General features: G+C 67.7%; 54 protein-coding genes and 1 pseudogene (1 of these 55 only partly in view). 32 read left to right on the top strand and 23 right to left on the bottom strand.

The genetic code is table 11. The annotated features are described in order from the left end of the window. The 3 genes from pxpA to RZR99_RS09930 all read left to right on the top strand — a co-directional run. On the top strand, positions 1-197 hold the 3' portion of the coding sequence (gene pxpA / locus RZR99_RS09940) for a 5-oxoprolinase subunit PxpA (protein ID WP_323119581.1). Its footprint begins 568 nt before the window's first position; only the last 197 of its 765 coding nucleotides appear in the window; the start codon falls outside the window, past its left edge; the stop codon is at positions 195-197. A gap of 183 nt (positions 198-380) precedes the next feature. Then, entirely contained in the window at positions 381-1,127 is a 747-nt protein-coding gene (locus tag RZR99_RS09935) for a DUF969 domain-containing protein (protein WP_323119580.1), read from the top strand. Beyond that, on the top strand, positions 1,124-2,080 hold the full coding sequence (locus tag RZR99_RS09930) for a DUF979 domain-containing protein (RefSeq protein ID WP_323119579.1): 957 nt from the start codon (positions 1,124-1,126) through the stop codon (positions 2,078-2,080). Before RZR99_RS09935 ends, RZR99_RS09930 begins: the two co-directional genes overlap by 4 nt. 451 nt (positions 2,081-2,531) lie before the next feature. Here RZR99_RS09930 and RZR99_RS09925 read toward each other — a convergent pair whose 3' ends face one another. The 11 genes and pseudogenes from RZR99_RS09925 to RZR99_RS09875 form a co-directional block, all read right to left on the bottom strand. After that, on the bottom strand, positions 2,532-3,662 hold the full coding sequence (locus RZR99_RS09925) for a TraB/GumN family protein (RefSeq protein WP_323119578.1): 1,131 nt from the start codon (positions 3,660-3,662) through the stop codon (positions 2,532-2,534). Continuing rightward, complete coding sequence (locus RZR99_RS09920) at positions 3,655-4,671, bottom strand: peptide ABC transporter ATP-binding protein (RefSeq protein ID WP_323119577.1); 1,017 nt, start codon at positions 4,669-4,671, stop codon at positions 3,655-3,657. The genes RZR99_RS09925 and RZR99_RS09920 overlap by 8 nt, the downstream gene beginning before the upstream one ends. Beyond that, entirely contained in the window at positions 4,668-5,663 is a 996-nt protein-coding gene (locus RZR99_RS09915) for an ABC transporter ATP-binding protein (RefSeq protein ID WP_323119576.1), read from the bottom strand. The genes RZR99_RS09920 and RZR99_RS09915 overlap by 4 nt, the downstream gene beginning before the upstream one ends. A gap of 75 nt (positions 5,664-5,738) precedes the next feature. Continuing rightward, positions 5,739-6,656, bottom strand: coding sequence for an ABC transporter permease subunit (locus RZR99_RS09910; RefSeq protein WP_323119575.1), 918 nt, complete (start codon positions 6,654-6,656; stop codon positions 5,739-5,741). A gap of 85 nt (positions 6,657-6,741) precedes the next feature. Next, positions 6,742-7,752, bottom strand: coding sequence for an ABC transporter permease subunit (locus tag RZR99_RS09905; RefSeq protein ID WP_323119574.1), 1,011 nt, complete (start codon positions 7,750-7,752; stop codon positions 6,742-6,744). Between the two features lie 113 nt (positions 7,753-7,865). Then, positions 7,866-9,494, bottom strand: coding sequence for an ABC transporter substrate-binding protein (locus tag RZR99_RS09900; protein WP_323119573.1), 1,629 nt, complete (start codon positions 9,492-9,494; stop codon positions 7,866-7,868). A gap of 1,145 nt (positions 9,495-10,639) precedes the next feature. After that, positions 10,640-10,729 (bottom strand): annotated as a pseudogene (locus tag RZR99_RS09895) (ion transporter); the annotation flags it as partial. A gap of 36 nt (positions 10,730-10,765) precedes the next feature. Next, positions 10,766-12,067, bottom strand: a complete 1,302-nt coding sequence (locus RZR99_RS09890) for an MFS transporter (RefSeq protein ID WP_323119572.1) — start codon at positions 12,065-12,067, stop codon at positions 10,766-10,768. A 194-nt stretch (positions 12,068-12,261) separates the two neighbouring features. Then, complete coding sequence (locus RZR99_RS09885) at positions 12,262-12,573, bottom strand: high-potential iron-sulfur protein (RefSeq protein WP_323119571.1); 312 nt, start codon at positions 12,571-12,573, stop codon at positions 12,262-12,264. A gap of 135 nt (positions 12,574-12,708) precedes the next feature. Then, complete coding sequence (locus tag RZR99_RS09880) at positions 12,709-13,824, bottom strand: NAD(P)/FAD-dependent oxidoreductase (RefSeq protein ID WP_323119570.1); 1,116 nt, start codon at positions 13,822-13,824, stop codon at positions 12,709-12,711. 73 nt (positions 13,825-13,897) lie between these two features. Further along, positions 13,898-14,878, bottom strand: a complete 981-nt coding sequence (locus RZR99_RS09875; RefSeq protein WP_323119569.1) for an AAA family ATPase — start codon at positions 14,876-14,878, stop codon at positions 13,898-13,900. A 235-nt stretch (positions 14,879-15,113) separates the two neighbouring features. Between RZR99_RS09875 and RZR99_RS09870 the strand changes: the two genes are divergently transcribed. From RZR99_RS09870 to RZR99_RS09830, 9 genes are all read left to right on the top strand, one after another. Then, entirely contained in the window at positions 15,114-15,818 is a 705-nt protein-coding gene (locus tag RZR99_RS09870) for a nitroreductase (RefSeq protein WP_323119568.1), read from the top strand. Between the two features lie 159 nt (positions 15,819-15,977). Continuing rightward, positions 15,978-16,463, top strand: a complete 486-nt coding sequence (locus tag RZR99_RS09865) for a hypothetical protein (protein ID WP_323119567.1) — start codon at positions 15,978-15,980, stop codon at positions 16,461-16,463. Between the two features lie 6 nt (positions 16,464-16,469). Beyond that, entirely contained in the window at positions 16,470-17,276 is an 807-nt protein-coding gene (locus RZR99_RS09860; protein ID WP_323119566.1) for an endonuclease/exonuclease/phosphatase family protein, read from the top strand. Between the two features lie 76 nt (positions 17,277-17,352). Further along, entirely contained in the window at positions 17,353-18,000 is a 648-nt protein-coding gene (locus tag RZR99_RS09855; RefSeq protein ID WP_323119565.1) for a LysE family translocator, read from the top strand. Between the two features lie 193 nt (positions 18,001-18,193). Beyond that, entirely contained in the window at positions 18,194-18,964 is a 771-nt protein-coding gene (locus RZR99_RS09850; protein ID WP_323119564.1) for a ferredoxin--NADP reductase, read from the top strand. 413 nt (positions 18,965-19,377) lie between these two features. Further along, entirely contained in the window at positions 19,378-20,193 is an 816-nt protein-coding gene (locus RZR99_RS09845; protein ID WP_323119563.1) for a sensor histidine kinase, read from the top strand. A 9-nt stretch (positions 20,194-20,202) separates the two neighbouring features. Next, positions 20,203-20,859 carry a response regulator transcription factor RqpR gene (gene rqpR / locus RZR99_RS09840; RefSeq protein ID WP_323119562.1) on the top strand — a complete coding sequence of 219 codons (657 nt, stop codon included), beginning with the start codon at positions 20,203-20,205 and terminating at the stop codon, positions 20,857-20,859. Between the two features lie 209 nt (positions 20,860-21,068). After that, positions 21,069-22,472 (top strand): amino acid permease, encoded by a 1,404-nt coding sequence (locus RZR99_RS09835; RefSeq protein WP_323119561.1) that lies wholly within the window; start codon positions 21,069-21,071, stop codon positions 22,470-22,472. 177 nt (positions 22,473-22,649) lie between these two features. Beyond that, entirely contained in the window at positions 22,650-23,672 is a 1,023-nt protein-coding gene (locus RZR99_RS09830; protein ID WP_323119732.1) for an XdhC family protein, read from the top strand. 31 nt (positions 23,673-23,703) lie between these two features. On the opposite strand, the gene RZR99_RS09825 is transcribed toward RZR99_RS09830, so the two are convergent. From RZR99_RS09825 to fliE, 6 genes are all read right to left on the bottom strand, one after another. Further along, complete coding sequence (locus RZR99_RS09825; RefSeq protein WP_323119560.1) at positions 23,704-24,429, bottom strand: PepSY-associated TM helix domain-containing protein; 726 nt, start codon at positions 24,427-24,429, stop codon at positions 23,704-23,706. A gap of 375 nt (positions 24,430-24,804) precedes the next feature. Next, positions 24,805-25,134, bottom strand: coding sequence for an EscU/YscU/HrcU family type III secretion system export apparatus switch protein (locus RZR99_RS09820; protein ID WP_323119559.1), 330 nt, complete (start codon positions 25,132-25,134; stop codon positions 24,805-24,807). After that, positions 25,131-26,528 carry a flagellar hook-length control protein FliK gene (fliK, locus tag RZR99_RS09815; protein WP_323119731.1) on the bottom strand — a complete coding sequence of 466 codons (1,398 nt, stop codon included), beginning with the start codon at positions 26,526-26,528 and terminating at the stop codon, positions 25,131-25,133. The genes RZR99_RS09820 and fliK overlap by 4 nt, the downstream gene beginning before the upstream one ends. A gap of 90 nt (positions 26,529-26,618) precedes the next feature. Continuing rightward, the gene (locus RZR99_RS09810; RefSeq protein WP_323119558.1) at positions 26,619-26,951 is read right to left on the bottom strand and encodes a flagellar protein FliT; all 333 of its coding nucleotides are present in this window, start codon (positions 26,949-26,951) and stop codon (positions 26,619-26,621) included. Next, positions 26,948-27,382 (bottom strand): flagellar export chaperone FliS, encoded by a 435-nt coding sequence (gene fliS, locus RZR99_RS09805; RefSeq protein ID WP_323119557.1) that lies wholly within the window; start codon positions 27,380-27,382, stop codon positions 26,948-26,950. Before fliS ends, RZR99_RS09810 begins: the two co-directional genes overlap by 4 nt. Positions 27,383-27,515: 133 nt before the next feature. Continuing rightward, a complete protein-coding gene (gene fliE / locus RZR99_RS09800; RefSeq protein WP_323119556.1) occupies positions 27,516-27,857 on the bottom strand; it encodes a flagellar hook-basal body complex protein FliE in 342 nt (113 codons plus the stop codon). 245 nt (positions 27,858-28,102) lie between these two features. On the opposite strand from fliE, the gene fliF reads away from it, so the two are divergent. The 6 genes from fliF to RZR99_RS09770 are packed head-to-tail and all read left to right on the top strand — an operon-like array spanning position 28,103 to position 34,903. Next, positions 28,103-29,878 (top strand): flagellar basal-body MS-ring/collar protein FliF, encoded by a 1,776-nt coding sequence (gene fliF / locus RZR99_RS09795; protein WP_323119555.1) that lies wholly within the window; start codon positions 28,103-28,105, stop codon positions 29,876-29,878. Then, the gene (fliG, locus tag RZR99_RS09790; RefSeq protein ID WP_323119554.1) at positions 29,868-30,863 is read left to right on the top strand and encodes a flagellar motor switch protein FliG; all 996 of its coding nucleotides are present in this window, start codon (positions 29,868-29,870) and stop codon (positions 30,861-30,863) included. The genes fliF and fliG overlap by 11 nt, the downstream gene beginning before the upstream one ends. Next, complete coding sequence (fliH, locus tag RZR99_RS09785; protein ID WP_323119553.1) at positions 30,856-31,536, top strand: flagellar assembly protein FliH; 681 nt, start codon at positions 30,856-30,858, stop codon at positions 31,534-31,536. Before fliG ends, fliH begins: the two co-directional genes overlap by 8 nt. Then, the gene (gene fliI / locus RZR99_RS09780; RefSeq protein WP_323119552.1) at positions 31,530-33,041 is read left to right on the top strand and encodes a flagellar protein export ATPase FliI; all 1,512 of its coding nucleotides are present in this window, start codon (positions 31,530-31,532) and stop codon (positions 33,039-33,041) included. The genes fliH and fliI overlap by 7 nt, the downstream gene beginning before the upstream one ends. Before the next feature lie 5 nt (positions 33,042-33,046). Beyond that, positions 33,047-33,499 (top strand): flagellar export protein FliJ, encoded by a 453-nt coding sequence (gene fliJ / locus RZR99_RS09775; RefSeq protein ID WP_323119551.1) that lies wholly within the window; start codon positions 33,047-33,049, stop codon positions 33,497-33,499. 36 nt (positions 33,500-33,535) lie between these two features. Then, positions 33,536-34,903, top strand: coding sequence for a flagellar hook-length control protein FliK (locus RZR99_RS09770; protein ID WP_323119550.1), 1,368 nt, complete (start codon positions 33,536-33,538; stop codon positions 34,901-34,903). Between the two features lie 33 nt (positions 34,904-34,936). Here RZR99_RS09770 and RZR99_RS09765 read toward each other — a convergent pair whose 3' ends face one another. Continuing rightward, positions 34,937-36,580 (bottom strand): GMC family oxidoreductase, encoded by a 1,644-nt coding sequence (locus tag RZR99_RS09765; protein WP_323119549.1) that lies wholly within the window; start codon positions 36,578-36,580, stop codon positions 34,937-34,939. Between the two features lie 228 nt (positions 36,581-36,808). Between RZR99_RS09765 and RZR99_RS09760 the strand changes: the two genes are divergently transcribed. Next, the gene (locus RZR99_RS09760; protein WP_323119548.1) at positions 36,809-38,491 is read left to right on the top strand and encodes an isovaleryl-CoA dehydrogenase; all 1,683 of its coding nucleotides are present in this window, start codon (positions 36,809-36,811) and stop codon (positions 38,489-38,491) included. Between the two features lie 34 nt (positions 38,492-38,525). Beyond that, complete coding sequence (locus tag RZR99_RS09755; RefSeq protein ID WP_323119547.1) at positions 38,526-39,944, top strand: coniferyl aldehyde dehydrogenase; 1,419 nt, start codon at positions 38,526-38,528, stop codon at positions 39,942-39,944. Positions 39,945-40,004: 60 nt separating this feature from the next. Here the strand turns inward: RZR99_RS09755 and RZR99_RS09750 are convergent, their stop codons facing one another. Together RZR99_RS09750 and RZR99_RS09745 are read right to left on the bottom strand one after the other, a co-directional pair. Continuing rightward, complete coding sequence (locus RZR99_RS09750) at positions 40,005-41,036, bottom strand: serine/threonine protein kinase (RefSeq protein WP_323119546.1); 1,032 nt, start codon at positions 41,034-41,036, stop codon at positions 40,005-40,007. A gap of 40 nt (positions 41,037-41,076) precedes the next feature. Further along, a complete protein-coding gene (locus tag RZR99_RS09745; protein ID WP_273999565.1) occupies positions 41,077-41,289 on the bottom strand; it encodes a hypothetical protein in 213 nt (70 codons plus the stop codon). 320 nt (positions 41,290-41,609) lie between these two features. On the opposite strand from RZR99_RS09745, the gene RZR99_RS09740 reads away from it, so the two are divergent. The 3 genes from RZR99_RS09740 (at position 41,610) to RZR99_RS09730 (ending at position 44,510) form a co-directional block, all read left to right on the top strand. Further along, on the top strand, positions 41,610-42,890 hold the full coding sequence (locus tag RZR99_RS09740; protein ID WP_323119545.1) for an MFS transporter: 1,281 nt from the start codon (positions 41,610-41,612) through the stop codon (positions 42,888-42,890). Positions 42,891-43,218: 328 nt separating this feature from the next. Continuing rightward, positions 43,219-44,088, top strand: coding sequence for a DMT family transporter (locus RZR99_RS09735; protein ID WP_323119544.1), 870 nt, complete (start codon positions 43,219-43,221; stop codon positions 44,086-44,088). Between the two features lie 236 nt (positions 44,089-44,324). Continuing rightward, on the top strand, positions 44,325-44,510 hold the full coding sequence (locus tag RZR99_RS09730) for a hypothetical protein (RefSeq protein ID WP_323119543.1): 186 nt from the start codon (positions 44,325-44,327) through the stop codon (positions 44,508-44,510). Positions 44,511-44,561: 51 nt separating this feature from the next. Here RZR99_RS09730 and mgrA read toward each other — a convergent pair whose 3' ends face one another. After that, the gene (mgrA, locus tag RZR99_RS09725) at positions 44,562-45,605 is read right to left on the bottom strand and encodes an L-glyceraldehyde 3-phosphate reductase (RefSeq protein ID WP_323119542.1); all 1,044 of its coding nucleotides are present in this window, start codon (positions 45,603-45,605) and stop codon (positions 44,562-44,564) included. 183 nt (positions 45,606-45,788) lie between these two features. Here mgrA and RZR99_RS09720 point away from each other — a divergent pair, with 183 nt between their 5' ends. Further along, positions 45,789-45,995, top strand: a complete 207-nt coding sequence (locus tag RZR99_RS09720) for a DUF3185 family protein (protein WP_323119541.1) — start codon at positions 45,789-45,791, stop codon at positions 45,993-45,995. Between the two features lie 150 nt (positions 45,996-46,145). On the opposite strand, the gene RZR99_RS09715 is transcribed toward RZR99_RS09720, so the two are convergent. Further along, positions 46,146-46,916: a phytanoyl-CoA dioxygenase family protein gene (locus tag RZR99_RS09715; protein WP_323119540.1), complete on the bottom strand. Its 771-nt coding sequence runs from the start codon at positions 46,914-46,916 to the stop codon at positions 46,146-46,148. Between the two features lie 358 nt (positions 46,917-47,274). On the opposite strand from RZR99_RS09715, the gene RZR99_RS09710 reads away from it, so the two are divergent. Then, positions 47,275-47,625, top strand: a complete 351-nt coding sequence (locus RZR99_RS09710; RefSeq protein WP_323119539.1) for a hypothetical protein — start codon at positions 47,275-47,277, stop codon at positions 47,623-47,625. A gap of 110 nt (positions 47,626-47,735) precedes the next feature. Here RZR99_RS09710 and metK read toward each other — a convergent pair whose 3' ends face one another. Then, complete coding sequence (metK, locus tag RZR99_RS09705) at positions 47,736-48,923, bottom strand: methionine adenosyltransferase (protein ID WP_323119538.1); 1,188 nt, start codon at positions 48,921-48,923, stop codon at positions 47,736-47,738. 263 nt (positions 48,924-49,186) lie between these two features. On the opposite strand from metK, the gene RZR99_RS09700 reads away from it, so the two are divergent. The 7 genes from RZR99_RS09700 to dksA all read left to right on the top strand — a co-directional run bounded on the left by RZR99_RS09700 (position 49,187) and on the right by dksA (position 56,080). Next, positions 49,187-50,071, top strand: a complete 885-nt coding sequence (locus tag RZR99_RS09700; RefSeq protein ID WP_323119537.1) for a lipid A biosynthesis lauroyl acyltransferase — start codon at positions 49,187-49,189, stop codon at positions 50,069-50,071. A gap of 30 nt (positions 50,072-50,101) precedes the next feature. Beyond that, positions 50,102-50,968 carry a diaminopimelate epimerase gene (gene dapF, locus RZR99_RS09695; RefSeq protein WP_323119536.1) on the top strand — a complete coding sequence of 289 codons (867 nt, stop codon included), beginning with the start codon at positions 50,102-50,104 and terminating at the stop codon, positions 50,966-50,968. A gap of 26 nt (positions 50,969-50,994) precedes the next feature. After that, positions 50,995-51,714 (top strand): DUF484 family protein, encoded by a 720-nt coding sequence (locus RZR99_RS09690; RefSeq protein WP_323119535.1) that lies wholly within the window; start codon positions 50,995-50,997, stop codon positions 51,712-51,714. A 10-nt stretch (positions 51,715-51,724) separates the two neighbouring features. Then, a complete protein-coding gene (gene xerC, locus RZR99_RS09685) occupies positions 51,725-52,645 on the top strand; it encodes a tyrosine recombinase XerC (protein ID WP_323119534.1) in 921 nt (306 codons plus the stop codon). A 63-nt stretch (positions 52,646-52,708) separates the two neighbouring features. After that, a complete protein-coding gene (locus RZR99_RS09680; RefSeq protein ID WP_323119533.1) occupies positions 52,709-53,944 on the top strand; it encodes a class I SAM-dependent rRNA methyltransferase in 1,236 nt (411 codons plus the stop codon). 161 nt (positions 53,945-54,105) lie between these two features. Beyond that, positions 54,106-55,185 (top strand): CobW family GTP-binding protein, encoded by a 1,080-nt coding sequence (locus tag RZR99_RS09675; RefSeq protein ID WP_323119532.1) that lies wholly within the window; start codon positions 54,106-54,108, stop codon positions 55,183-55,185. A gap of 478 nt (positions 55,186-55,663) precedes the next feature. Then, positions 55,664-56,080: an RNA polymerase-binding protein DksA gene (gene dksA, locus RZR99_RS09670; protein WP_323119531.1), complete on the top strand. Its 417-nt coding sequence runs from the start codon at positions 55,664-55,666 to the stop codon at positions 56,078-56,080. Positions 56,081-56,181: the final 101 nt, after the last annotated feature.

The raw sequence follows: 56,181 nt of genomic DNA, 5'->3' as shown, positions 1-56,181 counted from the left end.
GCACCCTCGACATGGTGCGCGGCCGGCGGGTGCGCGCGGTCACCGGCGAATGGGTGCCGCTGCATGCGCAAACGGTCTGCCTGCACGGCGACGGTCCGCACGCGCTCGCGTTCGCGCGGCGCATCCGCGCGGCGCTCGAGCACGCGGGCATCGACATCCACGCGCCCGGCGCGCTGCACGCAGGCGAGCGCGCGTAACGCGCAGCCCCCGCGAAAACGATCGACCGCCACGCGCCGCGCACCGCGCCGCGTGCGGCAAGCTGCAACCTCGAGCGGCCGGCAGAGCCGCGGGAGTTCGCCGGCCCGCGCGACGCGCGGGCCGCTGAGCGCCGTCCGTGCCGTGCGGGCGGCGAAAGATAAAACCCTGTCTGGAGATCGTCAATGCAGAGCACCGTGAGTCTATGGCCGCTGATCGGCGTCGCCGTGATCATCGTCGGCTTCGTGCTGCGCTTCAATCCGATGCTGATCGTCGCGGTCGCGGCGATCGTCACGGCCGTGAGCGCGCACTTCCCGCCCGACAAGATCCTCGCCGCGATCGGCGCCGGCTTCCTCAAAACCCGCAACATCCCGCTGATCATCCTGCTGCCGCTGGCGGTGATCGGGCTGCTCGAGCGGCACGGGCTGCGCGAGCGCGCGCAGACGTGGATCGCCACCATCAAGGCGGCCACCGCGGGACGCCTGCTGATCGTCTACCTGCTGGTGCGCGAACTCACGGCGGCGGTCGGCCTGACAGGGCTCGGCGGCCATCCGCAGATGGTGCGCCCGCTGATCGCGCCGATGGCCGAAGGCGCGACCGAGAACCGCTTCGGGCCGCTGCCCGAGCCGACCCGCCACCGGCTGCGCGCGTATGCGGCGGCCACCGACAACGTCGGCCTGTTCTTCGGCGAGGACATCTTCGTCGCGTTCGGCGCGATCGTGCTGATGGTGACGTTCCTGAAGGAGGCCGGCATCGTCGTCGAACCGATGCACGTCGCGCTGTGGGGCATCCCGACCGCCATCTGCGCGTTCCTGATCCACGGCTTCCGGCTGTGGCTGCTCGACCGCCGGCTCGAGCGCGAGCTGGGCGGCCTCGTTGCCGCCGGCGCCGCGCATGCCGCGCGCGCCGCCGACCGGGGAGACCACGCATGACGCTCACCCTCACTTACCTGTTCTGGCTGCTCGGCGTCGTGCTGCTGATCGTCGGCGGGATGATCGTCACCGATCGCGACCACCCGCGCCGCTTCACCGCCGGCGGCTTCTGGATTCTCTACGCGCTGATCTTTCTCGCCGGCGACCACCTGCCCGTCGAGCTGGTCGGCGTACTCGTGATCGTGATGGCGTTGATCGCCGGCTTCGGCGGCGTCACCGCGGCCAAGCCGAAGCTGCTGTCCGAGGACGCGCGCAAGGCGAGCGCCGCGCGGCGCGGCAACCGGCTGTTCGTGCCGGCGCTGACGATCCCGTTCGTCACCGTCGTGGTCACGCTCGCCGCGAGCCACCTGAAGACCGGCGGCGTGCCGCTGATCGACCCGAAGAACGTCACGCTGATCGGCTTCGGCATCGGCTGCGTGATCGCGCTCGGCATCGCGTGCGTGATGACCCGCGACACGGTCGGACAATCGATGAAGGAAACCCGGCGGCTCGTCGACGCGCTGTCGTGGGCGGCGGTGCTGCCGCAGATGCTCGGCATGCTCGGCCTGGTGTTCTCCGACGCCGGCGTGGGCAAGGCGGTCGCGCATGTGACCACGTCGTTCATCAGCCTCGATTACCGGCTGATCGCGGTGGCGGTGTACTGCATCGGGATGGCGCTCTTCACGATGGTGATGGGCAACGGTTTCGCGGCGTTCCCCGTGATGACCGGCGGCGTCGGGGTGCCGATCCTCGTCAACGTGTTCCATGGCGACCCGGCGGTGATGGTCGCGATCGGGATGTTCTCCGGCTACTGCGGCACGCTGATGACGCCGATGGCGGCGAACTTCAACATGGTGCCCGCCGCGCTGCTCGAACTGCCGGACAAGAATGCCGTGATCAAGGTGCAGGTGCCGACCGCGCTCGCGATCCTGGCCGCGAACATCTTCCTGCTGAATGTCCTGATGTTCCGATAACCTTCGCCGGATAAAAGAAAAGCGCCCTCGCGGCGCTTTTTTCTTTTGAATCGAGTGAAACGGACGATCACGCGTTTAAATATACCATCCGGAACCGTGACATTAAAAAACGTCACCGTTAATCGGAAACGAATCGGATCCGCCGGATAAAACGCGTCCGCCGCCGCCCGATTGCTTCCCCCGGCCGAACGGCGGAACGTCTAGCTGACTCTGCACGTGTGCCCGCATGCGGGTTTATCAGTGGTGTGGCCCCGCCGTGCATGCAGACAACCCGCCGCCGGCACGTAAATACGTGCCGGCAACGCTAACCCCGCGCTGTATTTTTGGTAATTCCCCGTAGCGCTTTTTTCTATTTGAAACTGTTGTGGATTGGAGAATAGATTTACGTCCGGGGGGTGTCAATCGTTGAAACAATATTCGTTGCCCGGCAAGGGTTTATCCCGTCTTCCCGTCAGTTCGCGTCGACCCGGTAGCCCTGCTGGCGCAGCAGCTCGAGTACGCCTTTCGGGCCGCCGAAGTGCAGCGCGCCGATCGCGACGAACAGCGGTCGGTTCGGCGCGGCGATCTGCGTCATCCGGAACACGAAGCGCCGGTTGCGCTCGTACACGATCTTGTTGTCGATCGCATCCGATACGGGCTTCGAGCGCGCGAGCCGTTCCGACTTCGCGGTCGCCCACGCGGCGAGCGCATCCGCGTCGCCGATGCGCCACAGCCGATGCAGCGCCTTCACGTCGGCGGCATTCTGCGCGGGACTCTGCACCATGTCCTGCGCGAGCATCTCGCGCTGCTGCTCGAGCGTCAGCCCGGTGAACGCGCGCATCTGCTCGGCCAGCGTCTCGAGGCCCACCACTTTCCCGCCCTTTTTACGCAGAAAGACATTCTGCAGTTGCGCCTCGGTGCCGTATTCCGTTTGCAGGCCGGCCGACAGCGAATCATAGGTCTCGACCACCAGCGCCGCGAGCCATGGACGCATCCGGCGGATCCCGGCGAGCGCGGCCGGGTTGCCGTGCAGCCGGTTCGCGAGCTTCTGCCACAGCGCCTCGGGCAGCAGCCGCGGCAGGCAGGCGTAGTTGCAGATGCCGTACTTCGACACGTCGTCCTGAGATTCGAGCAGGTCGTCCGGCGACAGTTCGAGCGCGAGTGTCGGCGATGCGGCGAGCGCGGCGAGGATCGGCCGGCGGAACGGCAGGGTCGGCGGATAGTCGGCCGGATCGCCGACGTGCATCGTGCCGAGCAGGTAGATCGTGGTCTTGCCCTTCGTCGCGACATAGAACGGCATGCGCGCGGGCTGGGTGCGCACCGGGCCGCCCGACACGGTGCCCGGCGGGGTGTGGAAGCCCGGCAGCGACAGGCCGGACGGCGCGAGCTGCGACGGGTGCAGCGGCGCATTCGCCGCTGCGCCGGCCGCCTGCGCGAGGGTGGCCGGCATCAGCAGGCCGACGCCGGCGCACGCGCCGGCGAGCGCCGCGCCCGCCAGGGCACGCGCGCCCCATCGCCGGGTGGCCCGGCAGACGCGCGCCGCGCGCCTGCCGCCGATACGCATACGGCGCGCGAGGGTGCGCGCCGCTACTGCTTCAGGCATTGGCCTCCCCTACCTCCTCGGCGCGATGGCAGGCCACGAGCCGGTGATCGACGTCGCGCAGCACGGGCACGTCCGTCCGGCAGCGCTCGACCGCGTACGGACAGCGCTGATGAAACGTGCAGCCCGACGGCGGATTGAGCGGCGACGGCAGCTCGCCTTCCAGCTTGATCTGGATCTTCCGGTCCGATTCGAAGATGGCGGGCGTCGCCGACATCAGCGAACGCGTGTACGGATGGCGCGGCCGCGCGTAGATCGTCTTCTTGTCGCCCAGTTCGGCGACGCTGCCGAAGTACATCACCATCACGTCGTCGGCGATGTGTTCGACCACCGACAGGTTGTGCGAGATGAACACGTAGCTCGTCTTGAACTGCTCCTGCAGATCCATGAAGAGATTCAGGATCTGCGCCTGGATCGACACGTCGAGCGCGGACACCGGTTCGTCGGCGACGACGATCTGCGGATCGAGGATCATCGCGCGCGCGATCGCGACGCGCTGCCGCTGGCCGCCCGAGAACATGTGCGGATAGCGCTTCGCATGCTCCGGCCGCAGCCCGACCGTGCGCATGATCTGCGCGATGCGCTGCGCGCGCTCCGCCGCCGTCAGTGTGGTGTTGATCGCGAGCGGCTCGCCGAGCGTCTGCTCGACGGTCTTGCGCGGGTTCAGCGACGCGAACGGATTCTGGAACACCATCTGCACGCGGCGGCGCAGTTCGGCGATCGTGTCCTTGCTCGCGCCGGCGACATCGCGGCCGTCGATCGACAGGCGGCCCGAGGTGGGCGGCTCGATCATCGTCAACTGACGGGCCAGCGTCGATTTGCCGCAGCCGGATTCGCCGACGACGGCGAGCGTCTTGCCGCGTTTCAGCTCGAACGACACGCCGTTGAGCGCCTTCACGGTGCCCTGCCCGAACATGCCGCGCTTCACCGTGTAATGCCGCGCGAGCTGGTCGGCGACGAGCACCACGTCGTCGTGCGGCGCGGCGCGGGGCGTTTCGTGGACTGCGTTCATCGTGCGCCTCCCGGTGTGCCGATCGCTTGCAGGTTCAAGGGCTTGATGCAGCGCGCGCGCATGCCGTCGTTGCCGGCGGCGAGTTCGGCGAGCGCGGGGCGCGCCTTCCGGCAATCGTCGGCCACGTACTTGCAGCGCGGGGCAAAAAGGCAGCCGCTCGGACGGTCGTCGCGGCCGGGCACCATGCCCGGCAGCGCGGCGAGCCGCTTCGCGCCCACGTTGTGCTCGGGAATCGCGGCCAGCAGCGCTTCAGTATACGGGTGATGCGGCTCGCGGAAGATGTCCGGCACGTGATTCGTCTCGATCACCTCGCCCGCGTACATCACCGCGACTCGCTGTGCGACCTCCGACACGACCGCAAGATCGTGCGAGATCAGCACCAGCGCCATCCCGCGCTCCTTCTGCAGTTGCACGAGCAGATCCATGATCTGCGCCTGGATCGTCACGTCGAGCGCGGTGGTGGGTTCGTCGGCGATCAGCAGCTTCGGATTGCACGCGACCGCCATCGCGATCATCACGCGCTGGTTCATGCCGCCCGACATCTGGTGCGGGAACGTATCGATCCGGTTCTTCGCATCGGGAATGCCGACCTGGTCGAGCAGTTCGAGCGCGCGCTTCCTGAGCGCATCGCCGTGCAGCCCTTCGTGCAGCTTCAGCACCTCCTTGATCTGGTAGCCGACCGTATAGCTCGGATTCAGGCTCGTCAGCGCGTCCTGAAACACCATCGCGATGTCCTTGCCGATGATCCGGCGGCGCGCTCTCGCGCTGGCCTTCAGCAGGTCGACGCCGTTGAACGTGACTTCGTCGGCCGTGACGATGCCGGGCGCGTCGATCAGGCCCATCAGCGCCATCATCGTCACGCTCTTGCCCGAGCCCGATTCGCCTACCACGCCGACCACTTCGCCCGGCGCGATCGACAGGTTGATCCGGTCGACCGCCGGCAGGCCGTTGAAGCTCACCGCGAGATTGCGGATGGTCAGTAGATTGCTCATGTCAGTACCCGACGGATGGTTCCAGGAATGCCGACCGTTCCCTCGGGAGGCAGCGCGTGTGGGGGTCGTTTCATCTCACGCCATCCGTTTCAGTTTGGGATCGAGCGCGTCGCGCAGCCCGTCGCCGAGCAGGTTGATCGCGAGCACCGAGATCAGGATCGACAGGCCGGGCATCGTGACGATCCACCAGGCGTTGTCGATGTAGTCGCGCGCGGAGGCGAGCATCGCGCCCCACTCCGCCGTCGGCGGCTGCACGCCGAGCCCGAGGAAGCCGAGCGCGGCCGCGTCGAGGATCGCGGACGAGAAGCCGAGCGTCGCCTGGACGATCAGCGGCGCCGTGCAGTTCGGCAGCACCTGCGAGAACATCAGGCGCAGCGTGCCCGCGCCCGCGACGCGCGAGGCGGTGACATATTCCTTCTGCAGTTCGCCGAGCGCCGACGCGCGCGTCAGCCGCACGTAGCCCGGCAGCGCGACGATCGCGATCGCGAGCATCGTGTTGGTGAGGCCCGGCCCGATGATCGCGACGACGGCCACCGCGAGCAGGAGCGACGGCAGCGCGAGCAGCACGTCCATCACGCGCATCACCGGGGTGTCGGCCCACGACTGGAAGAACGCCGCGACGAGCCCGAGCACGATGCCCGGCAGCAGCGCGAGCACGACGGACACGAAGCCGATCCAGAACGACATCCGCGCGCCGTACATCAGACGGGACAGGATGTCGCGGCCCGCTTCGTCGGTGCCGAGAATGAATTTCCAGTTGCCGCCGTCGAGCCATGCGGGCGGGATCTTCACGTAGTCGCGGTACTGTTCGATCGGACTGTGCGGCGCGAGCAGCGGCGCGAACAGCGCGACGACGATCAGCGCGAGCACGACGATTCCCGCGCCGACCGCGCCGCGGTTGCGGGAGAAATTGGCCCAGAATTCGCGCAGCGCGAGCGTGCGTCCGCTCACCGGCGCGGCCTGGCTGGGCATGGCATTTTGGATGTCGCTCACGGCGCCTCCTGCGGGGCCGCCTCGATGGAGGCGCGCGCGCCTTCGAGGCGCAGCGGATGAATGGGAGCGTGGGAGTGCATGGTGTTTACCTCGTGTGGCGGATGCGCGGATTCAGCACGCCGTACAGCAGATCGACGACCAGGTTCACGACGATCACGAGCGTCGCGATCATCAGGATGCCGCCTTGCACGACCGGATAGTCGCGGCGGCCGATCGCATCGATCAGCCACTTGCCGACGCCCGGCCACGAGAACAGGGTTTCCGTCAGCACCGCGCCCGCGAGCAGCGTGCCGACCTGCAGGCCGATCACGGTGACGACCGGGATCAGCGCATTGCGCAGCGCATGCACGACGATCACGCGGGCGGGCGACAGGCCTTTCGCGCGCGCGGTGCGGATGTAGTCCTCGCGCAGCACTTCGAGCATCGACGAACGCGTCATTCGCGCGATCACCGCGAGCGGGATCGTGCCGAGCACGATCGCGGGCAGGATCAGGTGGCTCACCGCCGACGCGAATGCGCCTTCTTCGCCGGACAGCAGCGTGTCGATGAGCATGAAGCCGGTGGTATGGGGAATTTCGTATTCGACGGCGAGGCGCCCGGACACCGGGGTCCAGCCGAGATACGACGAGAACACCATGATGAGGATGAGGCCCCACCAGAAGATCGGCATCGAGTAGCCGGTGAGCGCGGTGCCCATCACGGTGTGGTCGACCACGGTGCCGCGCCGCAGCGCGGCGAACACGCCGGCCGGCAGGCCGACGAGCAGTGCGAACAGCAGCGCGCAGATCGAGAGTTCGACGGTGGCGGGAAAGCGCGCGAGGAATTCGCCCATCACGCTGCTGTTGGTGATGATCGAGGTTCCGAGGTCGCCGTGCAGTGCGCGGCCGATGTAGTGGAGATACTGTATCGGCAGCGGCTCGTCGAGCCCGAGGCGCTTCATCGCCTCCGCGTGCATGGCGGGATCGACGCCGCGCTCGCCCATCATCACTTCGATGGGGTCTCCCGGTATCAGGTGGATCAGCGCGAACGCAAGAATGGTGATGCCGATAAAGGTCGGGATCACCATGCCGATGCGGCGCAAAACGAATCGAAACATGGTGGGTCTCGGATTTTCTTGTGGGAAATGTGCGACCGGCGACGAGGAGCTTGTGACTCCCCGCCGCCGGGTGATTTATCGTCCAGTCAGTCTGACAGCGTACTCTGCGCGGCTTACTTCACGCCGACACCGTCGAAGCGCGCGTAGCCGAGCGGCTCGATGCGCATGTCGACGACGTTCTTGCGCACCGGCTGGTAGACCGTCGAGTTGGCGATCGGCGAGAACGGCAGTTGCTGCGCGAAGATCTGCTGCGCCTGCAGGTAGATCTTGGTGCGGGCGTCCTGGCCGGTCGTGACGCGGCCCTTCTGGACCAGGTCGTCGAACGGCTTGTAGCACCACTTCGAGAAGTTGCTGCCCTTGAGCGCGTCGCAGCCGAGCAGCGTGCCGAGCCAGTTGTCGGGGTCGCCGTTGTCGCCGGTCCAGCCGATCAGCATCGCGCCTTGTTCGCCGGCGTGCGCGCGCTTGATGTACTCGCCCCATTCGTAGGTGACGATCTTGGCGGTGACGCCGATCTTCGCCCAGTCGGCCTGGATCATTTCCGCCATCAGGCGTGCGTTCGGGTTGTAGGCGCGTTGCACGGGCATGGCCCACAGCGTCGTTTCGAAGCCGCTGGCGAAGCCGGCCTTGGCGAGCAGCGCCTTGGCTTTCGCCGGATCGTAGGCGGCGCCCTTCAGGTTCTTGTCGAACGACCACTGGGTCGGCGGCATCGGCGCGGCGGCGGCTTGGCCGGCGCCCTGGTAGACCGATTCGATGATCGCTTTCTTGTTGATCGCCATGTCGAGCGCTTGGCGGACCTCGACCTTGTCGAGCGGCTTGCGTTCGACGTTGTACGCGAGATAGCCGAGGTTGAAGCCCGGCTGCGAGGGCATGTCGACGTTGGAATCGGCTTTCAGCGTCGCGATGTCGGCGGGGCGCGGATAGCTCATCACCTGGCATTCGTTGCGCTTGATTTTCTGCACGCGCACGCCCGGGTCGGGGGTGATCGAGAAAATCAGCTTCGAGATCTTCACGTCGCCTTTCTTCCAGTAGTCGGGATTGCCGTCGAAGCGGATGGTCGCGTCTTTCGTGTAGCTGCGGAACACGAACGGGCCGGTGCCGATCGGTTTCTGGTTGATGTCCGGGGCCTTGCCGGCTTTGAGCAGCTGGTCGGCGTATTCGGCCGACAGGATCGATGCGAACTCCATCGCCATGTTCTGGATGAACGGCGCGTTCGGTTCGGAGAGGGTGAAGCGGACCGTGTACGGGTCGACTTTTTCGACCTTGGTGATCAGCTTGTCGAGGCCCATGTCGGTGAAGTACGGGAACGATGCCGGGTAGGCCTTGCGGAACGCCTGGTTCGGGTCGAGCATGCGCTGGAACGTGAACAGGACGTCGTCCGCGTTGAATTCGCGGCTGGGCTTGAAGTAGTCGGTGGTCTGGAACTTGACGCCGTGGCGCAGATGGAAGGTGTATGCCTTGCCGTCGGGCGACACATCCCATTTTTCCGCGAGGCCGGGTTCGACCTGGGTGCCGCCGCGTTCGAATTCGACGAGGCGGTTGTAAATGGTGAAGGTCGAGGCGGTGAAATCGACGCCAGTGGTGAATTGTGCGGAATCGAAGCCTGCCGGGCTGCCTTCTGAGCAGTAGACGAGCGTTTTATTCGGGATCTGCGCGAAGGCAGCGCCCGCGATGCCGAACGATGCCGCTGCAACGCCCGCAATGGCGGTAACACGCAGTGCGCGCAACAGACGATTATGTTCCATGTTTCCTCCAGTCTCCAGTTCAGGGCTGGCCTGGGCCAGCGTAGGCGGATATTACTTGAGCTTTCGATATGGGAACAAGGAGGAGAAAATTATCGAAGGGGGGCGGCCGGGAATGGCCGCCCGGCGGTCGGCGGGAATGGCCGATTTCAATATGCCGCGGAGAGGCCCCCCCTCCGGAAGCTAGCCCCGCTCCGGGCCAGGAGTTCAGAGGTGTTTTCGTCTATTAGCGTTGCTACCTAGTTTTTTGTGAAATGGTTATTAGCGGATGTGCTGGATTCAGGACTCTTTTCTTCTTAGGCAAGGCAAAACACTTTCGGGGAACTTGCTGGGATAAGGGGCTTATGGGTGGGTTTTCTGTCGTTGAACTTGTTTTCGTGTCGGTCTATCAGCGTCGCCCCTCCCCGGGGCAGGGGTCACTTTTCTTTGTCTTGCCAAAGAAAAGTAACCAAAAGAAAGGCGCTTTTCTGATCCAAGCTTAGGGTGCCCCCGTAAAACGAACTGGCCCAGCACCTAAGTGTCCACCACGATGAGAACGCGGATAGGCGCGCGCAGGCACCGTGACATCGCACCACGAAACAGAGTGGTATGCCCCCAGTCCGCTCCATCCTCGCAAGCTCGGACATCGGGTACATCATCCACGCACAAGCAAACGGTCCCGNAAAACGCGAATAGGCGCGCGCAGGCACCGTGACATCGCACCACGAAACAGAGTGGTATGCCCCCAGTCCGCTCCATCCTCGCAAGCTCGGACATCGGGTACATCATCCACGCACAAGCAAACGGTCCCGGCACATAAACCTCTTGACCTCCATGCCCGCCCATCGTCATTCAACGACGCCCCCCCTTCCTTCCACCATCTCCAGACCCACATGCAACAACGCCCGCATTCATCACTGATATGCGGGCGCGGCTGATTGATCGACGAATCCGGAGCGGGCGATACCAGTTCGACCGCCCGCAAACATCTCGAGCAGGGGTGTACCTGACGTCCGAGCGAAGCGAGGATGGAGCGGACTGGAGGCATACCACTTCGTACCGTGGTGCGATGCCTCAGTGCCTGCGCGCGCCTATCCGCGTTCTGAACGTGGTGGACACTTAGGTGCTGGGCCAGTCAGTGTGATGAGGGCACCTTAAGCTTGGATCAGAAAAGCGCCTTTCTTTTGGTTACTTTTCTTTGGCAAGACAAAGAAAAGTGACCCCTGCCCCGGGGAGGGGCGACGCTGATAGACCGACACGAAAACAAGTTCACCGCCAGAAACCCTACTACCCCTTCACCGCCCATCATCAAGATCCACACTCCTACGAGGCACAAACGCGACAGCCAAAACCGAAATCGCCAACCCGGCCATGACGTAATAGGTCGGTGCCAACGGCGTCCCGGTGGCCTTGATGAGCCAGGTCACGATGAACTGCCCGAACCCGCCGAACAGCATGACGGCGACGTTATAGGCGAGCGACAGTCCGGTCGACCGCACATGGGCGGGAAACAGCTCGGCGATCATCGCGCCGAACGGCCCGTAGTATCCGGCGAGTGTCACGGACAGAATGGCTTGAACGATGATCAGCCGCGTGATGCTGGGCGCGGCATCGAGCCAGACGAACAGCGGATAGATCAGCACGAGCGTGAGCACGAGCGACCACAGCGACAGTCCCTTGCGCCCGATCCGGTCGGACCACGCCCCCGCGATGGGCGACAGTACCGTCAGCAGCAGATTGCCGATGATCACCGCATAGAACGACTCCGCGTAAGGCAGCTTCAGCTGCTTCACCGCGAAGGTCGGCAGATAGCTGATCAGCACGTAGATCGTCACGGTCAGCGCCACGACCGACCCGAGCCCGCACACGACCTCACGCCCGTGCTGCGACAGCACCTCGCCGAGCGTCGCGCGCCGCGCGCTCTGCTTCGCGTGCAGAAACGCCTCCGAATCCGTGAGGTGTCGCCGGATATAGAACCCGATCGGCCCGATCACCAGCCCGAGAATGAACGGCACCCGCCAGCCCCACGAATGCAGCGCCTCGACCGACAACCCGCGCGTCACCGTCGCACCGACGATCGCACCGATCAAAAGCGCCGCCGCCTGGCTCGACATCTGCCAACTGCCGTAAAACCCCCGCTTCGAAAACGGCGCCGCCTCGATCAGCAGCGCCGTCGCACTGCCGAACTCGCCCCCCGCGGAAAACCCCTGCAGCAGCCGCCCGAACACGATCAGCAACGGCCCGCCGATCCCGATCGCCGCATAAGGCGGCGCCACCGCCAGCAGGAAAATACCCGCCGTCATCAGCAGGATCACCAGCGACAGCGCCGCCTTGCGCCCCGCACGATCCGCATACAAACCCAGCACGATCCCGCCGATCGGCCGCATGAAAAACGCGACGCCAAACGTCGCCGTCGTCAGCAGCAACGACGAATACTCGCTGCTCGTCGGGAAAAACAGCTCGGCAATCACCACCGCCATGAAACTGAACACGGTGAAGTCATACCATTCCAGCGCATTGCCGATCACCGCCGCAATCACCGCCCGCCGGTTCAATGCATGCCCCGCCGTCTTCGTCGAAGTCGCCACCGATGCCATTCGTCCCCCGCCTGTCGATATGCCCCGCCACGCCCGACGAAACCACACCCCTCGCCAGAGCGCGCGCTGTCGTGCAGCGAGTGTAGAAAGCGTTGGAATCGATTTCAAGCAATAAAAAAACGCCCGTCATCCGACCGATGACGAGCGTCCTTCGATGTCACGCGATGCGGCACCGCACGATGCCGCTGCGCGCATCACGCCATTTTCGTGAACGCGCTGCACCACCCCTTCGCCTGCACCTGCTTGCCCGGGAACGCGCCGCACGGCCCCGACGCCGAACCCTTCTTGCCCTGGTACAACATGCACGCCGCGCAATCCTGGCCGGCCGCGTACTTCGAATACTTGGCCTTGTCGACCTTGGTCGCATCGGACTTGTAGCCGAGCGCGACAGCGGTCGGGTCGGTTTCGGTCAGCATCGGCGCATCAGCGAACGCTTCGCGCGACAACGCCAGTGCCGACACGGCACCGACGCTCGAAATCAGGAAACTCCGGCGGGACGTTTTCATGGGGACTCGCTCCAACATTGTGGGTTGTGAGCTGCTCTAGCGGCAGCCGGTCACAAGCATAACGCCCAAGCCCACCCATGTGCGGCCCGAAATTCCGGAGATAAGGGATTCAAAAGCGACACAACGACGCGCCGCCTACGCGCGCGCCGCCATCTCGCCCACCCGCTGCGCGATCGCCAGCGACGCCGTCAAGCCCGGCGACTCGATACCGAACAGATTCACGAGCCCACGCACCCCGTGCTGAGCCACGCCCTGGATCATGAAATCGGCGGCCGGCTCGCCCGGCCCCGCGATCTTCGGCCGGATGCCCGAGTACGCCGGCTGCAGCGCATCGTCCGGCAAACCCGGCCAGTACGAGCGGATCAGCGCGTAGAACGCGTCCGCGCGACGCGGATCGACGTCGTAGCGCAGCGCATCGATCCATTCGACGTCCGGGCCGAAGCGCGCCTGTCCGCCCAAATCGAGCGTCAGATGCACGCCGAGCCCGGCCCGGTCGGGCATCGGATAAACCAGATGAGAGAACGGCGCGCGGCCCGACAGGCTGAAATAATTGCCGCGCGCGAGATACAGCGGCGGCACCCAGCGCGGATCGAGCCCGCCGATGCGCCGCGCCAGCGCCTGCGCGCCCAGCCCGGCGCTGTTGATCACGCAGTTCGCCTCGATCTCGGTCGGCTCCGCGCCGCCCGCGCGGATCAGGAACCCGCCGCCGCTCAGCACGTCGATCGACTCGACCGGCGACAGCAGCGCGCACACCGCGCCGTCGCGCTCCGCGTCGCCGAGCAGCGCCAGCATCAACTGATGGCTGTCGATGATCCCGGTGCTCGGCGAGAACAGCGCACCGACGCATTCGAGTTCGGGTTCGAGCGTCTGCACCTCGTCGCGCGACAGCGTGAGCAGATCGAGCACGCCGTTTTCCTCGGCGCGCGCCGCAATCGCCTTCATCTGCTTGAGCTGCGCGGCCGACGTCGCGACGACCAGCTTGCCGCATCGGCGATGCGGCACATGACTGGCTTCGCAGAATTCATACAGCATGTCGCGCCCGTGCACGCAGAGCGCCGCCTTCAGCGACCCGCGCGGGTAATACAGCCCCGCGTGGATCACCTCGCTGTTGCGCGAGCTGCTGCCCGTGCCGATCGCGTCGGCCGCCTCCAGGACCATCGTCTCGCGCCCGCGCCCGGCCAGCTCGCGTGCGATCGCCAGCCCCACCACGCCGGCGCCGATCACCACACAATCAATCCGCTCCATTGTCATTCGCGTCGTTTGCGCGCCTGAAAGCAGGAGCCACGATTGTACGTCGTGCAGCGCAGCACTGCCGGCCCTTTGCTCAAAAGCCGATCGGACGGCGCCGCGCGCCGCTTTCGTCGGGGCGGATGTCGCGCGGCTGCATCACGTCGCGCCCGTCGAGCCGCGCCGCGCCGAACGCGTGCAGCAGCGCGCGCCGCATCGTGCGCGGCGGCATCGCGGCGAGCGCGTCGAGCGACGCGTCGCCGAGCGTCTCCGGAAACCGCCGCCCCCACGCGTGCGCGTTGCGGATCTCGCCATAGATCGTCTGCCCGATGCGGCGCGCGCCGGCCGCATCGGGCGGCTCGATCTCGTAGATGTTCATCCGGTTGAGAATCGGCTCGGGAATCGACTGCGCATCGTTCGCGGTCGCGATCCAGATCACGTTGCCCGCGTCGATCGGCACCTCGGCGAACTCGTCGATGAACGCGCTCGCGGTATCGTGCTCGAGCAGCGCATACAGCGCGCCGAGCGGATCGTACTGCGCGTCGCTGCCCGCCTTGTCGATCTCGTCGACGGCGATCACCGGGTTCGAATAGCTGCCGTTGACCAGCGCATCGAACACCTTGCCCGGCTTCGCGTTCTTCCATTGCGACGACGCCCCCGACAGAATCCATCCCGCCGTCAGCGAACTCATCGGCACGTAGTGGTAGGCGGTGCCGAGCATCTTCGCAAGCGCCTTCGCGAAATGCGTCTTGCCGATGCCCGGCGCGCCGAGCAGCAGGATCGGCATCAATTCGAGGCGGTCTTCGGTTTCGAGGCACAACGCGACCTGCTTGCGCACATCGTCGAGCGGTTCCGCGAAATTCGGCAGCGTCTGCGCCAGCGTGTCGAACGCGGGCATCCGGTTCGGCTTCACGCAGAACCGCAGGTTGCCCGTCTTCAGCATCTTCTCGTAAGTCGAGCGCAACGCATCGCTCGCGCCGTCATTCAGATCGTTCAGCGCCGTCTCGACCCGCTCGAGATCGTAGACCGTGCTGAACGACGCCACCGCCAGTTCCTGTCTCACCATCGCCGTCGTCATCGCCCACCCCACTGCTCACCGCTGTCTGCCCATCAGACCCCGCGATTTCAGTGTAGCCCCCCGAAACGCCCGCGCAAGCCAGCAGCCGTCGCGCTCTGCTGCTAACACCCGCGCGGCGCTGCACGCGGCGAGCGCCGCGCGTATCATCGAAGGTCCGCCGTGCGCGCCGCACCGCTGCCGCCGCGTGCGTACCCGCCGCGCGATCCGCGCGCGCCGCCCCCCCCAGGAATCGCCGATGTCCCAGCCGTTTTCGCCCGCGCTTGCCCACGACGTCGACACCGCGCTCACGTCGCGCCGCTCGATCCGCGCGTTCCTGCCCACCCCGGTACCGCGCGCGACGATCGAGGCGATTCTCGCCGCGGCGAGCCGCGCGCCGTCGGGCACCAATATCCAGCCGTGGCGCGTCTATGTCGCGACGGGCGCGACCCGCGATGCGCTCGCCGCCGCCCTGACGAGCGCCTACGACGATCCCGAGCGCGACGAGAAATACGTCGGCGAATATCGTTACTACCCGGACGAATGGACGTCGCCGTACCTCGACCGGCGGCGCAAGGTCGGCTGGGATCTGTATGGGCTGTTGAACATCCGGCGCGACGAGAAGGCGCGGATGCACGCGCAGCACGCCCGCAACTTCCGCTTCTTCGATGCGCCCGTTGCGCTGTTCTTCACGATCGACCGCGTGATGACGCGCGGCGGCTGGCTCGATTACGGCATGTTTCTGCAAAGCGTGATGATCGCGGCGCGCGGGCGCGGGCTCGATACCTGCCCGCAGGCGGCGTTCGTGCCGTTCCATCGGATCATCGCCGGGCAGCTGTCGATCCCGGACCACGAACAGCTCGTCTGCGGCATGTCGCTCGGCCACGCCGACCCCGATGCCCGCGCGAACCAGCTCGTCACCGAACGGGCCGGCGTGGCCGAATTCACCCGCTTCTTCGCTTGAAAATGCGGCGACCGCGCCTATTTCCCCGTTATCGCGCTGTTCGCGCGCCGCGCGGGCCGGATGAACCCATCGCCGGTCCGCGCGGTCAGAAGTCCGTCGATTTTGTTCGAGCGTAAGATGTCTGCCTGCTTCGTTATCCCGCGTCCGCGCGAAAATTTCATGTTCAAAACCAGTCTGGCCGGCGCGCTTGCCGGCGCCGCGCTCGCCGCGCATGCGCAAGGCGGCCCGCCGCCCGCCATCGACTGGGAACTGCAGGTGGTGCGCGACGGACAGACGATCGACACCTTCCACCAGAAAACCACCATCGGCCAGAGCCGCACCGACACCCATCAGACGGAGGCCGCGCTGCCCGCCGGCTGCGTCGCGGACCCGGCCGCGAAGCCGTCCGAGCTGTCGCGCACGGTCACGGTCGCGCCGCTGTACGTCGACGGCGACGCGATCACGCTCTCCCTCGACACCCAGGACCAGCTCGACGACGATGCGTCGCGAAGCGGCGTCGCCGCCTGCACGGCCGCGCCGCCCCGGCAGATCGTCGCGAGCCATCCCGGCCTGAACGTCCGCGCCGGCGACTGGACCGACTGGACCGTCGTCGACAAGCACCCGCTGCTCGTCTACCGCGTGCGCGCGCGCGTCGCCCAGGACTGATCGACCATGCACGTGCCCGCCCCCCTTCCGTTCGCCGAGCCGCAGGCCGCGCCCGACGAGATCACCGCGGTCAGCTGGAATCTGCACAAGGGCCGCTCGCCGCTCGGCTTCACCGCGTGGAACGCGATGCGCAACTGGGTGCAATCGACCCACGCGGACATCTATTTCCTGCAGGAAGCGATGGCGCGGCGCATGCCGCGGCCCGTGCTCGCCGCCGGCTTCGGCGCGCCGATGGACGATACCCTCGACGACGTGTGGCATTGCCAGGCCACCGAGATCGCCCGCGCGCTCGACTGGCAGATCGCGCTCGGGCCGAATGTCTTCAAACCGTCCTGGCGGCACGGCAATGCGATCCTGTCGCCGCATCCGCTCGATCTGGGCGGCCGCTGGGACATCTCCGCGCACCGTTTCGAGCGGCGCGGGCTGCTGGTCGCGCGGGCGACGCTCGCGGGCGCGCAGCCCGTCACGCTGCTGTGCGCGCACCTCGCGCTCACGCGCGCCGCCCGGCTGCGGCAGATGCACTGGATCGCGCACTGGATCGACCGCCACGCGAATACCGGACCGCTCGTGCTGGCCGGCGACTTCAACGACTGGCGCAACGATTCCGTGCCGCTGTTCGGCGAGATCGGTTTGACGGAGGTAGCGACGCTGCTCGGCGAATCGGGCCGCACGTTCCCGGCGTTCTCGCCCGCGCTCGCGCTCGACAAGATGTTCGTGCGCGGCCTCACGCCGCTCGAATGGAGCGCGCCCGGCCAGGAAACCGCCTGGCTGTCCGATCACCTGCCGTACATCGCGCGGCTGCGGCTCGACTGACGCGCCTGGTCCCCGGTCTGCGCGGCGCGCGGCGTCACGGTAAAGTGGCGCTTTCCCCCGCCGCGCACGTCACGCCATGAGCTATCTGCCGATCCTGCTGCAAATCGCCGCCGTCTATCTGGTCGCGGCCGTCACGCCGGGGCCGAACTTTTTCATGGTGTCGCAGCTGTCGCTGGCCGGGCGGCGCGGACTGGGCGCCGCATCGGCGCTGGGCGTCGGCACCGCGTCGCTCACCTGGGCGACGCTCGCGCTGCTCGGCCTGTCCGCGCTGCTGCATCAGGTCGCATGGCTATACGAAGGCATCCGGATCGCCGGCGCACTCTATCTCGTCTACTTCGGTTTCAAGCTGCTGCGCGCGAGCGCGCGGCCCGACGCGAGCACCGCCCTCGCCGAGGCCGGCGCGGCACCCGCCGCCCCGCCGCGCGCCGCCGACTACCTGCGCGCGTACCGCTCGGGGCTCGTCACCTGCCTCACCAACCCGAAATCCTGCGCGTTCTGGACCAGTGTGTTCGCCGCGATGCTGCCCGCGCACATACCGCTGTGGTTCGACGGCGTGGTGCTCGTGTTGATCGGCACGCTGTCCGCCGGCTGGTACGGCGGCGTGGCGCTGCTGTTCGCCAGCGCGCGGGCGCAGCGGGGCTATCGCCGCGTACGCCGCCCGCTCGACGCCCTGTGCGGCACGGCGCTGATCGGCCTCGGCGCCAAGCTCGCCATCGATCGCTGAAAGGATCGGGAAAGGCGTCCGGGCCCGTCCAATCCCGTCCGCCGGCCGGGGTCAAGCCCGCGCGCGGCCCAAGCAAGGTAAAATACGGAGTTCTCCAATCGTCTGTTATCGAGTAGGCGTGCGTTCAGCGCCCGCCATCGGCCGATCCGCGGATCGGGCCGGTGCCCTCGTTTTTCGCCTCGTTTTCGAAGCCATGAGCAAATACGACACCGCTATCGTCCAATCCGTCCATCACTGGACCGACACGCTGTTCAGCTTTACCTGCAGCCGCGAGCAAAGCCTCCGTTTCAACAACGGCGAATTCACGATGGTCGGCCTGGAAGTCGACGGCAAGCCGCTCGCCCGCGCCTACAGCATCGTGAGCCCGAACTACGAAGAACATCTGGAGTTCTTCAGCATCAAGGTGCAGGACGGCCCGCTCACGTCGCGGCTGCAGCACCTGAAGGTCGGCGATACCGTGCTGATCGGCAAGAAGCCCACCGGCACGCTGATCGCCGACAATCTGCTGCCCGGCAAGACGCTGTGGCTGCTGTCGACGGGGACAGGCCTCGCGCCGTTCATGTCGATCATCCGCGATCCGGACATCTACGACCGCTTCGACAAGATCGTGCTCACGCACACCTGCCGCCTGAAAGGCGAGCTGGCGTACATGGACTACATCAAGCACGATCTGCCGGGCCACGAGTACCTGGGCGACATCATCAAGGAAAAGCTCATCTACTACCCGACCGTCACCCGCGAGGAGTTCGAGAACGAAGGCCGGATCACCGACCTGATCGCATCGGGCAAGCTGTTTGCCGATCTCGACGTGCCCGCCTTCTCGCCGGAGCACGACCGCGTGATGCTGTGCGGCAGCACCGCGATGCTGAAGGACACCACCGACCTGCTGAAGCAGGCCGGCCTCGTCGAAGGCAAGAACAGCGCGCCGGGCCATTTCGTGATCGAACGCGCGTTCGTCGATTGATCCCCAGTTTTTAATCCGCATCAAGAACCGGAGCTGCAGGCTCCGGTTTTTTTATTTGGGGACTTGGCAAATTCGTAACAACACGTCATCTTTGTATCTCAAAATAGTTACATGTTTGAGGCCATCCTCTATACCTGATTTGTCAGTGTTTTTCCTACATCGGGTTCATCCCGAGATTGCAAATGCGCCGTTAAACCAACGGCCGGTATGACTTTTCCTATACTTCTGAGATATCATGCGCGGCGCGTAGAGGTAATCGAGCGCTTGCTATCAGGGCCGGATCAAATGTTACTAGATGTAAATTTTGTTACTCCGCCATATGGCAAATCCCTTACAGCAGCCGCTGTTGCGATCGCTCGGCCTGGTGTGCTGCCGACGGGTGTCTGTTTCGCTTTCTGATAGAAGGGAGAGTCATGGATACGCCGTTTAGTGCGCCGCCCGGCGCGAACTCCCTGCTCTCGCCGGCGCAATCGATTGCCGACGACACGATCGCCCTCCATCCCGCCCCCGCGCGCGTGACCGCGGGCTTCGAAGCCCGCATCGCGCGGCTGGCCGCCGAGCTTGTCACCGCCGACGAATCCGCTCGCCGCCACCTCGCGGGCGAACTGCACGATGGGCTCGGCGCCAATCTGACCGCCGCTCGATTTGCCCTCGCAAACGTTGACACCTGGCTGCCGGCCGATGTGCCCGAGGGCTGCCGGCGCGCGCTGGCGCTCGCCCAGCAGGCGCTCGACGCCGCCACCGACGCCAATCGCCGGCTGATCGCCGAACAGGACACACCCGGGCTCGATGCCGGGCTGGTCGCCACCCTGTCGGACTGGATCGGCGCCTACGCGGCCCGCACCGGCCTGCGCACGAGCTTCATCTGCGTGGCCGATGCGCGGGTGGCGCACCTGGGCGCCGACGGTGCGCTGGCCGTGTTCCGTGTCGCGCAGGAAGCGCTCGCCAACATCGCGAAACATGCGCGCGCACACGCCGCCGACGTGCGGATCGAGGCGGACGACACGCATCTCGTGCTCGTCGTCGCCGACGACGGCATCGGCCTGACGCCCACCGACCGGCGCGGCTACGGCCTCGGCGGGATGCGGGCGCGCTGCGAGGCGTTCGGCGGCACGCTCGATCTCGCGCGCTCGCGTGCGGGCCGCGGCACCACGCTGCGCGCACGCTTCGGCTGGGCCGCGCTCGCGCCCGCCGCGCCGGTCGCGCCGCGCAGCATCTCGCATTCGTGAGGCGCCGACATGACCCTGCATATCCTGCTCGTCGACGATCACGCCATTGTCCGCCAGGGCATCCGGCAACTGCTGATCGACCGGGGCATCGCCCGCGACGTGGCTGAGGCGGAGAGCGGCTGCGAAGCGATCGCCGCCGCCGACAAGGCGCCGTTCGACGTGATCCTGCTCGACATCTCGCTCGCGGACATGAACGGCATCGAAGTGCTGAAGCGGATCAAGCGCAAGCTGCCGCGCACGCCGGTGCTGATGTTCTCGATGTATCGCGAGGACCAGTACGCGGTGCGCGCGCTGAAGGCGGGCGCGTCGGGCTACCTGTCGAAGACCGTCAACGCCGCTCAGATGATCTCCGCGATCCAGCAGGTCGCGGCCGGGCGCAAGTACGTGAGCCCGGCGATGGCGGAGGCGCTCGCCGAGTACGTCTCGTTCGAGAACGAGCCGCTGCCGCATGAAAAGCTCTCCGACCGCGAATACCAGACGCTCTGCATGCTGGCGTCCGGCAAGCGGCTGACCGACATCGCGAACACGCTGTCTCTGTCGGTCAAGACCGTGAGCGTGTATCGCACGCGCCTGCTCGAGAAGATGAAGCTGTCCAACAACGCCGAACTGACGTTCTATGTGATGAGCAACCGGCTCGTCGACATGAACCCGCAGATCGGCGCATGACCGTGCCCTCGGTCCCCGGCGGCGCCCTTTCGGTGTCCTCGCCGGGACCGGTTCCGTCCGCAAGCATCTGTTTTCCCGGACGTTTTTTTCCGTTGCCGTTCGAGGGCCGCCACCGCCGAAAAGCGGCGGCCCGTGCCAGATCCGCTAAAATTGCGGGTTTTACTACTCATCCGCCGCGCGCTTCGCGCGATTCAGGTACTTCATCCCCAATGTCTCTTTTCCGCAAGAAAAACGTCGATCACATGATCGCCAGCGCGCACGCCGCCGGACTCAAGAAGGCGCTCGGCGCGGTGGATCTCACCTTCCTCGGCATCGGCGCAATCATCGGCACCGGGATCTTCGTGCTGACCGGCACGGGCGCCGTGCAGGCAGGCCCCGCGCTGATGCTGTCGTTCGTGATCGCCGCGATCGCCTGCGGCCTCGCCGCGCTGTCCTACGCCGAATTCGCGTCGACGATTCCGGTCGCCGGCTCGATCTACACCTACTCGTACGCCACGCTCGGCGAACTGGTCGCCTGGATCATCGGCTGGGATCTAATGCTCGAGTACGGGCTCGCGGCGTCGGCCGTGTCGGTCGGCTGGTCCGGCTACCTGCAGTCGCTGCTGCACGGCTTCGGCATCTCGCTGCCGGCCGCGCTCACCGCCGCGCCGGGCGCGATCCCGGGCGTCGTCACCTATTTCAACCTGCCGGCGTTCCTGGTGATGGTCGTCATCACCACGCTGCTGTCGATCGGCATTCGCGAATCGACTCGCGTGAACAACATCATGGTGTTCATCAAGATCGCGGTCGTCCTGCTCGTGATCGCGGTCGGCGTGTTCCACGTCACGCCCGCGAACTGGACGCCGTTCATGCCGCACGGCTGGAACGGCGTATTCGGCGCCGCCGCCGTGATGTTCTTCGCGTTCATCGGCTTCGACGCGGTGTCGTCGGCGGCCGAGGAAGTGAAGAATCCGAAGCGCGACCTGCCGATCGGCATCATCGCGTCGCTCGCCGTGTGCGCGGTGCTGTACGTGACGGTCGCGGCCGTCGCGACGGGCATCGTGCCGTCGGCGCAGTACGCCAGCATTTCGCATCCGATCTCGTATGCGCTGCAGGTGGCGGGTGAAAAATGGGTCGCGGGCTTCATCGATCTCGGTGCCGTGCTCGGCATGCTCACCGTGATTCTGGTGATGAGCTACGGCCAGACCCGGATCATCTTCGCGATGTCGCGCGACGGGCTGCTGCCGGGCGTGCTGTCGCGCGTCCACCCGCGCTTCGCGACGCCGTTCCTCACCACCTGGCTGGTCGGCCTCCTCTTTGGCCTGATCGCCGCGCTGATCCCGCTCACCGTGCTGGCCGAGCTGATCAACATCGGCACGCTCGCCGCGTTCTCGATGGTGTCGATCGCGGTGCTGGTGCTGCGCCGCACCCACCCGGAACTGCCCCGCGCGTTCCGCTGCCCGGGCGTACCGGTGCTGCCGGTGCTGGCCGTCGCCGCATGCCTGTTCCTGATGCTGAACCTGCAATGGATCACGTGGATCGCATTTCTCGTCTGGCTCGCGATCGGTCTCTTCGTGTATTTCGCGTATTCGCGCAGCCGCTCGAAGCTCGCGCACGGCAACGCCACGCACTGACCCCGCCCTCTCGGCCGCGGCGCCCCGCGCCGCCCGGAAACGGCGCTCCCGCGATGCGGCAGCGCCGTTTTTTTGCGCCGCCGCGCGGGATCAGCAGACTCGCGGCGAGCGGTTCATAATCCCGCCCATGAACGCCGGGCGCAGGACGCCCGGCCGCCCCGCAATCAGGAATGAATGATGGAAAGCGTCGATCTCGAAGTATTGAAGACGAGCGCGCGCTGGCTCGGTGAGGGCCGTCGCGCGTTGCTCGTCACGGTGGTGAAGACCTGGGGCTCGTCGCCGCGCCCCGAAGGCGCGATGCTCGCGGTGCGCGACGACGGGCTCGTGGTCGGCTCCGTGTCGGGCGGCTGCATCGAGGACGATCTGATCGCCCGCGTGCACGCATCGGGCATCGCCGCGACCGCGCGTCCGGAAGCGGTCAAGTACGGGATCACGGCCGAAGAGGCGCATCGCTTCGGGCTGCCCTGCGGCGGCACGATCCAGCTGGTGCTGGAACCGCTCGCGCCCGCGAGCGGCATCGCGGCGCTGTGCGACGCGGTCGAGGAAGGCCGGCTCGTGACCCGCACGCTGGAACTCGCGACCGGCGTTGCGACGCTTGCTCCGGCCCAGGCCGCCGACGGGCTCCAGTTCGACGGCGCGCGGCTCGTCACGGTGCACGGGCCGCGCTACCGGATGCTCGTGATCGGCGCGGGGCAGCTGTCGCGCTATCTGTGCCAGATCGCGGCGGGGCTCGACTACCAGGTCACCGTCTGCGATCCGCGCGAAGAGTACACCAACGCCTGGGACGTGCCCGGCACGCGGATCGTGCGCACGATGCCGGACGATACGGTGCTCGACATGAAGCTCGACCGGCGCAGCGCCGTGATCGCGCTGACCCACGACCCGAAGCTCGACGATCTCGCGCTGATGGAAGCGTTGAAGACGCCCGCGTTCTACGTCGGCGCGCTCGGCTCGCGACGCAACAACGCGGCGCGGCGCGAGCGCCTGCAGGAATTCGACTTGAGCGCGGTGGAACTGGCCCGGCTGCACGGCCCGGCCGGGATCTACATCGGCAGCCGCACGCCGCCGGAGATCGCGGTATCGATTCTGGCGGAGGTCACGGCGGCGAAGAACGGCGTGTCGCTGCCGACGATCCTGCAGGTGGAAGGCGCGAAAGCGGCGCGCGAGCTGGCCGCCGGCGGCGAGGCCTGCGGCGTGTGAGGGCGCGCGGCGGTGCGCCGCCGCGCGAGGGTCAGGCGAGGCCCGCCGCGAGCGCGGCCGCCACCGAGCCGACGACGAGCACGACACCGACCGTGCGGCGCTTGTTCAGTTCGGTCCACAGCAGGACGCCCGTGAGCGACAGCAGGATCATCGATCCGGCGATCGTATCCATCAGCAGTATCCAGAAGATATTCATCCCGACACCGCGGTGCAGGTTGTTGAGCGTCGTGAGGAACGCGTTTTCGGTGCGCTTCACCGACACATAGCCGTTGCCCACCCAGTACTCGACCTGCACGCTGCTGCCCGGGCCGAAAATGCCGAACTGCCAGTGCTCGGGCTGCGTGACCTTGCGATCGCCCCATGCGACCGGCTGCGCCGGATCCTTCTTGACGCGGCCGGGCTTGCCGTCGAATTTCAGCTCGTGCTGCAGCCAGCCGGCCATCGCGGACGGCGTGGCGGGCGCGGGGGCGGGCAGCGCGAGCTGCAGTTGCTGGACCTGGGGCTCCCCCGACGAGATCTTGAGCGGCGGCGCGCGATGGTTGAGCAGCACGCCGGTCACGCCGAACAGCAGGCCCAGCACCGCGCCCCACAGCCCCACCCAGCCGTGCACCTTGCGCAGCCACTTGATGAACGTCGCGCGGCGCGAGCGCTGGCGGCGCGCCGCGAGTTCCGCCTCGCCCATCGCGCGGGACGCGGTCGGATGCAGCAAGGTGACGCCTGCCAGCGGCTGTTTTTCGATCGATTCGGGCGCGTTCACGCTTGATGCTCCATCCGCACAATGGCAACGGGCGGCGCACGATCGGTCGCGGGCCGCCCATCCGGTTCAAAATGAGAATGCATATCATTACACAAAAATAGGGGGGACTCAATGCGCGGGTCCGGCGAGGATGGCGGACGGAGCGCCCCGGCGCGCAATCCGCGCGGATGCGGCGCCGGGGGCACGCTGGGCAGCGCCGCGAGGGGCCTCGTCACGGAACGTCCGGGCAGGCAATCCGATCGCGCATCGCACGCGTCACGGCATGAAGTCGCGGCGGCGCTCAACGCACGAGGCGCGGCGCATCCGCCTTCGGCCCACCCCTGACCTGCGATGCCCGAGACCCACGCTCCCCGCGACGCGTTGAAGCCGGCACGTTCAACGCGCCGGCTTCAACGGCGGGAAACCCGGCGCCTCGCCGTCCTGCGCGGCCGCCTCGCCCGCTTCGCTTTCGAGCGCATACAGCCACGCGAGCAACTCGGCGACCGCCTGATAAAGCTGCGGCGGGATGCGCGAATCCAGATCGACCTGCATCAGCAGCGACACCATTTCCGGCGCGGTATGCACGTACAGTCCCGCATCGCGCGCCCGCGCGACGATCATCTCGGCAACCAGCCCGTAACCCTTCGCGATGACGCGCGGCGCGGCATCGCCGCCTTTCGCGTCGTAGACGAGCGCGGCGGCGCTCCGGCGGGTGGTCCGGCTCACGGCAGCAACTCCCAGTCGTCGAACCGGTCGTATGCCGGCGCGCGGGCGGCCGGCTCGGGCTTCGGCTCCGCCGGCAGCACCTCGCTGGCCACCGCGCCGCCGCGCGCGTAGGCCGATGCGGCGGCCTTCGCGGCCATCGTGTCGAAGCCGTCCGGCACGCCCTCGATCGCCCGGATCGACAGTCCGTTCAATTCCAGGCCGGCGGCCGAGAGCCGCCGGCGCAGCACGTCGCCGTGCGAAACGAGCCGCGCCGCGCCCGCTTCGTTCGCGCGCAGCCGCGCGGTGAGCTGCGTGCCGTTCAGGACCAGATCCGCGTCGACCATCCCGAGCGACGGCAGCGCGAGCGTCAGGCGGGTGCGCCACGCGATGCCGTCGGCGAGCGCCGGGTCGCCCGGCTGGCGCTCGCGGCCGCCCTGCTCGTCGGGCTCGATGACCCAGTCGAGCCGGGCGCCGGGCCAGGCGTCGCCGATCCAGCGAAACTGGTCGGTGGCCAGCAGATCGAGCTGCTGACGCACGATCGGCAGCGTCGCGGGGTGCAGCGATGCGGCAATCGACGCCGGCGCGTCGGACGCCGGGTCGGCACCCGCACCGGCCGCGCGCGGCGCGCCCTGCGACGTCGACAAGGCGCTCTTCAGATCGGCGTCGGCGCCGGCCGCCGCGGCCGCATAAGCAGCGGAGCGCGCGAACGGCGCGGCCGGATTCTGCGCGGCGCCCGGGTTCGAATTCGGCGTCGGCCCGCCCGGCGAGGTATCGCCGGCCGGACGACCGGCTTGCGGGAGCGGCAGGCGCGCGGCGAGCGCATCCGCCAGCGCATCGTCCGGCTGGGCGACGGCCGGCGGCGTGCCGTCGCCGGCCAGCCGCGCCTGCGGCTCACGCGCCAGCGCCGCCGTGCTGCGCTGACCGGCGAACCACTGCGCGAGATGCGATTCGTAGAAGAGCCCGCTTTCCGCGACCGCCTGCGCGAGCGCGGCGCTCAGCGCCGCGACGGGCGACGCGGGCGCGGCTTGCGCCGCCGGCGCGGCCGCCGGGGCGGCATCGGGACTTCCGGTATCCAGTAGGAGGAGCGCCGGCTTGAGCAGCGCGGCGGCCTGCGCGGTGGGCGGCGCGGGCAGCAGCGGCGCCCCGCCCAGCACCGGCGCGGTCGCTTCGCCGCCGTAGCGGGAAATCGCGTCGAGCGTCAGACCGACTTCGGACAACGCGGTCTGCGCCGACGCGGGCGGCGCGCCCGGCGCCCCGTTCGGCGAGGCGGTCGGCGTCGCCGTGCCCGGCGCGGTCGCGGACGAACCGACCTGCGACGGCGCGGCGCCGCCCGTCGCGGCCGGCACGGGAAGGTTCAGCAAGCTGTCGATGCGGCTCGCCAGGATGGCGGCGGCCACGGTATCGATACCGGTCATCATGAATCCTGGCGCGGGCCGGATGAAAATCGGGTCAATCGCGCGCGACGGCCGTCCGCCGGCACCGACGCGAGGAGCCGTCGTCCGCGGTCAGCGGCGCGCCTGGTACAGATCCTTCAGCACCCTCGTCGAGCGCCCGGCCTCGAACAGCGCGGACAGGCGCGCGACATCGGGACTCGCGAGATCGCGAATCGCCGCGTCGTCGGCCAGGATGCGGCGAATCAGTTCGTACTTGCGGCCGCGCTCGGAATCGTCGAGCGCGATGCCCTGCTCGGCGTCCTTCAGCCCGTCGACGAGCCTCAGATACTCCTCCTGCAAACCGCCCAGCTCATGCCACGCCGCGCCCCGCGCAGCCGTCAGCATCCGGCCGGACACCGCCGCGATCGCCTCGTAGCGCGCCAGGTAATCGGCGTTCCGGTTCATCGCGCGGCGTCCGTCCCTGCCTGGGCGGTCATCCTCGCAACCTCGGGGCCGATCCCGGTCCACGCGTCCTCGAGCGTCGCGAGCAGGCCGTCGACCTCGATCAGCATCGCCTCGCTCGCCTGCACGTTGGCTTCGAGCAGGCGCCGCGCGACATAGGTGTAGAGCGCATCGAGGCGGCCGGCGATCTCGCCGCCGACCTCCAGGTTGAGCGACTGCTGCAGGCCGCTTTCGACGATCCGGATCGCCTTGCCGATCGCGTCGCCGCGCGCGGCCACATTGCCTTGCTGCAGGTGCATCCGCGCCAGCGCGATCGCCTGCCGCGCCCCCTGGTAAAGCATCGCGATCAACCGATGCGGGTTCGCGCCCATCACCCCTGTCTCGACGCCGACCCGAGCATAAGCGCTGGCTCCAGCGTGTCCTGGGGAAAACATGGCGGCCTCCTAATTTTGAGATAAAGAAACGCAGGGTAGGCCCGCCGCCGCGCATCGCACGGTGCGAGAACATCTACCGGAGTTATCGGAAGGGAAAGTAAAAGCTTTAGGAAAACGACGCGGGACGCCGGGCTCAGACCGACATCTGCATGATCTCGTTGTAGGCGCTCACTAACTTGTTGCGCACCTGCAGTCCGAACTGGAAGCCGATGCCCGCTTTCTGCATGTCGACCATCACGTCGTTGAGCGATACGTTCGACGCGCCCAGCTCGAACGCCTTCGCCTCGCCGAGCGAGGTCTTCTGATCGCTGCTGATCTTGTCGAGCGACGCCTTCATCGCGCTGGCAAAGGTGCCTGCCGTGGCCGCGCCCGAGCCGGCGAGCGCCGCCGGACCGGTGGCGCCGCCTGCCGCCTGCGCGGCCATCGCCTGCATCTGTTGCAACGCCGAAGCGATTCCGTTGACGGGGGCAGTCATGTGATCTCCGCAAAAGGGCCAAACCGGGACTCGGGCCCGGCGCAAACCGGTGGCGGACCCGCCGCGGGCGCCATGCCGGATTGCGAAAAAGCATAGCAGCCGGGCCTGCGCCAAAGCGGTGAAAGTACGGGGGAAACCCCGCTCTATTCGGCCGATCGGGACGGACGCGCTTACGGATAATCGCATCGTGTCAATGTCCGCCCGCTCGTCCGAACGGGCCAGCCCGCTGTGGAGAAACCCGACGCATGGATTCGCAGGCCAACTCGCTGATCAACCCCGACGCCCGCGCGAGCCTCGCCGGCACGCCGCCCAATGCCGCGACCGCGGCCGGCGCGCTGCCCGGTGGCGCCGGGGCCGGCGCGGACTTCGGCCTGGGCGGCTTCGCCGAGCGCTTCTCGGGCCTGTCGCGGATGAAGACCAACCCGCGCCTGCCGTTCCTCGTCGTCGCCGCGCTGGCGATCGCCGCGATCGTCGCGCTCGTGCTGTGGAGCCGCGCACCGGACTACCGCGTGCTCTACAGCAACCTGTCCGACCGCGACGGCGGCGCGATCATCGCCGCGCTGCAGCAGTCCAACATCCCGTACAAGTTCGCCGACGCCGGCGGCGCGATCCTCGTGCCGTCGAACCAGGTGCACGAAACGCGCCTGCGCCTCGCCGCGCTCGGCCTGCCGAAAGGCGGCTCGGTCGGCTTCGAACTGATGGACAACCAGAAGTTCGGCATCAGCCAGTTCGCGGAGCAGGTGAACTATCAGCGCGCGCTCGAGGGCGAGCTGCAGCGCACGATCGAATCGATCAACGCGGTGCGCGGCGCGCGCGTCCATCTCGCGATTCCGAAGCCGTCGGTATTCGTGCGGGATCGCGAGGCGCCGTCGGCGTCGGTATTCGTCGATCTGTACCCGGGCCGCGTGCTCGACGAGGGCCAGGTGCTGGCGATCACCCGGATGGTCGCGTCCGGCGTGCCCGACATGCCGGCGAAGAACGTGACGATCGTCGACCAGGACGGCAACCTGCTGACTCAGCCGGCCGCCGCGAGCGGCCTCGACGCGAGCCAGCTCAAGTACGTGCAGCAGATCGAGCGCAACACGCAAAAGCGCATCGACGCGATCCTCGTGCCGATCTTCGGCACCGGCAACGCGCGCTCGCAGGTCAGCGCCGACATCGATTTCGCGAAGGTCGAGCAGACCTCCGAAAGCTACAGCCCGAACGGCACGCCGCAGCAGTCCGCGATCCGCAGCCAGCAGACCAGCACCGCGACCGAGCTTGCCCAGGGCGGCGCGTCGGGCGTGCCGGGCGCGCTGTCGAACACCCCGCCGCAGCCGGCGTCCGCGCCCATCGTCGCGGGCAACGGCCAGAGCGGCCCGTCGTCGACCCCGGTCAGCGACCGCAAGGATTCGACCACCAACTACGAACTCGACAAGACCGTGCGCCACGTCGAGCAGCCGATGGGCGGCATCAAGCGGTTGTCGGTCGCGGTGGTGGTCAACTACCAGCCGAGCACCGACGCGAAAGGCCGCGTGACGATGCAGCCGCTGCCGGCGCCGAAGCTCGCGCAGATCGAGCAGCTCGTGAAGGACGCGATGGGCTACGACGAGAAACGCGGCGACTCGGTCAACGTGGTCAACAGCGCGTTCACGACCTCCGCCGACCCGCTCGCCGGCCTGCCGTGGTGGCGTCAGCCCGACATGATCGAGCTGGGCAAGGACATCGCGAAATGGCTGGGCGTCGCCGCCGCGGCCGCCGCGCTCTACTTCATGTTCGTGCGCCCGGCGATGCGCCGCGCGTTCCCGGCCGCCGAGCCTGCCGCGCCCGCGCTGCCGGCGCCGGAAGACCAGGTGATGCTGGACGGCCTGCCCGCGCCCGACAAGCGCAGCCTCGAGGAGGAACCCGATCCCGCGCTGCTCGCGTTCGAGAACGAGAAGGGCCGCTACGAACGCAATCTCGACTACGCGCGCACGATCGCGCGTCAGGATCCGAAGATCGTCGCAACCGTCGTGAAGAACTGGGTGTCCGATGAACGCTGAAGGTTTGACCAAGAGCGCGCTCCTGCTGATGTCGATCGGCGAGGAGGAAGCCGCGCAGGTATTCAAGTTTCTCGCGCCGCGCGAGGTACAGAAGATCGGCGCGGCGATGGCCGCGCTGAAGAACGTCACGCGCGAGCAGGTCGAGGACGTGCTGCACGACTTCGTGAAGGAAGCGGAGCAACACACCGCGCTGTCGCTCGATTCGAGCGAATACATCCGCTCGGTGCTGACCAAGGCGCTCGGCGAGGACAAGGCGGGCGTGCTGATCGACCGGATCCTGCAGGGCAGCGACACGAGCGGCATCGAAGGCCTCAAGTGGATGGATTCGAGCGCGGTGGCCGAGCTGATCAAGAACGAGCACCCGCAGATCATCGCGACGATCCTCGTGCATCTCGACCGCGACCAGGCGTCGGAGATCGCGTCGTGCTTCACCGAACGGCTGCGCAACGACGTGCTGCTGCGGATCGCGACGCTCGACGGCATCCAGCCCGCCGCGCTGCGCGAGCTGGACGACGTGCTCACGGGCCTGCTGTCCGGCAGCGACAACCTGAAGCGCAGTCCGATGGGCGGCATCCGCACCGCCGCCGAGATCCTCAACTTCATGACCAGCGTGCATGAGGAAGCGGTGATCGAGAACGTCAAGCAGTACGACCCCGATCTCGCGCAGAAGATCATCGACCAGATGTTCGTGTTCGAGAACCTGCTCGATCTCGAGGATCGCGCGATCCAGCTGCTGCTGAAGGAAGTGGAATCGGAAGCGCTGATCATCGCGCTGAAGGGCGCGCCGCCCGCCTTGCGGCAGAAGTTCCTGTCGAACATGTCGCAGCGCGCGGCCGAACTGCTCGCCGAGGATCTCGACGCGCGCGGCCCGGTGCGCGTCTCCGAGGTGGAAACGCAGCAGCGCAAGATCCTGCAGGTCGTGCGCAACCTGGCCGAAAGCGGCCAGATCGTGCTCGGCGGCAAGGCGGAAGACGCGTATGTCTGATCCGGCGAGCGTCCGCGCGAAGCCGCTCACCGCCTATCAGCGGTGGGAGATGGCCTCGTTCGATCCGCCGCCCCCGCCGCCGCCCGACGATGGCGGCGCGGCCGCCGCCGCGCTCGCGGCGGAATTGCAGCGCGTACGCGACGCCGCGCATGCGGAAGGCATCGCGGCCGGCCACGTCGAAGGCCAGGCGCTCGGCTATCAGGCCGGCTACGAACAAGGGCACGCGCAGGGCTTCGAGGCGGGCCGGACCGAAGCCCGCGCGGAAGCCGCGCAGCTTGCCGCGCTCGCCGCGACGTTCCGCGACGCGCTCACCGGCGTCGAACGCGATCTCGCCGACGATCTCGCGACGCTCGCGCTGGACATCGCGCAGCAGGTGGTACGCCATCACGTGCAGCACGATCCCGCCGCGCTGATCGCCGCGGCCCGCGAGATCCTCGCCGCCGAGCCCGCGCTCGCCGGCGCGCCGCACCTGCTCGTGCATCCCGCCGACCTGCCGGTGGTCGAGGCCTATCTGAAAGACGAACTCGATGCGCTCGGCTGGAGCGTGCGCACCGATCCGGCGATCGCGCGCGGCGGCTGCCGCGCGCACGCCGCCACGGGTGAAGTGGACGCGACCCTGACGACCCGCTGGGAGCGGGTCGCGGCCGCGCTCGGCAAGGTGAGCTCATGGTGAACGCCGGGGCCGGCCCGCTCGAACGCGACGGCCTCACGCCGCTCGAGCGCGAACTTGCGCTCGCATCGCACGGCGACGCCTCCACCGCCGCGCCTCACCCCGCCGCTGCGGCCGCCGCGCTCGCGAATCCGCACCTCGCGCACTGGCGCGGCCATCTCGACGGCCTGCGCGAACGCAACGCCCGCGCGCTGCCGCTGCGCCCGTGCGGGCGCCTCACCCGCGCCGCCGGGCTGGTGCTCGAAGCGATCGGGCTGCGCCTGTCGGTCGGCGCCGAATGCACGATCGAGCTGCCCGCGGGCAGCACGCGGCCGTTCGCCGAAGCCGAGGTCGTCGGCTTCGCCGGCGACCGCCTGTTCCTGATGCCGACCACCGACGTCGCCGGCGTGCTGCCCGGCGCCCGCGTCTGGCCGCTCGAAAGCGCGCCGGTCGCCGATCCGCTGTCCGGCGCGAAGCGGCTGCCGGTCGGCTGGGACATGCTCGGCCGCGTCGTCGACGCATCGGGCCGCCCGCTCGACAGCCTCGGCCCGCTCACGGCAAAGCTCGACGCCCCGCTCACCGCGGCCTCGATCAACCCGCTCGAGCGCGAACCGATCCACCATGTGCTCGACGTCGGCGTGCGCGCGATCAACGCGCTGCTGACGGTCGGACGCGGGCAGCGGATGGGCCTGTTCGCCGGCTCCGGCGTCGGCAAATCGGTGCTGCTGGGCACGATGGCGCGCTACACGAGCGCCGAGGTGATCGTGATCGGGCTGATCGGCGAACGCGGCCGCGAAGTGAAGGAATTCATCGAGCAGATCCTCGGCGAGGACGGCCTCGCGCGCTCGGTCGTCGTCGCGGCGCCCGCCGACGTATCGCCGCTGCTGCGCATGCAGGGCGCGGCCTATGCGACGACGCTCGCCGAATACTTCCGCGACCAGGGCAAGCACGTGCTGCTGCTGATGGATTCGCTGACGCGCTACGCGATGGCACAGCGCGAGATCGCGCTCGCGATCGGCGAGCCGCCCGCGACCAAGGGCTATCCGCCGTCGGTGTTCGCCAAGCTGCCCGCGCTCGTCGAGCGCACCGGCAACGGCCCGGCGGGCGGCGGCTCGATCACCGCGTTCTACACCGTGCTCACCGAAGGCGACGACCAGCAGGATCCGATCGCCGATTCGGCGCGCGCGATTCTCGACGGCCACATCGTGCTGTCGCGCACGCTCGCCGAGGCCGGGCACTACCCGGCGATCGACATCGAGGCGTCGATCAGCCGCGCGATGACGGCGCTGATCGACGAGCCGCATCTCGATCGCGTCCGTCATTTCAAGCAGATGCTGTCGCGCTACCAGCGCAATCGCGACCTGATCGCGGTGGGCGCCTATGCGAGCGGCCGCGATGCGCAGCTCGACCGCGCGATCGCGCTCTACCCGCGCATCGAGGCGTTCCTGCAACAGGGCTTCCGCGAGTGCGCCCCGTTCGCGCAGAGCCTCGCCGGGCTCGATGCGCTATTCGATTCCGAAGGAGGCTGACCGTCATGGCTCAAAGCTTTCCCCTGCAGATCCTGCTCGACCGCGCGCAAGACGCGCTCGACACCGCGACCCGGCAGCTCGGCCACGCGCAGCGCGATCGCACCGACGCGCAGGCGCAGCTCGATGCGCTGCTGCGCTATCGCGACGAGTATCACGCGCGCTTCGCGGTCTCCGCGCAATCGGGCATGCCGGCCGGCAACTGGCGCAACTTCCAGGCCTTCATCGATACGCTCGATGCCGCGATCGGCCAGCAGCGTCATGTGCTGGCCGCGGCCGAGGCCAGGATCGACGAAGCCCGCCCCGAGTGGCAGTCGAAGAAGCGCGCGGTCGGCTCCTTCGAGATCCTGCAGGCGCGCGGCGCGGAGCAGGAAGCGCGGCGCACCGCGAAGATCGAACAACGCGATTCCGACGAACACGCGGCCAAGGTGCTGCGGATGCGCGCGGACGCGGCGAAGTAAATGCCGCGCGAACCGAACCCGAACCCGAGACCCGTCATGCCCTCACTCCCCTTTGGCGCCACGCTGCTCGACTCCGCCGGCACGGCGCTGAAAGCCTCGCGCGGATCGAGCACGCCGGCTCCGTCGCCGGCCGCCGACGATCCTGCCGCGGCCGCGCCGTTCGCTCAAACGCTCAGGCAAAGCGTGCAGTCCCAGCGTCAGGCGAACGGCCCGGCGCCGGCCCAGAACGGTGCGCCGTCCGGCACCGGCACCGCCTCCAGCCCGCCCGGCCAGAGCAGTCCCGCGAATCCGGCCGGCCCGTCGGGCAGCACGACATCGAATGCGTCGGACGGCTCGAAGCCGGCCGACAAGGACGACCCCGCGCAAACCGCTCAACCGCCGTCCGACGCGGCGGCCGCCGCGCAGGCCGCCGCGCTCGCGGCCGCCGCCTCCGTTCAGGCGCAGTTGCAGGCCCGCCCCGATGCCGTCGCGCAGACGGCAGGCGACACCGCCGCGTCGACCGTCGCGAACGCGGCGCAGGCGCTCGCCGGTCACCCCGCGCAAGCCGACGGCACGTCGACGAGCGGCTCGGCGCCGCAATCGGTTCGCGACGCGCTGCAAACCGCGCTCGACACGCTGACGGGTGGCGGACAGGCGGCCGCGGCACCGACGATCGCGCAGAACACCGGCGGCAATGCGGCCGCCGACAACGCCCCGCCGCGCACGCCGCTCGCCACCAAGGGGCTCACGCTCGACAAGACCCTCGCCGCCGCACCGACGCAAGCCGACCCGGCACCGCCCACCATCGGAGCCGCTGCCGGGAGCGTGAAGGCGGATGCCTCGGGCGCGCTCGCCGCGCTGCAGGATTCGGCGGACGCCGCCCGCGCGACGCTGGCCTCGGCAAGCGCCGCGCTGCAGCAGAACGTGCCGACCTCGCAGGCGGCGGGCGCGAGCATCGCCGGCACCGCCACCGCGCAGTCGCTCGCGCCGATGGTCGGCACGCCGGACTGGACCGACGCGTTGAGCCAGAAGGTGGTGTTCCTGTCGAACGCGCATCAGCAAAGCGCCGAGCTGACGCTCAATCCGCCCGACCTGGGGCCGCTGCAGGTCGTGCTGCGCATCGCCGACAATCACGCGCACGCGCTGTTCGTCTCGCAGCACGCGCAGGTGCGCGACGCCGTCGAAGCGGCGCTGCCGAAACTGCGCGATGCAATGGAATCGGGCGGGCTCGGGCTCGGCAGCGCGAGCGTCAGCGACGGCGGCTTCGGAGCCGCCCAGCAGCAGACCCCGCAACAGCACGGCGGACACGCGCACCACCGGCGCGCATTCGGCGCACCGGCGGCCGGCGATGGGCTCGCCGACGCCGCACCGTCCGCCAGCACCGCAACGCAGCGCGTCGTCGGGCTAGTCGATACCTTCGCGTAAGCGCCGGCCGCCGCGCGCGCCCCGGCGTGCGCATCAGCGGCCGTGCAACGCTGCCGCGCGCGGCGCCTGCGTCGCCTCCCGCCCGTTGCGGGCGGCGGCGATGAACTCCGCCGCGCGTTCGCCGATCATCACGGTCGGCGCATTCGTATTGCCGCCGATCAGCGTCGGCATCACCGACGCATCCACCACCCGCAAGCCTTCGACGCCCCGCACGCGCAGTTGCGTATCGACCACCGCGCGCGGATCGCTGCCCATCCGGCAAGTGCCGACCGGGTGATAGATCGTATCCGCGTGCGCGACGATCGCCGCGCGCAGCGCGTCGTCGGTATCGTCCGGGCTGGTATAGAGTTCGCGCCCGCCCTGCGAGGCGAGCGGCGCGGCCGACAGGATCCGCCGCATCGCTTTCGCGCCGTTCATCAGCAGCGCCAGATCGCGCTCGTCGCTGAAGAAGCGCGGATCGATCAGCGGTGCGTCGCGCGCGTCGCCGCTCGCGAGCGCGACCGTGCCCCGGCTCTTCGGCCGCAGCGCGCACACGTGCAGCGAATAGCCGAAGCCCCAGTGCATGCGACGATTGTGATCGTCGACGAGCGCGGTGCAGAAATGCAGTTGCAGGTCGGGCCGGTCGAGCCCCGGTTCGCTCTTGATGAAGCCCCCCGCCTCGGCGACATTGCTCGACATCATCCCGTCGTGCTTCGACAGATAGCGCATCAGCTGCGGCGTCATCTTCGCGAGACCGCGCACGCAGATGCCGACCAGATCCGACGAATTCACCCGCTTGTTGATGATGAAGTCGATGTGATCGATCAGGTTCTCGCCCACGTCCGGCGCATCGTGCACGAGCGTCACGCCATGTCGGCGCAGCTGTTCTGCCGGCCCCACGCCCGAGCACATCAACAGCTGCGGCGTATTGAATGCGCCCGCCGCGAGAATCACCTCGGCGCGCGCGCCGAGCGTTTCGAGCTGGCCGTTGCGCGCGAGCGTGATCCCCACCGCGCGCTTGCCGTCGAACGCGACGCGCAGCACCGTCGCATCGACGATCACGTGCAGGTTGGGGCGCGTGCGGCCGTACACGTAGGCCCGCGCGACGCTGCAGCGCGCGCCGTCGCGATGCGTCACCTGATAGAAGCCGACGCCTTCCTGCCGTTCGCCGTTGAAATCGTCGTTCAGCGGATAACCCGCTTCATGCGCGGCCTGGATGAAGCGTTCCGAGAACGGATTGCGAAAGCGCAGATCCGAAACCGTGAGCGGGCCGTCGCCGCCATGCCACGCGTTCGCGCCGCGCTGGTTGCCTTCCGCGCGGCGGAAATACGGCAGCACGTCATGCCAGCCCCAGCCCGTGCAGCCGAGCTGCGCCCATTCGTCGTAATCGAGCGGATGGCCGCGCGTGTAGATCATCGCGTTGATCGCGCTCGATCCGCCCATTCCGCGCCCGCGCGGCTGGTAGCCCCGCCGGCCGCCGAGGCCCGGTTGCGGGACCGTCTCGTAACCGTAGTTGGTGCGCAGCTTGAAGGGGACGAGCGCCGCGATGCCGACCGGCATGTTGACGAGCAGGTTGCGCTCGGTGTGCCGGCCCGCTTCGATCAGCGCGATCGTCGCATCCGGGCACGCGTCGGCAAGCCGGCCCGCGAGGCTCGATCCGCCCGAACCCGCGCCGACGATAATGTAGTCATACTGCATGTCATGTCTCCTTCATGTCATGGACAGTGACGCACGTCGCCGTCGCGACGCCCTGATTTCGCGTGTAATGTTCGCGCATTGTAGAAATGCGTGCTCGGACGCGGCGCGTCAATTCAAGAGCGATTCCTCTAAACGCCGCGGTGAACTAAATTTAAGATGGCTGGATTCGCCTCGCGCAGCCCATCGCGGCCGGAAGAAGCCGCGCGCTGCGAAACGGGAGACACAGGCATGCAGGAACACGTTCTGACGGCAACGCATCAGGTGACCAACCAGGTGCCGCCGCTTTCCGATTACAACGCGTTTGAAACGGACGCCGCGCTCGTCGCGGCAGTCGAGCGGCATGGCGCGGGCTGGCATCAAACGGCGCTCGCGCGGCATGGCGCCGCGCTGACCACGCCGGACGTGCTCGCGCTCGCCGAGGCGGCCAACCGTCATACGCCCGAACTCGTCGCCTACAGCCCGCGCGGCGAGCGGCTCGACGCGCTCGAATTTCATCCGAGCTGGCATCAGTTGCTCGGATTGTTGCGCCGCGAAGGCCTGCACGCGCTACCGTTTTCCGATCCGCGCGCGGGCGCAATGGCCGCGCGCTGCGCAGGGTATTTCCTGCATGCGCAGATCGAATCCGGCTCGCTGTGCCCGCTCACGATGACGTTCGCCAGCATCCCGGTGCTGCAGCGCGAAACGGCCCTTTTTGCAACGCTGCGCGACAGGCTCTATGCGCGCGAGCACGATCCGCGCGACGTGCCGCTCGCGCAGAAACGCTCGATGATGATCGGCATGGGCATGACCGAAAAGCAGGGCGGCTCCGACGTGCGGACCAACGAAACGCGCGCCTACCCGCTCGACGCCGGCGAACGCGGCCATGCGTACCGGCTGATCGGTCACAAGTGGTTCTTTTCCGCGCCGCAGTGCGACGCGCATCTCGTACTCGCGCGCACCGGTGAGCACGCCGGCATCTCGTGTTTCTACGTGCCGCGCTTCACGCCGGACGGCGCGAAGAACGCGGTACAGATCCAGCGCCTCAAGGACAAGCTCGGCAACCGCTCGAACGCGAGCAGCGAAGTCGAATTCCTCGACGCCTACGGCGTGATGATCGGCGACGAGGGACGCGGCGTGCCGACCATCATCGAGATGGCGAACTACACGCGGCTCGATTGCGTGATCGGCAGCGCCGCGCTGATGCGCGCGGCGCTCGTGCAGGCGATTCATCATGCGCGCCACCGGACGGCGTTCGGCCGGCTGCTCGCCGATCAGCCGCTGATGCGCAACGTGCTCGCCGACCTGGCGCTCGAATCGGAAGCCGCGACGACGCTGTTCATGAAACTCGCGGATGCGTTCGAGGCGGACGACGGCGCCGGCAAGTCGCCCGAAGCGCGCGGCTGGCGGCGCATCGTCACGCCCGCCGCGAAGTTCTGGGTCTGCAAGCGCGCGCTCGAATTCACCGGCGAGGCGATGGAGGTCTGGGGCGGCAACGGCTATGTGGAAACCGGACCGATGGCGCGGTTCTATCGCGAGGCGCCGGTCAATTCGATCTGGGAAGGCTCGGGCAACGTGATGTGCGTCGACGTGCTGCGCGCGATCGAACGCGAGCCCGACGCCGCCGGCGCGCTGCTCGCCGGATGGCGCGACGACGCGCGGCAACACCCGCTGCTCGCGGACGCGCTCGCCGGGCTGACCGGCATGCTGTCGCTCGCGCCCGAGCAACGCGAGGCGTCCGCGCGGCGCATCGCACAGCGCATCACGCTGCTCGCGCAGGCCTCGCTGCTGCTGCGCAACGCCCCCGCCGCCGTCGCCGACGCATTCATCGCAACCCGTCTCGGCGCGGGCGGCAGCGAAACCGGACGCGTCTACGGGACGCTGCCCGCCACTTTCGATCACGCCGCGCTCGTCGAGCGGGCGTTCCCGGTCTGAGCGCCGGCCACACCCGCATCGCCCAGGAGACGCCATGAAGAACGACCTGCCCGATCTCGCCCAACTCGACGCGCTGCTGCGCGACCAGCGCGCCGCGTATCTGCGCGCGCCGTACCCGACCTGGGACACGCGCGCCGGCCATCTGCGCGCGCTGCGCGCCATGCTGCTCGATCATCGCGACGCCTTCGCCGACGCGATCGACGCCGACTTCGGCAATCGCGCGAAGGAAGAAGTGCTGCTGTCGGAGATCTGGCTCGCGAAAGAGGAAATCGACGAGGCGCTCAAGCACGGCAAGCGCTGGATGAAGCCGCGCAGCCGGCCGATGAACAAGTGGATGTATCCGGCCCGCGCGAAGGTGATGCCGCAGCCGCTCGGCGTGGTCGGCATCGTGGTGCCGTGGAACTACCCGGTGCTGCTCGCGGCCGGGCCGCTGATCTGCGCGCTGGCCGCCGGCAACCGAGCGATCATCAAGATGTCGGAGCTGACGCCGCGCACCTCCGCGCTGTTCGAGCAGCTGATCGCGAAGACCTTCGCGCGCGACCACGTCGCGGTCGTCAACGGCGATGCGGAAGTCGGGGCGGCGTTCAGCAGCCTGCCGTTCGATCATCTGCTGTTCACGGGCTCGACGCAGGTCGGCCGCCACGTGATGCGCGCGGCCGCCGAGCACCTGACGCCCGTCACGCTCGAACTCGGCGGCAAGTCGCCGGTGATCATCGGGCCGCATGCGCGCTTCGACGCGGCGGTCGACGCCGTCGTCGCGGGCAAGACGATCAACGCCGGACAAACCTGCATCGCGCCCGACTACGTGCTCGTGCCGCGCGGCAAGGAAAGCGCGTTCATCGAACGGGCGCGGGTGCGGATGGCCCGGCTCTATCCCGGCTTCGCGAAGAACACCGATTACACGTCGATCATTTCCGAGCGGCATTTCGCGCGGCTGCAGCGGCTCGCCGACGAGGCCGCGGCGGCCGGCGCGCAGTTGCATCCGCTCGCCGACGCGGCGTCCGATCCGGCGCTGCGCCGCCTGACGCCCGCGATCGTCACGCATGCGCCCGACGCGTCGCAGCTGATGCAGGAGGAAATCTTCGGACCGCTGCTGCCGCTCGTGCCCTACGACACGCTCGACGACGCCATTGCCTACATCAACGCGAGACCGAGGCCGCTCGCGCTCTACCTGTTCGAGGAGGAACGCGCGACGATCGACCGGGTGATGCGCGACACGATCTCGGGCGGCGTATCGATCAACGAAACGCTGATGCACATCGCCTGCGGCACGCTGCCGTTCGGCGGCGTCGGTGCGAGCGGCATGGGCGCGTATCACGGCTACGACGGTTTCGTGACGTTCTCGAAAATGAAGCCCGTGCTGACCCAGGCGCGCTTCAATACCCGCAACCTGCTGGCACCGCCGTACGGCAAGCGCTTCGCGTCGATCATCAAGCTGATGCTGAGGTTCTGACCGTGCGGGCCGGCCCGCGCATCGTCACGCGGAGCGAGCGCCGGTGCGGCGCGTGCTCCGTCATACCGGCCACAGCGGCCCTTCCTGCATCGCGCCGATCTGCTCGCGCAGCTCGAGCACGCGCGCTTCCCAGTAGCGAGGCGTGTTGAACCACGGGAACGCGGCCGGGAATGCGGGATCGTCCCAACGCCGCGCGAGCCACGCCGCATAGTGAATGAGCCGCAGCGTGCGCAGCGCCTCGATCAGGTGCAGTTCGCGCGGATCGAACTCGCAGAAATCCTCGTAGCCCGCAAGCAGATCGGTCAGCGCGCGCGAGGCGCCGGCGCGATCGCCCGGCAGCAGCAGCCAGAGATCCTGCACGGCGGGCGCCATCCGGCTATCGTCGAAATCGACGAAGTGCGGCCCCGCATCGGTCCACAGGACGTTGCTCGGATGGCAATCGCCGTGCGTGCGCAGCATCCGTACGTCCCCCGCCCGTTCGAACGACGCCTCGACGCCTTCGAGCGCCTGCGCGATGGCCGCCTCATAGGCAGGCCGCAATTCGGGCGGCACGAAATCGTGCGACAGCAGGAAATCGCGCGGCTCGTAGCCGAAGGTCCGGATATCGAGCGTGGGACGCGCGGCATACGGTTCGATCGCGCCGACCGCATGAATCCGTGCGATGAAGCGGCCGAGCCATTCGAGCGTATCGCTGCGATCGAGTTCGGGCGCCCGCCCGCCGCGCCGCTCGAACAACGCGAAGCGGAAGCCGTCGAACGTGTGCAGCGACGTGCCGTCGAGCACGCGCGCCGGCACCGCCGGAATCTCGCGGGCGGCCAGATCGGCAACGAATGCATGCTCTTCGAGAATGGCCTCGCTCGACCAGCGATGCGGGCGATAGAACTTCGCGACGACGGGCGGCCCGTCCTCGATGCCGACCTGATAGACGCGGTTCTCGTAGCTGTTGAGGGCGAGCAGACGCCCGTCGGTACGCGACCCGGCGGGGATCAGCACGCTGTCGAGCGCATCGAGCACGCACTCGGGCGTGAGACCGGCAAAAGGCAAGCCGGTGCTGGCGCCGGCTGCGGATGGTTCGGAAGTGGCGTCGTTCATGCCCCGCATTGTGCCGCGCGCGGGGCCGAAAGACGAGCGCTCAGTGCAGCGCCGCGCCCGCCGGCAGCACGGATTCGCCGGTGTCGATCAGATCCTCGAGAAAGAACGGCTCGGTATTGAGCTCCTTGGAATCGCCGGGTACGCCCGCGTACCAGGTCACCATCGCCATGTCCCCCAGGATGCGCTGGACGATGCCGCGCGCGCCTTTCGGCACTGCGATATGGGTGGTGCAGACAATCGAACCGACATGCATGATGTTTCCCCGCTTTCAAAGCCGGCCGGCATGGTGCCCGGCCTGGAAATACAAGACCCGCGCAGCCCGTGCGACGACGGCTGCGCGTATCCCATTGTTAACCGTTTATGGCATCGCGAAAAGAAAAAATAGCGCCGCATGGTGCGCTATTTCTTTCGGATGTCTCCATTCAGCCACTGCGTGAACGACGCGCTTGCGCGACGGTTTCGCATCATCATACCCTGAGGATTGTGACGGCCCGCCTGAACCCGGGCCGCCCCGTCGCGCCGCTCGGGGAACAGCGAGCCGTCCCGATTCGCCCTCTCGCACGGAGATCCAGCGTGACCGCTTCACCCGAAGCGCGGCGGCCCGACGCCGCTTGCCCGCCGCCCGCCTCGCCCACGTCCTCCGGATCCGCTTCCCCGCCGTACCTCGAGCGCGGCTCCCGCGCTTACTGGCGTGCCAGCGTCGCCCTGCTGTTCGCCGGCTATGCCACCTTCTCGCTGCTCTACTGCGTGCAGCCGCTCTTGCCCGCCTTCTCGACCACATTCGGCGTGAGTCCCGCACAAAGCAGCCTCGCGCTGTCGCTCGCCACGGCCGCGCTGGCGTTCGCCGTGTTCGTCGCGGGCTTCGTTTCGGAAGGCCTGAGCCGCGCCCGGCTGATGACCGCGTCGCTGACCGTGTCCGCGCTGCTGACGCTCGGCGCGGCGTTCGCGCCGCATTGGCATCAGTTGCTGGTCCTGCGCCTGCTGACCGGACTCGCGCTCGGCGGCGTGCCGGCGGTCGCGATGGCCTATCTCGCCGAAGAAGTCGCGCCCGAGGGGCTCGGGCTCGCGATGGGCCTCTATGTCGGCGGCACCGCGATCGGCGGGATGGCCGGGCGCGTCATCACCGGCGTGCTGACCGACCTGCTGTCGTGGCGGGCCGCGGTCGGCGCGATCGGCGTGCTCGGTCTCGGGGCGATGCTCGCCTTCCGCGCGCTGCTGCCCGCGTCGCGCCACTTCGCCCCGCGCCGCGGCCTCGGCCTCGCGCATCACCGCGCGGCGCTCGCGCGGCACCTCACGCAACGGCGCGAACTCCCGGTGTTGTTCCTGATGGCCTTCGTGCTGATGGGCAGCTTCGTCACGCTCTACAACTACCTCGGGTACCGCTTGCTCGCACCGCCTTACCGCCTGAGCCAGTCCACCGCCGGCGCGATCTTCGTCGTGTATCTGCTGGGTGTCGTCGCATCGCCGTGGTCGGGCCGGCTGGCCGATACGCTCGGGCGCGGACGCGTGCTGATCGCGAGCATGCTGATCATGCTGGCCGGCGTCGCGCTGACGATGCTGCAGCCCGTCGCCGCGATCGCCGCGGGCATCGCGTGCGTGACGTTCGGCTTCTTCGCCGGGCACGCGGTCGCGAGCGGCTGGGTCGGCCGCCTCGCGCACGAAGGCAAGGGGCAGGCCGCCGCGCTGTATCTGCTCGCGTATTACCTCGGATCGAGTCTCGTCGGGTCGTTCGGCGGCCACGCCTGGAGCGCGGGCGGTTGGCCCGGCGTAGCCGGCCTGGTGACCGCGCTGCTCGCCGTCGGCCTCGCCGCGTCGGCGTGGCTGCGCGGCCGCGAGCGCCGCGGCGCGGCCTGAGCGCCGACAGCACCGATTGCCGCGCAAGCCGCGATGCACTAATCTCGAGCCTTGTCGTCCACCGCAGCCTGCCGCTTCGATGAAATCCGCCGCGCCCGCACAAGCCGTTTCGCACTCGCCCCTCGCGGGGCTGCTGCGTGCGCGCGCGCATCCCGCCGCACCTCCGCCTGTCGCCCCGCCGCACGTCGGCGCGCCGCCGCCGCCCGCGGCGCTGCTCGGCTAACCGCCGCGCGGCTTCCTGCCGATTCCGTTCGTTGCCGTCCGGTGCGCATCGCGCACAGCCTCCGCACGTCCGGCCTCTCCCGATTCACTCGACAGGTGAACCTCAATGATTTCCGTCAAACGCGCGCTCGTCGCGTATGGAGCGACATCGCTCTTCGTGCTGCTGTGGAGCAGCGGCGCGATCTTCGCTGAACTCGGCCTGCGGCATGCGTCCGCCTTCGCCTTCCTGATCGCGCGCTTCACGCTCGCCTCGCTGGTCCTGCTGCCGTTGTCGCTGGCACGGCGGCGCTGGCTGCCCGCGCCCGGCGACCGTCGTCTCGCGGCCGCCACCGGCGTACTGCTGATGGGCGGCTACTCGATCCTGTACCTGCTCGCGCTCGAACGCGGCCTGGCGCCCGGCGTGCTTGCAACGCTGCTCGGCGTGCAGCCGATCCTCACCCTCGTGCTGATCGAACGCCGCTGGTCGGGCGCACGCCTCGCGGGACTCGCGCTCGCGCTGGCCGGCCTGAGTCTGGTCGTGTACCGCGGCGGTGGCAACGCGTCCGCTTCCGGCATCGCCTATGCGCTGGGCGCGCTGCTCGCGATGACGTTCGGCGCGCTGCTGCAGAAGCGCGCGAAGGCGGCGCCGATCGACGTGCTGCCGCTGCAGAACGCGATCGGCCTCGGCCTGTGCCTGGAGATCGCGCCGTTCAAGCCGATCGCGTTCGATATGACCTGGGCATTCGCGGTGCCGCTCGTGTGGCTCGGCGTCGTGATTTCGGTGTTCGCGCAACTACTGTTCTACCGGCTCATGCAGCAAGGCGATCTCGTCAACGTAACGAGCCTGTTCTACCTCGTGCCGATCGTGACCGCGCTGATGGATGCGGTGTGGCTCGGCAACCGGCTCGAACCGCTCGCGATGGCCGGCATGGTGGCGATTCTCGCGGGGCTCGCCGTGGTGTTCCGCAGCGCACCAAAAGTCGCGAACGCAGCGTGACGAGACGAAGCGTTCGCGCCTTTTCCTCGGGCGAACGCTTCGTGTCCGCTCAAGACAGAAAGGAATCCGAAAGACAGTGGCAAGCAAGTCGTCTTATTGTTGGAAAATTTCGAGCAATCACGACGCTTTCGTCATGTTTTAAGGGTTCGGATAGCGAAAAACCGCGCGCGGTTTCCTATACTCGAAGTAACCGTCCGACAAGCAAACGGCCGGGGTGAGATAAAAAGGAGACGAGCATGTCCACATACTTCACGATCGCCGACTTCATCCTGCTGATCCCGATGGCGCTCGCCGGCGCGCTATTCCTTGGCGCGGTCCCCTGCGCCACCGAATTCCGCCATAACGTGCTGCGCGTATTCGGTGCGATGCTGGGCGTCGCGGTTGCCGTGCTGCTCGTGGAAGGGCTGCCCGCGCTGATCTAGCGGCGCGCCCGGTTCGTTGCGGCCGGGCGCACGCTTCTTGCCGCTTTCCGGTCAGATCGCCTGATCGGTGGACGGCTTTTCCCAGAGATTGACGCCGCCTTCCGTCGCGTAGCGGTCGATCTCGGTCAGTTCCTCGGCGCTGAACGACAGGTTCTTCAGCGCGCCGACGTTTTCCCGCACCTGTTCCGCCCGGCTCGCGCCGATCAGCGCCGAGCTGACGCGCGCGTCGCGCAGTACCCATGCCAGCGCCATCTGCGCCAGACTCTGTCCGCGCCGTTCGGCGATCGCGTTCAGCTTGCGCACGTGCTCGAGGTTGTCCTCGCTCAGGTGGTCGGACTTCAGCGACCCGCCGCCCGGCTTGTTGATCCGCGCGTCGGCCGGAATGCCGTTCAGGTATTTCGACGTCAGCAACCCTTGCGCGAGCGGCGTGAAGGCGATGCTGCCCGCGCCGGTATCGTCGAGCGCATCGAACAGCTCGCGCTCGACCCAACGGTTGAGCAGGTTGTACGCGGGCTGGTGAATCAGCAGCGGCACCTTGTACTCGGCGAGCAGCTTCGCCATCTCGCGGGTCTTGGTCGCCGAATACGACGAGATGCCGATGTACAGCGCCTTGCCCTGCTGCACCGCGCTTGCGAGCGCGCTCGCCGTTTCCTCGAGCGGCGTGTGCGCATCGAAGCGGTGCGAATAGAAGATGTCGACGTAGTCGAGCCCCATCCGCTGCAGGCTCTGGTCGAGGCTCGCGAGCACGTATTTGCGCGAACCGCCGCCGCTGCCGTACGGGCCCGGCCACATGTCCCAGCCGGCTTTCGACGAAATCAGCAGCTCGTCGCGGTATGGCTTGAAGTCCTCCTTGAGCAGGCGGCCGAAATTCGTTTCCGCGCTGCCGTACGGCGGCCCGTAGTTGTTCGCGAGATCGAAGTGGGTAATGCCGAGGTCGAACGCGGTGCGCAGGATTTCGCGCTGGGTCGAGATCGGCGTGGTGTCGCCGAAGTTGTGCCACAAGCCGAGCGACAGTGCGGGCAGTTTGAGTCCTGATTTGCCGCACACGCGATACTGCATGTCCGCGTAACGATCGGAAGCTGCTTCGTAGGCCATGTGAAATCCCGGTTAATACGTGACAGTGCGGCCGGCTCCGAATGGGGCCGGCCGGGCGAAACTCTCGGCCGGCTATGTTAGCCAACGCGGCGCGAACCTGCACGATGTGCGTGCGGGCATGGACGCCGCAGCGCCGCTCCCCTACACTGCGGCGTCTTGATTGTTCGTTCCAGCGAGGTTTCCATGACCCGGGCGATTTCCGTTGCGCTCATCGTCGGCGGTATTGTGCTGCTGTATTTCGGCGGCCAGTCGTTTCATTCGATCAACGACAACGTCGCGCGATTCTTCACCGGCTCGCCGTCGAACAAGACGGTCATGCTGATCGTGGGCGGCGTCGTCGCGACGCTCGTCGGACTGATCGGCGTCGCGATGCCGGGCGGCAAGCGCTGAATCCCGCTGCGTAAGGGCTCGGGCGGCGGGCGATCCGTCGCCCGTTTCACTGTCGTGCGCAAAGGCGAACCCTGCGCGTTCGCTGCGAGCCTCAACCATCCAGGCCACGCGCGGTACGCCCGGGGTCCGTTCCTGCCGATGCGTTGAATCCTAGAACGGCACCTCCGGCGTCGCCGCCGAACGGGAACCCGCGATCGGCCGGTTGCTCGCGCCGTGGTAGGTGAACACGAGCGAAAACTTCACCTGATCCGACGTATTCTGTCCCGCCGAATGCAGCGTGTTGCAATGGAAGAACACGACATCGCCGGCGGCCAGCTCCGGGCACACCGCCTGGTCGATCCACCGCCGGTTCGCCGGCAGGTCGCCGCGGAAGAACTTGGCGCCGTCGAAGCACGCCGCGTCCAACTCGGCACTGTGCGAGCCGGGCACCAGCCAGAGCGCGCCGTTCGCGTTCGTCTCCGGCCCCAGCGCCAGCCACACCGACACCAGGTCGGGCCGCTCGAACGACCAGTAGCGCGCGTCGCGATGCCAGCCGGTGAGGCTGCCGTACGCGGGATGCTTCGTCATCATGCAGTTGTGATGCGCGCGCGACAGCACCGGCTGCTCGTCGAAGTACGCCCGCATCCACGCCGCGATCTCCGGCGCCGTCGCCCGCTGCGCGAAGGCCGCATCGCGCGCGTAGGCGTCGAGCAGCCGCCGCACCGTGTGACCGCCCGGCGCGTGCTTCGACTCCGGCGCACCGGGGTAACGCAGATCGGCTTCGAATTCGATCGGCTGCGCCGCCTCGCCCAGTTGCCGTTCGGCCAGCGCCTTCAACACCGCGCATCGTTCGGGGGCGACCAGTCCCCTCGCCACCACAAAGCCGCGCTCGCGCAGCATGTTCACCTGTTCGTGAACCGACTCCGACTGCAAAGAAGACATGGGACGCTCAAGCTATTTTTCGTGAATCGTTCGATTGTAAAACGGCCCCGATCGGCGCGGGCGGCGGCATCACTGCCGGCATGGAATTGAGTGCCGGTACAGATTTGATGTAACGCAAAGGAACTGCGGGTCGGCCCGCCGCCACTAACTCCGCAGTAGCCCGCCCGAGCCCGCTGCCCCCGAGGGTTAGCGCGACTTCTGGGCGTCACGAATCGCCTGTAGCCTCGGCGAGCCTGTCATTTCTGGCGGGCGCGGCGCATCCGGCCTTCCGGTAAGATTTTTAACACGCGCCGCCCAGGGCCGTTTTTACATTCGCGTCCCCTAACGGGACGTCTCAAACCAGCGAAGCGTTTCTCTCATGCCTTTCCGCCTCACCTCCCGTCTCAGCCGCGTCGCCAAGAGCGCCGCGCCGTCAGCGCCGCGCCGGATCGTGCGAGCCTTGCGCCACCACAGCGCGCGGGCGCAGGCACTCGCCGAGCGTACGCAACAGCATCCGCTGCGCCTCGAAGGTATTCGCGCGTGGCTGCATGCGTTCCTGTCGATGATGAGCGCGCAGGCGGCGGCGCGCCGCACCGCGCTGCGTTCGCTGCTGCAAAAGCCGTCGTCGCTGCGCATGCTCACCGCCCGGCGAGCGTCGCCGCAGCGCCGCATCAACCGGCCGCGCCGCCTCGCGGCCAGCTCCGGCTGGTTCGCGTTCGCCGCCCGCTGAACGCGCATGCGCCGGGTTGTCCGGGGGCGTCCCCGCGGCGGCGCACCGCACGTCACCGCCATAAAAAAACCCCGGCAAAGCCGGGGTTTTTGTTGGCTGCGAGCCGCGCGTCAGGCGACCTGCACGGCCGGCTCGACACCCGCGGCTTCCGCGAGCGCCAGCGCCTTGTCGGTCGCTTCCCACGAGAATTCCGGCTCTTCGCGGCCGAAGTGGCCATAAGCCGCCGTCTTCTCATAGATCGGACGCAGCAGGTCGAGCATCTGGATGATGCCCTTCGGACGCAGGTCGAAATGTTCGCGGACCAATTTCGTGATCGTCGCGTCGGACACGCGGCCCGTGCCGAACGTGTTGACCATGACCGAAGTCGGTTCAGCCACGCCGATTGCGTACGAAACCTGAATCAATGCGCGCGACGCGAGGCCTGCCGCGACGATGTTCTTCGCGACGTAGCGGCCGGCATAGGCCGCCGAGCGGTCGACCTTCGACGGATCCTTGCCCGAGAACGCACCGCCGCCGTGCGGCGCCGCGCCGCCGTAGGTGTCGACGATGATCTTGCGGCCGGTCAGCCCGCAATCGCCTTGCGGACCGCCGATCACGAAGCGGCCGGTCGGGTTCACCAGGTACTTGATGTCGCCCTTGATCAGGTCGAGGGGCAGCACCGGCTTGATGATCTCCTCGATCACCGCTTCGCGCAGCGCCGGCAGTTCGATGTCCGGCGCATGCTGCGTCGACAGCACGACCGTGTCGATCGAGTGCGGCTTGCCGTTTTCATAGCGGACCGTCACCTGCGACTTCGCGTCCGGGCGCAGCCACGGCAGACGGCCGTCGCGGCGCAGGTTCGCCTGGCGCTCGACGAGTCGGTGCGACAGGTAGATCGGCAGCGGCATCAGCTCGGGCGTTTCGTCGCACGCGTAACCGAACATCAGGCCCTGGTCGCCGGCGCCCTGATCGAGATTGTTGTCGTGCGCGCGATCGACGCCCTGCGCGATGTCCGGCGATTGCTTGTCGTACGCGACCAGCACCGCGCAGCCGCGGTAGTCGATGCCGTAGTCGGTGTTGTCGTAGCCGATGCGCTTGATGGTGTCGCGCGCGATCTGGATGTAGTCGATGTTCGCCGTCGTGGTGATTTCACCGGCGAGCACGACGAGACCCGTGTTGCACAGCGTTTCGGCGGCGACGCGGGAATATTTGTCTTGCGCGAGGATGGCGTCAAGAATCGCATCCGAGATCTGGTCGGCGACTTTGTCCGGATGACCTTCGGATACGGATTCAGACGTGAAGAGATAATCGTTTGCCACGGTGTCAGGCTCCTGTGTGGTTACGGTTGCGTTCACGTAGCCATCTTCTTGAGGCCTGAAGTGGCGACGCTTTAGCGGATTACAGCGCCGAAGACGCTGATAGCGTCCATCGGCTTCGCCCCGCAAGTTGTCAGTTAACTCGGCGAAGCTCGTATTATAGCGGCTTTCTCCAATTGTCACAGAGCGTCTCTCGTGCCGTGCTTCCCGCTACTCCACAACCTTGTTCGTCACGCGCCGGTCCGCCGGATCGACGGAGGTCCCGCATGCTAGGCCGTCTCGGCACGCAGCTCGCCATCGGCTTCCTGAAGCTGCTCGCGCTCCTGCCTTACGGCTTCACGGCGCGCCTGGGCGACGGTCTTGGCTGGCTGCTCTATCAAATCCCCAGCCGGCGAAAGCGCATCGTACATATCAATTTGAAACTCTGCTTCCCGGATTGGAGCGACGCGCGCCGCGAGGCGGTGGCCGGCCAGCATTTCCGCCATGCGATCCGCAGCTACGTGGAGCGCAGCGTCCAGTGGTTCGGCTCCGCGAAGAAGCTGGAAAAGCTGATCGAGGTGGATAGCGCGATCGATCTGAGCGATCCCGACCTGCCGCCGACCCTGTTCCTCGGCCTGCACTTCGTCGGTATCGAAGCGGGCTCGATCTTCCTCAACTACTCGCTGCATCGCCGCTGCGGCTCGCTCTACCAGCCGTTCTCGAACCCGACGCTCGAAGCGGCCGCGAAGGCCGCGCGCGGGCGCTTCGACGCCGAAATGGTCGGCCGCGCCGACAGCGCGCGCGTCGTGCTGCGCTGGCTGCGCGACCGCAAGCCCGTGATGCTCGGCGCCGACATGGACTACGGCCTGCGCAATTCGACCTTCGTGCCGTTCTTCGGCGTGCCTGCCTGCACGCTGACGGCGGTCGGCCGGCTCGCGAAGACCGGCCGCGCGCAGGTGGTGCCGTTCATCGGCGAGGTGCTGCCGAACTACAAGGGCTACCGGCTCAGGGTCTTCAAGCCGTGGGACCACTACCCGACGGGCGACGACGATCTCGACGCGCGCCGGATGAACGCGTTCCTCGAAGAGCAGATTCCGCAGCTCCCCGAGCAGTACTACTGGGTGCACAAGCGCTTCAAGACCCGGCCGCCCGGCGAACCCGGCTTCTACTGATCGCGCCCGCCGCGGCTTACAATAGCGCTCATGAAACTCTCGTTTACCAAGATGCACGGCGTGGGCAACGACTTCGTCGTGCTCGACGGCTACAGCCACGACCTCACGCTGACCGGCGCGCAGGTGCGGGCGCTGGCCGACCGCCATTTCGGCATCGGCGCCGACCAGTTGCTGCTGGTCGAGAAGCCGTCCGCCGACGGCGCCGATTTCAAGTACCGGATCTTCAATTGCGACGGCGGCGAAGTCGAGCACTGCGGCAACGGCGCGCGCTGCTTCGTGAAGTTCGTCCGCGACAAGGGGCTCACCGACAAGCGCAGCGTGCGCGTCGAGGTGAAGCACGGCGTCATCACGCTGACCATGCAGGACAACGGCGAGGTCGTCGTCGACATGGGCGCGCCCGAGTTCGACGCCGCGCGCGTCCCGTTCGACACGCACGGCCTCGAAGGCCGCCGCGAAGGCGCCGATACGCTCTGGCCCCTCGACGTCAATGGTGCGACGCACTGGATCTCGGCGGTGTCGATGGGCAATCCGCACGCCGTGCAGATCGTCGACGACGTCGAAGCCTTCCCGGTCCTGGCGGACGGCCCCGCGATCGAGCGTCACCCGCGCTTTGCGCGCCGCGTGAACGCCGGGTTCATGCAGATCGTGTCGCGCCGCGAAGTGAAGCTGCGCGTCTATGAACGCGGCGCCGGCGAAACGCTCGCGTGCGGCACCGGCGCGTGCGCCGCGGTCGCGGCCGGCATCCGGCGCGGACGGCTCGATTCCCCCGTCACCGCGCATACCCACGGCGGTCCGCTCACGATCTCGTGGGACGGCGCCAGCAACGAAGCCGCGCCGCTGTTGATGGCCGGGCCCGCTACGACCGTCTTCGAAGGCGTGATCGAGCTGACTGTCTGACCCCTTATCCGCCCCGAAAGAGCGCCATGAACGATCGTGAAGTCGCCGACTACCTGCTCGCCAACCCCGAATTTTTCGCCCAGCACGCGGAATTGCTCGCCACCGTCCGCCTCGCGAACCCGCACGGCAAGGCGGCCATCTCGCTGCAGGAGCGCCAGATGGAGATGCTGCGCGACAAGAACAAGCATCTCGAACGGCGCCTCGCCGAACTGCTGCGCTACGGCCACGAGAACGACGGGCTCGCCGCGAAGTTCAACCATTGGACAGCGCGCGTGATCGCCGAGCGCGACCCGTATGCGCTGCCGCGGGCGATCGCCGACGGCCTCGCCGAAGTATTCGACGTGCCGCAGACCGCGCTGCGGCTCTGGGATGTCGCCGACGCGTACTCGCAGGCCGAATTCGCGCGCCATGTCGGCGAGGAGGTGCGGCTGTTCGCCAACAGCCTGTCGACGCCGTACTGCGGCGCGAACACCGGTTTCGAGGCGGCGCAATGGCTCGAGCCGGTCGCCGCGTCGGCGTCCGCCGCGGTGGACAGCGGCGAGCCGCCGGCCGCAAGCGGCCATGCGGAATCGATCGCACTGATCGCGCTGCGCACGCCCGCGGCCGGCGACGAAACCGGTTCGTTCGGCCTGCTGGTGCTCGGCTCGCCGGATGCCCGGCGTTTCCACGACGGCATGGGCACCGATTTCCTGACGCAGATCGGCACGCTCGCGAGCGCGGCGCTCACGCGCCTGCTGCCGCACTGAAACCCTCACCATGAACGACGATCCGGTCGCCGCCTACCTGTCGCACCTGAAGCACATCAGGCAGCTGTCGGATCACACGCTGCGCGGGTATGCGCACGAGCTGGACGAGCTGAACCGGGTCGCGGGCGGCCGCCCGCTCGCCGGTCTCACCGCCGTCGACATGCGCGGCGCCGTCGCCCGCGCACACGCGGGCGGGCTGTCGGCCCGTTCGATCTCGCACCGGTTGTCGGCCTGGCGGGCGTTCTACCGCTGGTACGCGCAGCACGTCGAGATGGCCGCGAACCCGGTCGCCGCCGTGCGCGCGCCGAAACGCCCGAAAACGCTGCCGAAGGCGCTGTCCGTCGACGACGCGAACAGGCTGATGGAAGCCCCGCCGCCGGATACCGCGGAAGGTCTGCGCGACCATGCGATCCTCGAGCTGTTCTATTCGTCGGGGCTGCGTCTCGCGGAGCTGGTCGGGCTCGACGTCGTGTACGCGCACGCGGACGGCTATCGTTCCGCCGGCTGGCTCGACCTCGCCGAGAAGGAAGTCACCGTGCGCGGCAAGGGCAACAAGGAGCGCAAGGTGCCGGTCGGCCGCAAGGCGATCGACGCGCTCGATGCATGGCTCGCGGTGCGCGACACGCTCGTGAGACACGATCCGCATCCGTTGTTCCTGTCGGTGCGCGGCAACCGGATGTCGCCGAACGTCGTGCGCGAGCGCGTGAAGCGCGCCGCGCTGTCGGCCGGGATCCCGGCGAACGTGCACCCGCACGTGCTGCGCCATTCGTTCGCGACCCACGTGCTGCAGTCGAGCGGCGACCTGCGCGCCGTGCAGGAACTGCTGGGCCACGCGAGCATTTCGGCGACGCAGGTCTACACGTCGCTCGATTTCCAGCATCTCGCCAAGATTTACGACAGCGCCCATCCGCGCGCGAAAAAGCGCGACTGACGCGCTGCCCGCCGGGATTCCCCGATCTACCCGCCGCGTCCGACGCGGCCTTTCGATTACGACATGCAAACCGTTACGCTCAAACCGTCGAAAGACAAATCCCTGCTGCGCCGCCATCCGTGGGTCTACGCGAACGCGATCGACCGGGTCGACGGCAAGCCCGCGTCCGGCGCGACCGTCATCGTGCGCGCGCATGACGGCCGCTTCCTCGCGCGCGGCGCATATAGCCCGCAGTCGCAGATCCGCGTGCGCGCGTGGAGCTTCGACGAGGCCGAGCCGATCGATCACGCGTTCTTCAAGCGCCGGGTGCAGCGCGCGTTCGCGCACCGGCAGGCGATGGTCAGCGACACGGGCGCCGTACGGCTCGTGTTCGGCGAGGCGGACGGGCTGCCCGGGCTGATCGTCGACTACTACCTCGCGGACGGCGCGCCGAGCGAAGGCGGCGACGCGGCCGGCGGCGGAGCGCAGCGCGGCCAGCTGGTCTGCCAGTTCATGGCCGCCGGCGTCGAGATGTGGAAGACCGCGATCGTCGACGCGCTGGTCGGCGCGACCGGTTGCCCGAACGTCTACGAACGCTCGGACGTGTCGATCCGCGAAAAGGAAGGACTCGAGCAGATCACCGGCGTGCTGGCGGGCGATCCGCCGCCCGCGACGCTGATCGCCGCCGAGCACGGCGTGCGCTATCACGTCGACGTGCCGAACGGCCACAAGACGGGCTTCTACGTCGACCAGCGCGACAACCGCGCGCTCGTCACCCAGTACGCGCGCGATCGCGACGTGCTCAACTGCTTCTGCTATACCGGCGGCTTCTCGCTGGCCGCGCTCAAGGGCGGCGCGAAGCGGGTGGTGTCGATCGACTCGTCCGGCGACGCGCTCGCGCTGGCCCGGCAGAACGTCGACGCGAACGGCTTCGACCCCGCGCGGGCGGAATGGCTCGACGCCGATGCGTTCAAGACGCTGCGCCGCCTGGTCGACGACGGCGAGCGCTTCGACCTCATCGTGCTCGATCCGCCGAAGTTCGCGCCGTCGCGCGAGCACGTCGACCGCGCGGCCCGCGCGTACAAGGACATCAACCTGAGCGGCTTCAAGCTGCTGCGCCCGGGCGGCCTGCTGTTCACGTACTCGTGCTCGGGCGCGATCGACATGGACCTGTTCCAGAAGATCGTCGCGGGCGCGGCGGCCGACGCACGCGTCGACGCCCGGATCCTCAAACGGCTCGGCGCGGGCGTCGACCATCCGCTGCTGACCGCGTTCCCGGAAGGCGAATATCTGAAAGGCCTGCTGTTGCAAATCGCATAACCGCCCCGATGTTGCAGCCAGCCGCCCGCCGGCCATCCGGCCGAAGGGCAGGGGCTTGACAGGTGTGTTTCAATAATTGGTTGTACGCTCGCGCATTGCGCGCCGGGGCCTCGCGCTCCACTTCGGTTTTGACCCCGTTTCACGAACCACAGGCGATCGACATGGCCATTCCCGTCACCATCCTTACCGGCTTTCTCGGCAGCGGCAAGACGACGCTGCTCAAGCGCATCCTGAACGAACCGCACGGCATGAAGATCGCCGTGATCGAGAACGAGTTCGGCGAAGAGAACATCGACAACGAAATCCTCGTGCAGGATTCGAACGAGCAGATCATCCAGATGAGCAACGGCTGCATCTGCTGCACGATCCGCGGCGATCTGGCCCGCGCGCTCGGCGATCTCGCCGCGAAGAAGCGCGACGGCAAGCTCGACTTCGACCGCATCGTGATCGAAACCACCGGCCTCGCGAATCCGGGCCCCGTCGCGCAAACCTTCTTCATCGACAGCGAAATCGCCGACGATTTCCTGCTCGACGCGATCATCACGCTGGTGGACGCCAAGCATGCGAACGCGCAGCTCGACGAGCACGAAGTCGTGCAGCGCCAGGTGGGCTTCGCCGACCGGCTGTTCATCACGAAGGCCGACCTGGTCGACGACCAGACGGTCGCGGCGCTCAGGCACCGCGTGCTGCACATGAATCCGAAGGCCGCCGTGAAGATCGTCAATTTCGGCGAGGCCGACATCAAGGAGATCTTCGACCTGCGCGGCTTCAATCTGAACGCGAAGCTCGAGATCGACCCGGACTTCCTCGCGGAAGACGACCACGACCATGCGCATCATGACCACGATCATGGGCACGATCACGCGCATTGCGATCACGATCACGGCCATTGCGACCACGATCACGGCCACGCGCATCACAACCACCATCACGCGCATCACGACGACAAGATCAAGTCGTTCGTCTACCGCAACGACCGGCCGTTCGATCCGAACAAGCTCGAAGATTTCCTGGGCGGTATCCTGCAGATCTACGGCGAACGGATGCTGCGCTACAAGGGCGTGCTGTACATGAAGGGCGTCGACCGCAAGGTGGTGTTCCAGGGCGTGCACCAGATGATGGGGAGCGATCTCGCCGCCAAATGGCTGCCGGTCGAGAAGAAGACCAACAAGATGGTCTTCATCGGCATCGATCTGCCGCAGGACCTGATCACCGACGGCCTGGACGCCTGCCTCGCGTGACCCCCGCGCGCGCCTGCCGGGTGCCGTTCGGGTGCGCCGCCGCAGCGGCCGCCCAGGCCCATTCGGCAGGTGTCACGCGCGTCATCGCTTTTTCGTGATTTGCAGGTTATATTTTCAGGATGCCGGCCTCGCCGGCGGGGGATCGACCCGATACGGTACGGGCTTGCGATTCAGTTACAATACGTGCCCACTGGAGAATAGCAACGATAGGCCCGGTTCTTGCATGATGAATCGGAGCATCGCAACGGCGTCCGAGACCGTGACTGTCACCCGGCCGCGATCGTTGCGACGTGCCGCACTGCACACCGGGCAGTGCGCGCGCAATCCGGCACCAGGGGGACCTGGATGATGGAAACCGGTATCCAGAGGCTTTCGGCCCCGCCCCGGCGCAATAGCAAATAATTGCAAGGCCTGTTGCGGGTAATCCCAAAGTGCAGGCAATATCTGCCGATTTGTCGCACATTGAAGAAGCAAGCAGATGACGAAGAAACTCTTGACCGAAGCCGAAATCCTGAAGATGAGCGATAAGGATTACATGAATGCGGATCAGCTCGCGTTCTTCAAAGCTCGGCTCGAACAATTGCAGGCGGAAATTCTCCACAATGCGGGTCAGACGACCGAGAACCTGCGCGAAACGGTCATCGTGCCGGATCCTGCCGATCGCGCGACGATCGAAGAGGAGCACGCGCTCGAATTGCGTACGCGCGATCGCGAGCGCAAGCTTCTCAAGAAGGTTCAACAGTCGCTCGCTCGCATCGAATCGGGTGATTACGGCTGGTGCGAAGAGACCGGCGAGCCGATCGGCATCCCGCGTCTGCTCGCCCGTCCGACGGCCACGCTGTCGCTCGAGGCGCAGGAGCGCCGCGAGTTGCGCCAGAAGCTGTTCGGCGACTGACCGCCCCCGGCGCGCCGCCCGCGCCACGACACGCTGCTTCGAATGAAAGCGCGCGGCCTGCCGCGCGCTTTTTCTTTTTCTGGCCGCCCCCGGCCGCCCAC

This window comes from Burkholderia alba (assembly GCF_034721475.1).
Lineage (GTDB): Bacteria > Pseudomonadota > Gammaproteobacteria > Burkholderiales > Burkholderiaceae > Burkholderia > Burkholderia alba.
This window is presented reverse-complemented; position numbering and strand designations above follow the sequence as displayed.

What these genes read in the sequence shown, in the direction of transcription:
- RZR99_RS09875 (WP_323119569.1), bottom strand. Translation starts at nt 14,878, where the DNA reads ATGACGACGGCGATGGTGAGACAGGAACTGGCGGTGGCGTCGTTCAGC.
- RZR99_RS09835 (WP_323119561.1), top strand. Translation starts at nt 21,069, where the DNA reads ATGTCTCTTTTCCGCAAGAAAAACGTCGATCACATGATCGCCAGCGCG.
- RZR99_RS09715 (WP_323119540.1), bottom strand. Translation starts at nt 46,916, where the DNA reads ATGTCTTCTTTGCAGTCGGAGTCGGTTCACGAACAGGTGAACATGCTG.
- fliI (WP_323119552.1), top strand. Translation starts at nt 31,530, where the DNA reads ATGGTGAACGCCGGGGCCGGCCCGCTCGAACGCGACGGCCTCACGCCG.
- RZR99_RS09885 (WP_323119571.1), bottom strand. Translation starts at nt 12,573, where the DNA reads ATGAAAACGTCCCGCCGGAGTTTCCTGATTTCGAGCGTCGGTGCCGTG.
- RZR99_RS09760 (WP_323119548.1), top strand. Translation starts at nt 36,809, where the DNA reads ATGCAGGAACACGTTCTGACGGCAACGCATCAGGTGACCAACCAGGTG.
- RZR99_RS09745 (WP_273999565.1), bottom strand. Translation starts at nt 41,289, where the DNA reads ATGCATGTCGGTTCGATTGTCTGCACCACCCATATCGCAGTGCCGAAA.
- RZR99_RS09930 (WP_323119579.1), top strand. Translation starts at nt 1,124, where the DNA reads ATGACGCTCACCCTCACTTACCTGTTCTGGCTGCTCGGCGTCGTGCTG.
- RZR99_RS09850 (WP_323119564.1), top strand. Translation starts at nt 18,194, where the DNA reads ATGAGCAAATACGACACCGCTATCGTCCAATCCGTCCATCACTGGACC.
- RZR99_RS09845 (WP_323119563.1), top strand. Translation starts at nt 19,378, where the DNA reads ATGGATACGCCGTTTAGTGCGCCGCCCGGCGCGAACTCCCTGCTCTCG.
- RZR99_RS09755 (WP_323119547.1), top strand. Translation starts at nt 38,526, where the DNA reads ATGAAGAACGACCTGCCCGATCTCGCCCAACTCGACGCGCTGCTGCGC.
- RZR99_RS09700 (WP_323119537.1), top strand. Translation starts at nt 49,187, where the DNA reads ATGCTAGGCCGTCTCGGCACGCAGCTCGCCATCGGCTTCCTGAAGCTG.
- RZR99_RS09880 (WP_323119570.1), bottom strand. Translation starts at nt 13,824, where the DNA reads ATGACAATGGAGCGGATTGATTGTGTGGTGATCGGCGCCGGCGTGGTG.
- fliK (WP_323119731.1), bottom strand. Translation starts at nt 26,528, where the DNA reads ATGACCGGTATCGATACCGTGGCCGCCGCCATCCTGGCGAGCCGCATC.
- mgrA (WP_323119542.1), bottom strand. Translation starts at nt 45,605, where the DNA reads ATGGCCTACGAAGCAGCTTCCGATCGTTACGCGGACATGCAGTATCGC.
- RZR99_RS09730 (WP_323119543.1), top strand. Translation starts at nt 44,325, where the DNA reads ATGTCCACATACTTCACGATCGCCGACTTCATCCTGCTGATCCCGATG.
- dapF (WP_323119536.1), top strand. Translation starts at nt 50,102, where the DNA reads ATGAAACTCTCGTTTACCAAGATGCACGGCGTGGGCAACGACTTCGTC.
- fliS (WP_323119557.1), bottom strand. Translation starts at nt 27,382, where the DNA reads ATGTTTTCCCCAGGACACGCTGGAGCCAGCGCTTATGCTCGGGTCGGC.
- RZR99_RS09765 (WP_323119549.1), bottom strand. Translation starts at nt 36,580, where the DNA reads ATGCAGTATGACTACATTATCGTCGGCGCGGGTTCGGGCGGATCGAGC.
- RZR99_RS09750 (WP_323119546.1), bottom strand. Translation starts at nt 41,036, where the DNA reads ATGAACGACGCCACTTCCGAACCATCCGCAGCCGGCGCCAGCACCGGC.
- fliJ (WP_323119551.1), top strand. Translation starts at nt 33,047, where the DNA reads ATGGCTCAAAGCTTTCCCCTGCAGATCCTGCTCGACCGCGCGCAAGAC.
- RZR99_RS09810 (WP_323119558.1), bottom strand. Translation starts at nt 26,951, where the DNA reads ATGAACCGGAACGCCGATTACCTGGCGCGCTACGAGGCGATCGCGGCG.
- RZR99_RS09830 (WP_323119732.1), top strand. Translation starts at nt 22,650, where the DNA reads ATGGAAAGCGTCGATCTCGAAGTATTGAAGACGAGCGCGCGCTGGCTC.
- RZR99_RS09920 (WP_323119577.1), bottom strand. Translation starts at nt 4,671, where the DNA reads ATGAACGCAGTCCACGAAACGCCCCGCGCCGCGCCGCACGACGACGTG.
- RZR99_RS09735 (WP_323119544.1), top strand. Translation starts at nt 43,219, where the DNA reads ATGATTTCCGTCAAACGCGCGCTCGTCGCGTATGGAGCGACATCGCTC.
- fliF (WP_323119555.1), top strand. Translation starts at nt 28,103, where the DNA reads ATGGATTCGCAGGCCAACTCGCTGATCAACCCCGACGCCCGCGCGAGC.
- RZR99_RS09860 (WP_323119566.1), top strand. Translation starts at nt 16,470, where the DNA reads ATGCACGTGCCCGCCCCCCTTCCGTTCGCCGAGCCGCAGGCCGCGCCC.
- RZR99_RS09915 (WP_323119576.1), bottom strand. Translation starts at nt 5,663, where the DNA reads ATGAGCAATCTACTGACCATCCGCAATCTCGCGGTGAGCTTCAACGGC.
- RZR99_RS09675 (WP_323119532.1), top strand. Translation starts at nt 54,106, where the DNA reads ATGGCCATTCCCGTCACCATCCTTACCGGCTTTCTCGGCAGCGGCAAG.
- RZR99_RS09680 (WP_323119533.1), top strand. Translation starts at nt 52,709, where the DNA reads ATGCAAACCGTTACGCTCAAACCGTCGAAAGACAAATCCCTGCTGCGC.
- RZR99_RS09935 (WP_323119580.1), top strand. Translation starts at nt 381, where the DNA reads ATGCAGAGCACCGTGAGTCTATGGCCGCTGATCGGCGTCGCCGTGATC.
- dksA (WP_323119531.1), top strand. Translation starts at nt 55,664, where the DNA reads ATGACGAAGAAACTCTTGACCGAAGCCGAAATCCTGAAGATGAGCGAT.
- RZR99_RS09905 (WP_323119574.1), bottom strand. Translation starts at nt 7,752, where the DNA reads ATGTTTCGATTCGTTTTGCGCCGCATCGGCATGGTGATCCCGACCTTT.
- RZR99_RS09690 (WP_323119535.1), top strand. Translation starts at nt 50,995, where the DNA reads ATGAACGATCGTGAAGTCGCCGACTACCTGCTCGCCAACCCCGAATTT.
- RZR99_RS09925 (WP_323119578.1), bottom strand. Translation starts at nt 3,662, where the DNA reads ATGCCTGAAGCAGTAGCGGCGCGCACCCTCGCGCGCCGTATGCGTATC.
- rqpR (WP_323119562.1), top strand. Translation starts at nt 20,203, where the DNA reads ATGACCCTGCATATCCTGCTCGTCGACGATCACGCCATTGTCCGCCAG.
- RZR99_RS09770 (WP_323119550.1), top strand. Translation starts at nt 33,536, where the DNA reads ATGCCCTCACTCCCCTTTGGCGCCACGCTGCTCGACTCCGCCGGCACG.
- RZR99_RS09720 (WP_323119541.1), top strand. Translation starts at nt 45,789, where the DNA reads ATGACCCGGGCGATTTCCGTTGCGCTCATCGTCGGCGGTATTGTGCTG.
- fliH (WP_323119553.1), top strand. Translation starts at nt 30,856, where the DNA reads ATGTCTGATCCGGCGAGCGTCCGCGCGAAGCCGCTCACCGCCTATCAG.
- fliG (WP_323119554.1), top strand. Translation starts at nt 29,868, where the DNA reads ATGAACGCTGAAGGTTTGACCAAGAGCGCGCTCCTGCTGATGTCGATC.
- RZR99_RS09900 (WP_323119573.1), bottom strand. Translation starts at nt 9,494, where the DNA reads ATGGAACATAATCGTCTGTTGCGCGCACTGCGTGTTACCGCCATTGCG.
- xerC (WP_323119534.1), top strand. Translation starts at nt 51,725, where the DNA reads ATGAACGACGATCCGGTCGCCGCCTACCTGTCGCACCTGAAGCACATC.
- fliE (WP_323119556.1), bottom strand. Translation starts at nt 27,857, where the DNA reads ATGACTGCCCCCGTCAACGGAATCGCTTCGGCGTTGCAACAGATGCAG.
- RZR99_RS09710 (WP_323119539.1), top strand. Translation starts at nt 47,275, where the DNA reads ATGCCTTTCCGCCTCACCTCCCGTCTCAGCCGCGTCGCCAAGAGCGCC.
- RZR99_RS09865 (WP_323119567.1), top strand. Translation starts at nt 15,978, where the DNA reads ATGTTCAAAACCAGTCTGGCCGGCGCGCTTGCCGGCGCCGCGCTCGCC.
- RZR99_RS09855 (WP_323119565.1), top strand. Translation starts at nt 17,353, where the DNA reads ATGAGCTATCTGCCGATCCTGCTGCAAATCGCCGCCGTCTATCTGGTC.
- RZR99_RS09890 (WP_323119572.1), bottom strand. Translation starts at nt 12,067, where the DNA reads ATGGCATCGGTGGCGACTTCGACGAAGACGGCGGGGCATGCATTGAAC.
- RZR99_RS09870 (WP_323119568.1), top strand. Translation starts at nt 15,114, where the DNA reads ATGTCCCAGCCGTTTTCGCCCGCGCTTGCCCACGACGTCGACACCGCG.